At 34.9% G+C, this 57,671-nt stretch carries 55 protein-coding genes, 2 tRNA genes, 2 pseudogenes and 2 riboswitches (1 of these 61 running past the window's edge); of the genes and pseudogenes, 11 read left to right on the top strand and 48 right to left on the bottom strand.

Annotation, left to right across the window (positions count from 1 at the left end):
* The 3 genes from F5ESL0246_RS06670 to F5ESL0246_RS06675 form a co-directional block, all read left to right on the top strand.
* A partial coding sequence (locus F5ESL0246_RS06670; protein WP_147441037.1) for an IS3 family transposase occupies nt 1-185 on the top strand: 185 nt, incomplete at its 5' end.
* A gap of 205 nt (nt 186-390) precedes the next feature.
* A complete protein-coding gene (locus tag F5ESL0246_RS08465) occupies nt 391-525 on the top strand; it encodes a hypothetical protein (RefSeq protein WP_255409622.1) in 135 nt (44 codons plus the stop codon).
* Nucleotides 526-546: 21 nt separating this feature from the next.
* On the top strand, nt 547-1,329 hold the full coding sequence (locus tag F5ESL0246_RS06675) for a helix-turn-helix transcriptional regulator (protein ID WP_122018911.1): 783 nt from the start codon (nt 547-549) through the stop codon (nt 1,327-1,329).
* A 155-nt stretch (nt 1,330-1,484) separates the two neighbouring features.
* On the opposite strand, the gene guaA is transcribed toward F5ESL0246_RS06675, so the two are convergent.
* Nucleotides 1,485-3,041, bottom strand: a complete 1,557-nt coding sequence (guaA, locus tag F5ESL0246_RS06680; RefSeq protein WP_199688586.1) for a glutamine-hydrolyzing GMP synthase — start codon at nt 3,039-3,041, stop codon at nt 1,485-1,487.
* 184 nt (nt 3,042-3,225) lie between these two features.
* Nucleotides 3,226-3,323: riboswitch (purine riboswitch) on the top strand.
* A 75-nt stretch (nt 3,324-3,398) separates the two neighbouring features.
* On the opposite strand from guaA, the gene F5ESL0246_RS06685 reads away from it, so the two are divergent.
* From F5ESL0246_RS06685 to F5ESL0246_RS06695, 3 genes are all read left to right on the top strand, one after another.
* Nucleotides 3,399-3,977: a xanthine phosphoribosyltransferase gene (locus tag F5ESL0246_RS06685; protein ID WP_122018913.1), complete on the top strand. Its 579-nt coding sequence runs from the start codon at nt 3,399-3,401 to the stop codon at nt 3,975-3,977.
* Entirely contained in the window at nt 3,977-5,281 is a 1,305-nt protein-coding gene (locus F5ESL0246_RS06690) for a nucleobase:cation symporter-2 family protein (protein WP_122018915.1), read from the top strand. The genes F5ESL0246_RS06685 and F5ESL0246_RS06690 overlap by 1 nt, the downstream gene beginning before the upstream one ends.
* 322 nt (nt 5,282-5,603) lie before the next feature.
* Nucleotides 5,604-7,019, top strand: coding sequence for a C69 family dipeptidase (locus tag F5ESL0246_RS06695; RefSeq protein ID WP_122018916.1), 1,416 nt, complete (start codon nt 5,604-5,606; stop codon nt 7,017-7,019).
* A 248-nt stretch (nt 7,020-7,267) separates the two neighbouring features.
* On the opposite strand, the gene F5ESL0246_RS06700 is transcribed toward F5ESL0246_RS06695, so the two are convergent.
* The 15 genes from F5ESL0246_RS06700 to F5ESL0246_RS08530 form a co-directional block, all read right to left on the bottom strand.
* Nucleotides 7,268-7,681: a PTS sugar transporter subunit IIA gene (locus F5ESL0246_RS06700; protein ID WP_122018918.1), complete on the bottom strand. Its 414-nt coding sequence runs from the start codon at nt 7,679-7,681 to the stop codon at nt 7,268-7,270.
* Nucleotides 7,682-7,701: 20 nt separating this feature from the next.
* Nucleotides 7,702-8,697, bottom strand: a complete 996-nt coding sequence (locus F5ESL0246_RS06705; protein ID WP_122018920.1) for an SIS domain-containing protein — start codon at nt 8,695-8,697, stop codon at nt 7,702-7,704.
* Nucleotides 8,698-8,738: 41 nt separating this feature from the next.
* Entirely contained in the window at nt 8,739-9,809 is a 1,071-nt protein-coding gene (locus F5ESL0246_RS06710) for an SIS domain-containing protein (protein ID WP_122018922.1), read from the bottom strand.
* Between the two features lie 19 nt (nt 9,810-9,828).
* Nucleotides 9,829-10,650, bottom strand: coding sequence for a PTS system mannose/fructose/sorbose family transporter subunit IID (locus F5ESL0246_RS06715; RefSeq protein WP_122018924.1), 822 nt, complete (start codon nt 10,648-10,650; stop codon nt 9,829-9,831).
* Nucleotides 10,631-11,452, bottom strand: a complete 822-nt coding sequence (locus F5ESL0246_RS06720; RefSeq protein ID WP_122018926.1) for a PTS sugar transporter subunit IIC — start codon at nt 11,450-11,452, stop codon at nt 10,631-10,633. The genes F5ESL0246_RS06715 and F5ESL0246_RS06720 overlap by 20 nt, the downstream gene beginning before the upstream one ends.
* Nucleotides 11,453-11,469: 17 nt before the next feature.
* Nucleotides 11,470-11,937 carry a PTS sugar transporter subunit IIB gene (locus tag F5ESL0246_RS06725; RefSeq protein ID WP_122018928.1) on the bottom strand — a complete coding sequence of 156 codons (468 nt, stop codon included), beginning with the start codon at nt 11,935-11,937 and terminating at the stop codon, nt 11,470-11,472.
* Between the two features lie 21 nt (nt 11,938-11,958).
* Nucleotides 11,959-12,645 carry a GntR family transcriptional regulator gene (locus F5ESL0246_RS06730; RefSeq protein WP_233553569.1) on the bottom strand — a complete coding sequence of 229 codons (687 nt, stop codon included), beginning with the start codon at nt 12,643-12,645 and terminating at the stop codon, nt 11,959-11,961.
* Nucleotides 12,646-12,647: 2 nt separating this feature from the next.
* Nucleotides 12,648-13,370, bottom strand: a complete 723-nt coding sequence (locus F5ESL0246_RS06735) for a GntR family transcriptional regulator (protein WP_122018932.1) — start codon at nt 13,368-13,370, stop codon at nt 12,648-12,650.
* A gap of 284 nt (nt 13,371-13,654) precedes the next feature.
* Nucleotides 13,655-13,852, bottom strand: coding sequence for a hypothetical protein (locus F5ESL0246_RS06745; protein ID WP_122018936.1), 198 nt, complete (start codon nt 13,850-13,852; stop codon nt 13,655-13,657).
* Nucleotides 13,853-14,158: 306 nt separating this feature from the next.
* Nucleotides 14,159-15,430: a UDP-N-acetylglucosamine 1-carboxyvinyltransferase gene (locus tag F5ESL0246_RS06750; protein WP_122018938.1), complete on the bottom strand. Its 1,272-nt coding sequence runs from the start codon at nt 15,428-15,430 to the stop codon at nt 14,159-14,161.
* 128 nt (nt 15,431-15,558) lie between these two features.
* Nucleotides 15,559-17,178 (bottom strand): CTP synthase, encoded by a 1,620-nt coding sequence (locus tag F5ESL0246_RS06755; RefSeq protein WP_122018940.1) that lies wholly within the window; start codon nt 17,176-17,178, stop codon nt 15,559-15,561.
* 373 nt (nt 17,179-17,551) lie between these two features.
* Nucleotides 17,552-18,106, bottom strand: coding sequence for a DNA-directed RNA polymerase subunit delta (gene rpoE / locus F5ESL0246_RS06760; RefSeq protein ID WP_122018942.1), 555 nt, complete (start codon nt 18,104-18,106; stop codon nt 17,552-17,554).
* A 46-nt stretch (nt 18,107-18,152) separates the two neighbouring features.
* Nucleotides 18,153-18,557: a DUF1934 domain-containing protein gene (locus F5ESL0246_RS06765; protein WP_122018944.1), complete on the bottom strand. Its 405-nt coding sequence runs from the start codon at nt 18,555-18,557 to the stop codon at nt 18,153-18,155.
* 275 nt (nt 18,558-18,832) lie between these two features.
* Complete coding sequence (locus tag F5ESL0246_RS08145; protein WP_147441063.1) at nt 18,833-19,042, bottom strand: hypothetical protein; 210 nt, start codon at nt 19,040-19,042, stop codon at nt 18,833-18,835.
* Between the two features lie 219 nt (nt 19,043-19,261).
* Nucleotides 19,262-19,390 (bottom strand): hypothetical protein, encoded by a 129-nt coding sequence (locus tag F5ESL0246_RS08530; RefSeq protein ID WP_122019126.1) that lies wholly within the window; start codon nt 19,388-19,390, stop codon nt 19,262-19,264.
* Nucleotides 19,391-19,576: 186 nt separating this feature from the next.
* Here F5ESL0246_RS08530 and F5ESL0246_RS06775 point away from each other — a divergent pair, with 186 nt between their 5' ends.
* Complete coding sequence (locus F5ESL0246_RS06775; protein WP_122018946.1) at nt 19,577-20,935, top strand: HD domain-containing protein; 1,359 nt, start codon at nt 19,577-19,579, stop codon at nt 20,933-20,935.
* 59 nt (nt 20,936-20,994) lie between these two features.
* Here the strand turns inward: F5ESL0246_RS06775 and F5ESL0246_RS06780 are convergent, their stop codons facing one another.
* The 17 genes and pseudogenes from F5ESL0246_RS06780 to trpS all read right to left on the bottom strand — a co-directional run bounded on the left by F5ESL0246_RS06780 (nt 20,995) and on the right by trpS (nt 39,721).
* Nucleotides 20,995-21,966: a ribose-phosphate diphosphokinase gene (locus F5ESL0246_RS06780; RefSeq protein WP_122018948.1), complete on the bottom strand. Its 972-nt coding sequence runs from the start codon at nt 21,964-21,966 to the stop codon at nt 20,995-20,997.
* 193 nt (nt 21,967-22,159) lie between these two features.
* On the bottom strand, nt 22,160-22,336 hold the full coding sequence (locus F5ESL0246_RS08270; protein ID WP_158592803.1) for a hypothetical protein: 177 nt from the start codon (nt 22,334-22,336) through the stop codon (nt 22,160-22,162).
* Between the two features lie 231 nt (nt 22,337-22,567).
* A complete protein-coding gene (locus tag F5ESL0246_RS06785; RefSeq protein WP_122018950.1) occupies nt 22,568-23,041 on the bottom strand; it encodes a cysteine hydrolase family protein in 474 nt (157 codons plus the stop codon).
* 254 nt (nt 23,042-23,295) lie between these two features.
* The gene (locus tag F5ESL0246_RS06790; protein ID WP_122018952.1) at nt 23,296-24,396 is read right to left on the bottom strand and encodes a DUF871 domain-containing protein; all 1,101 of its coding nucleotides are present in this window, start codon (nt 24,394-24,396) and stop codon (nt 23,296-23,298) included.
* 16 nt (nt 24,397-24,412) lie between these two features.
* Nucleotides 24,413-25,716, bottom strand: a pseudogene (locus F5ESL0246_RS06795) (PTS sugar transporter subunit IIC).
* A gap of 120 nt (nt 25,717-25,836) precedes the next feature.
* On the bottom strand, nt 25,837-27,441 hold the full coding sequence (locus tag F5ESL0246_RS06800) for an SLAP domain-containing protein (protein ID WP_122018954.1): 1,605 nt from the start codon (nt 27,439-27,441) through the stop codon (nt 25,837-25,839).
* A 183-nt stretch (nt 27,442-27,624) separates the two neighbouring features.
* Nucleotides 27,625-29,010, bottom strand: coding sequence for a bifunctional UDP-N-acetylglucosamine diphosphorylase/glucosamine-1-phosphate N-acetyltransferase GlmU (glmU, locus tag F5ESL0246_RS06805; protein WP_122018956.1), 1,386 nt, complete (start codon nt 29,008-29,010; stop codon nt 27,625-27,627).
* Between the two features lie 60 nt (nt 29,011-29,070).
* The gene (gene purR, locus F5ESL0246_RS06810; RefSeq protein ID WP_122018958.1) at nt 29,071-29,901 is read right to left on the bottom strand and encodes a pur operon repressor; all 831 of its coding nucleotides are present in this window, start codon (nt 29,899-29,901) and stop codon (nt 29,071-29,073) included.
* 114 nt (nt 29,902-30,015) lie between these two features.
* Complete coding sequence (locus F5ESL0246_RS06815; RefSeq protein WP_122018960.1) at nt 30,016-30,261, bottom strand: Veg family protein; 246 nt, start codon at nt 30,259-30,261, stop codon at nt 30,016-30,018.
* An 81-nt stretch (nt 30,262-30,342) separates the two neighbouring features.
* Nucleotides 30,343-31,227 carry a 16S rRNA (adenine(1518)-N(6)/adenine(1519)-N(6))-dimethyltransferase RsmA gene (gene rsmA / locus F5ESL0246_RS06820; RefSeq protein WP_122018962.1) on the bottom strand — a complete coding sequence of 295 codons (885 nt, stop codon included), beginning with the start codon at nt 31,225-31,227 and terminating at the stop codon, nt 30,343-30,345.
* Nucleotides 31,220-31,786: a ribonuclease M5 gene (rnmV, locus tag F5ESL0246_RS06825; RefSeq protein ID WP_122018964.1), complete on the bottom strand. Its 567-nt coding sequence runs from the start codon at nt 31,784-31,786 to the stop codon at nt 31,220-31,222. Before rnmV ends, rsmA begins: the two co-directional genes overlap by 8 nt.
* Entirely contained in the window at nt 31,773-32,540 is a 768-nt protein-coding gene (locus F5ESL0246_RS06830) for a TatD family hydrolase (protein WP_122018966.1), read from the bottom strand. The genes rnmV and F5ESL0246_RS06830 overlap by 14 nt, the downstream gene beginning before the upstream one ends.
* Nucleotides 32,540-34,516, bottom strand: a complete 1,977-nt coding sequence (gene metG / locus F5ESL0246_RS06835; protein WP_122018967.1) for a methionine--tRNA ligase — start codon at nt 34,514-34,516, stop codon at nt 32,540-32,542. The genes F5ESL0246_RS06830 and metG overlap by 1 nt, the downstream gene beginning before the upstream one ends.
* A gap of 112 nt (nt 34,517-34,628) precedes the next feature.
* Nucleotides 34,629-37,322 carry a magnesium-translocating P-type ATPase gene (gene mgtA / locus F5ESL0246_RS06840; protein ID WP_370448557.1) on the bottom strand — a complete coding sequence of 898 codons (2,694 nt, stop codon included), beginning with the start codon at nt 37,320-37,322 and terminating at the stop codon, nt 34,629-34,631.
* Nucleotides 37,323-37,409: 87 nt separating this feature from the next.
* A riboswitch (M-box (ykoK) riboswitch) is annotated at nt 37,410-37,573 on the bottom strand.
* 52 nt (nt 37,574-37,625) lie between these two features.
* The gene (locus F5ESL0246_RS06845) at nt 37,626-38,228 is read right to left on the bottom strand and encodes a TPM domain-containing protein (protein ID WP_122018969.1); all 603 of its coding nucleotides are present in this window, start codon (nt 38,226-38,228) and stop codon (nt 37,626-37,628) included.
* The gene (locus tag F5ESL0246_RS06850; RefSeq protein WP_122018971.1) at nt 38,215-38,694 is read right to left on the bottom strand and encodes a deaminase; all 480 of its coding nucleotides are present in this window, start codon (nt 38,692-38,694) and stop codon (nt 38,215-38,217) included. The genes F5ESL0246_RS06845 and F5ESL0246_RS06850 overlap by 14 nt, the downstream gene beginning before the upstream one ends.
* Nucleotides 38,687-39,721, bottom strand: a complete 1,035-nt coding sequence (trpS, locus tag F5ESL0246_RS06855) for a tryptophan--tRNA ligase (protein WP_122018973.1) — start codon at nt 39,719-39,721, stop codon at nt 38,687-38,689. The genes F5ESL0246_RS06850 and trpS overlap by 8 nt, the downstream gene beginning before the upstream one ends.
* 98 nt (nt 39,722-39,819) lie before the next feature.
* Between trpS and F5ESL0246_RS06860 the strand changes: the two genes are divergently transcribed.
* Both F5ESL0246_RS06860 and F5ESL0246_RS06865 read left to right on the top strand, forming a co-directional pair.
* Nucleotides 39,820-40,428 (top strand): SOS response-associated peptidase family protein, encoded by a 609-nt coding sequence (locus F5ESL0246_RS06860; RefSeq protein WP_122018975.1) that lies wholly within the window; start codon nt 39,820-39,822, stop codon nt 40,426-40,428.
* A gap of 62 nt (nt 40,429-40,490) precedes the next feature.
* A tRNA-Gly gene (locus F5ESL0246_RS06865) sits at nt 40,491-40,561 on the top strand.
* A gap of 41 nt (nt 40,562-40,602) precedes the next feature.
* Here F5ESL0246_RS06865 and F5ESL0246_RS06870 read toward each other — a convergent pair.
* The 4 genes from F5ESL0246_RS06870 to greA all read right to left on the bottom strand — a co-directional run bounded on the left by F5ESL0246_RS06870 (nt 40,603) and on the right by greA (nt 43,550).
* Entirely contained in the window at nt 40,603-41,265 is a 663-nt protein-coding gene (locus F5ESL0246_RS06870; RefSeq protein WP_122018977.1) for a CPBP family intramembrane glutamic endopeptidase, read from the bottom strand.
* 86 nt (nt 41,266-41,351) lie between these two features.
* Nucleotides 41,352-41,708 carry a hypothetical protein gene (locus tag F5ESL0246_RS06875; RefSeq protein WP_233551607.1) on the bottom strand — a complete coding sequence of 119 codons (357 nt, stop codon included), beginning with the start codon at nt 41,706-41,708 and terminating at the stop codon, nt 41,352-41,354.
* Nucleotides 41,701-43,011 carry a nucleotidyltransferase gene (locus tag F5ESL0246_RS06880; RefSeq protein ID WP_122018981.1) on the bottom strand — a complete coding sequence of 437 codons (1,311 nt, stop codon included), beginning with the start codon at nt 43,009-43,011 and terminating at the stop codon, nt 41,701-41,703. Before F5ESL0246_RS06880 ends, F5ESL0246_RS06875 begins: the two co-directional genes overlap by 8 nt.
* Before the next feature lie 80 nt (nt 43,012-43,091).
* Nucleotides 43,092-43,550 (bottom strand): transcription elongation factor GreA, encoded by a 459-nt coding sequence (greA, locus tag F5ESL0246_RS06885; protein WP_122018983.1) that lies wholly within the window; start codon nt 43,548-43,550, stop codon nt 43,092-43,094.
* A 178-nt stretch (nt 43,551-43,728) separates the two neighbouring features.
* Between greA and F5ESL0246_RS06890 the strand changes: the two genes are divergently transcribed.
* On the top strand, nt 43,729-44,154 hold the full coding sequence (locus F5ESL0246_RS06890; protein ID WP_122018985.1) for an Hsp20/alpha crystallin family protein: 426 nt from the start codon (nt 43,729-43,731) through the stop codon (nt 44,152-44,154).
* A 138-nt stretch (nt 44,155-44,292) separates the two neighbouring features.
* Nucleotides 44,293-45,609, top strand: coding sequence for a C1 family peptidase (locus F5ESL0246_RS06895; protein WP_122018987.1), 1,317 nt, complete (start codon nt 44,293-44,295; stop codon nt 45,607-45,609).
* 225 nt (nt 45,610-45,834) lie between these two features.
* Here F5ESL0246_RS06895 and F5ESL0246_RS06900 read toward each other — a convergent pair whose 3' ends face one another.
* From F5ESL0246_RS06900 to F5ESL0246_RS06950, 11 genes and pseudogenes are all read right to left on the bottom strand, one after another.
* Nucleotides 45,835-46,131 (bottom strand): hypothetical protein, encoded by a 297-nt coding sequence (locus F5ESL0246_RS06900; protein WP_122018989.1) that lies wholly within the window; start codon nt 46,129-46,131, stop codon nt 45,835-45,837.
* An 803-nt stretch (nt 46,132-46,934) separates the two neighbouring features.
* Nucleotides 46,935-47,485 (bottom strand): annotated as a pseudogene (locus F5ESL0246_RS06905) (nucleoside hydrolase); the annotation flags it as partial.
* 8 nt (nt 47,486-47,493) lie between these two features.
* Nucleotides 47,494-48,450: an ABC transporter permease gene (locus tag F5ESL0246_RS06910; protein WP_122018991.1), complete on the bottom strand. Its 957-nt coding sequence runs from the start codon at nt 48,448-48,450 to the stop codon at nt 47,494-47,496.
* Nucleotides 48,451-48,479: 29 nt separating this feature from the next.
* Nucleotides 48,480-49,556: an ABC transporter permease gene (locus F5ESL0246_RS06915; RefSeq protein ID WP_122018992.1), complete on the bottom strand. Its 1,077-nt coding sequence runs from the start codon at nt 49,554-49,556 to the stop codon at nt 48,480-48,482.
* Nucleotides 49,549-51,084: an ABC transporter ATP-binding protein gene (locus F5ESL0246_RS06920; protein ID WP_122018994.1), complete on the bottom strand. Its 1,536-nt coding sequence runs from the start codon at nt 51,082-51,084 to the stop codon at nt 49,549-49,551. Before F5ESL0246_RS06920 ends, F5ESL0246_RS06915 begins: the two co-directional genes overlap by 8 nt.
* A 181-nt stretch (nt 51,085-51,265) precedes the next feature.
* A complete protein-coding gene (locus F5ESL0246_RS06925) occupies nt 51,266-52,357 on the bottom strand; it encodes a BMP family protein (RefSeq protein ID WP_122018995.1) in 1,092 nt (363 codons plus the stop codon).
* Nucleotides 52,358-52,592: 235 nt separating this feature from the next.
* Nucleotides 52,593-53,246, bottom strand: coding sequence for an HD domain-containing protein (locus F5ESL0246_RS06930; protein ID WP_122018997.1), 654 nt, complete (start codon nt 53,244-53,246; stop codon nt 52,593-52,595).
* Nucleotides 53,247-53,453: 207 nt separating this feature from the next.
* Nucleotides 53,454-53,526, bottom strand: a tRNA-Thr gene (locus tag F5ESL0246_RS06935).
* 276 nt (nt 53,527-53,802) lie between these two features.
* On the bottom strand, nt 53,803-54,222 hold the full coding sequence (locus F5ESL0246_RS06940; RefSeq protein WP_122018999.1) for an NUDIX domain-containing protein: 420 nt from the start codon (nt 54,220-54,222) through the stop codon (nt 53,803-53,805).
* Nucleotides 54,223-54,283: 61 nt separating this feature from the next.
* Nucleotides 54,284-55,549 carry a tyrosine--tRNA ligase gene (tyrS, locus tag F5ESL0246_RS06945; protein ID WP_122019001.1) on the bottom strand — a complete coding sequence of 422 codons (1,266 nt, stop codon included), beginning with the start codon at nt 55,547-55,549 and terminating at the stop codon, nt 54,284-54,286.
* Between the two features lie 270 nt (nt 55,550-55,819).
* Nucleotides 55,820-57,671, bottom strand: the 3' portion of a protein-coding gene (locus F5ESL0246_RS06950) for an LTA synthase family protein (protein WP_122019003.1). It continues 1,121 nt past the right edge of the window; 1,852 of the gene's 2,973 nt are visible here — the last part of the coding sequence; its start codon lies off the right edge, out of view; it ends in the stop codon at nt 55,820-55,822.

A 57,671-nucleotide genomic window follows, 5' to 3' on the forward strand; every position in this document is an offset into this window, starting at 1 on the left:
TAATGGAAGGCTTCTTTGGCATTTTAAAGAGAGAAATGTTTTATGGGTTTGAAAAAAATTTTAAGAATCTAACTGAATTAGAACAGGCGATCAGAGAATATATCGATTATTACAATAATGAAAGAATCAAAATAAAATTAAAAGGACTAGCCCCGATAAAATATCGGGAACTAGTCCTAAGTTAAAGTTTAATAATCTGTCCTAATTTTAGGGTTCAGATCAACAGCGCAAAAGAACAATCTTATTATTGATTTAGTCGGCAGTGCTATCAATGACAAACTTTATCAGCATATTCAGAACAATGACGAAGTTATTAGTGTCGCACAAAATGATTTATTTGGTGTTAAATTCATTAGTAAACCAGCTTTACCAAAGGACTATAGTTTCTTGATGAATGAAATTTCAAACAATAGATTATTTATACCTATTAATCAAATTTTTAATTACAAAAATTTTAATGAAGCAATAGAATATCAAACTACAAGCCCAAGCAGAGGAAGAAATTTGATTTCTTTTAAAGATTAATATGCTATAGTAAACAGTACTATGAACAACTTTGAAGAAGTAATTTCTAAAAAAATAAGTAAAACAATTAAACAAGAACGGATAAATAAAAAGCTTTCTCAAAAAGAATTGGCCGAAGGAATTTGCTCACAAGGAATGATAAGTAGTATCGAGCATGGTGACTATATACCAAATACTGCTATTTTTATTGCTATATGTAGCAAACTAAATTTATCTATTGATAAAGCTTTTTTAAAAGAAAAATTAAATTTTAGCAATAATACTTATCTTGCAAATACAACCTTTAAATTATGTAGAGAACATAAATATACTAAGCTTATTAAATATTTGGATGATCAAAATATTATTGCATCCCTTAATACTAATCTAGACTTTCAAACTTATTATTACTATTATAGCTGTTCAATATATCAAGTTAAGCATGATTTATTGGCTTGCCAGCATTACTTTGAGGTGGCAATTTCATACTCTATGAATGTTTCAAAGCCAATTCCTAAAAATTCTATTGAACTACTATTACTTAATTCTTTAGGTGTTATTTACTTTCAGTTAGGAAGAAACAAAGAAGCCTTTAAAATATTTAAAATAGTAAATAAATATTCATCTACCATTAGTGATGCACAGTCTGAAAAGCTTAACGTAATTCAATATCAACAAGGTAAGATTTATTTTGATTTAGCAAAATACGCGACTGCTTTAAAATTGTTCTTATCAGGATTAGACAGGATCAATAAAATTCATGGAAATTTCATGTTAGGCAATTATTCTTCAATGATCTTAAAATGCTACCAAAATATCAAATAAATACACAAACTAAAAAGCACTCAATTTTTATATTAAGTGCTTTTATATTTAGTAGACTTTGAGCAGACAACCAAATTAATTTTTACCTTTTTCATAAAGCTTGTTCTAAATAAGTATTGTTAAATTGAAATTTCCTCATAACTTAACATGACCTTTTATTCCCATTCAATAGTTGAAGGTGGCTTACTCGTTACATCATAAACGACGCGGTTAACGTTATCAACTTCGTTAATAATTCTCGTTGAAACTTTTTGCAAGACATCCCACGGCAAGCGCGCAAAATCGGCTGTCATCCCATCAATTGAAGTTACTGCCCGAATGCCAATGGTATAGTCATAAGTACGGCCATCCCCCATGACGCCAACTGATTTAATTCCTGGTAAAACCGTGAAGTATTGCCAAACTTCTTCTTCTAGACCTGCCATTTTAATTTCCGCACGTAAAATGGCATCACTTTCACGCACTAATTCCAATTTATACGCAGTAACTTCACCTAATACTCGAATACCAAGACCGGGACCAGGAAACGGCTGGCGCCAAACTAAGTCATGCGGAAGCCCTAACTCTTCCCCAAGCTGACGCACTTCATCCTTAAATAATTTTCGTAATGGTTCAATTAGTTGAAAGTGCATATCCTGAGGCAGACCGCCGACATTGTGGTGCGATTTAATTGTCTGCGCAGTATTCGTGCCACTCTCAATCACATCCGTATAGAGCGTCCCTTGCGCCAAAAAATCAACATCGTGCATTTTTTGTGCTTCTTCATTAAAAACTTCAATGAATTCTTTACCAATAATTTTACGCTTTTGTTCAGGATCAGTTACACCTTTTAATTTAGTCAAAAAACGCTCTTGGGCATTTACTCGGATGATGTTTACACCTAAATCTTGCTTCAAAGCAGCCATCACTTCGTTGCCTTCATTTTTGCGTAACATCCCGTGATCAACAAAAATTGCAGTCAATTGCTGACCAATTGCCTTATGTAATAAAGCAGCTGTTACACTCGAGTCAACGCCGCCAGATAAACCTAAAATAACTTTTTTATTACCAACAGTTTGCCGAATATTAGCAATTTCCAACTCAATAAAATCAGCCATTGACCAATTAGCCTGAGCCTTGCAAACCTTAAAAGCAAAATTACGCAAAATATCTAAGCCATACTCGGTATTGCGGACTTCAGCATGAAATTGAATACCATAAAACTTACTTTGTTCATTAGCAATCGCTGCAATTGGACAATTTTTACTTGAAGCAATCGTTTTAAAGCCAGTTGGAACTTGCTTAACTAAATCACCATGACTCATCCAAACATATTCATTTTTGGGTAAACCACTGAATAAAATGGAATTAGTATCTTCGACTTGAATATCAGCTTTACCATATTCAGAATTAGCAGCTTTTTCAACTTTGCCATTTAAATAATATGACATTAATTGCATCCCGTAACAAATTCCCAAAATTGGAATTCCTAATGTGAAAATTCTGGGGTCAACTTTAAGAGCATTCTTATCATAAATACTGTTGGGGCCACCTGAAAAGATAATTCCTTTGGGATTAATTTGCTTAATCTTTTCTAAGCTAAGATCATGAGGCAATAGTTCGGAATATATACCAAAATCACGCAAGCGCCGAGTTATTAATTGATTATATTGACTACCAAAATCTAAAACAATAATTTCATCAAAATTATGAAGATCTTTTTCCACTCCCATAATGCTCCTTCTCTAATCACACAACAAATCAAATAAACTTTACTAATAATTGCTATTTTGGTCAACTGTTTTTTTATCTAGTAATTAAAATTATACGAATTATATCTTATATATGTATAATATAATTCGCTTTTAAAAAACAAAAAATAAGCTTGCACATCTGTTTTGAGTTTGCTAGAATTCATTACACAAGTAACTATAAATCTATATATTGTCGTAATCAGGTCGGCAGTTTCTACTCAGAACCGTAAATTCTGAACTATGGGTTAAACAATTTCAATAGCTTTTTGCTATTTTAAGAGGCTTTTTTACCATAGATACTGGTAGAAAAGTCTTTTTTGTTCTAGGAGGAAAGTCATGAATTTGTTAGAAGAGCGTATTCGCCAGAATGGCGAAATTTTACCCGGCAATGTGTTAAAAATCAACTCATTTTTAAATCATCAAGTTGATCCAGAATTAATGATGGCCGTCGGCAAAGAATTCGCTAAATTATATAATAATACTGGCATTACCAAAGTTTTAACTTGTGAAGCTTCTGGAATTGCTCCAAGTGTGATGACAGCTTATGAATTACACGTTCCAATGGTTTTTGCCCGTAAGAAGAAACCTTCAACACTCAATGATGCTGTTTACTGGGCCGATGTCTATTCATACACTACCAAAACGGTAAATCAAATTTGTGTGGAACAAAAATTTTTAAGTAAAAATGATCACTTATTAATTATTGACGATTTTCTTGCTAACGGTGAAGCTGTTAAAGGCATGATAAATATTGCTAATCAAGCTCAAGCAAAAGTTGTGGGAATTGGTGTTGTTGTTGCTAAATCATTTCAAGGTGGTAGTCAATGGATCAAAGATCATGGTTACCGCTTAGAGGCTTTAGCCAATATTTCTAGTTTAGCTAATAATCATGTGCAATTTGTAGGAGAAGAATAATGGATCAAAGAGAAGTCAGTCATCAAAAAGCGGCAATTCTTGGGTTACAACATTTACTGGCCATGTATTCTGGCGCAGTTGCCGTCCCATTATTAATTGGTACTGCATTAAAATTTAGTCCTGAACAGATGACTTACTTGGTTTCCATTGACATTTTTATGTGTGGACTTGCTACACTTTTACAATTAGTAACTACCAAATTTTGGGGTATTGGTTTTCCTGTGATTTTAGGTTGCGCCATCCAAGCAGTAGCTCCTTTGCAGATGATTGGTCATAAATTTTCAATCAACAACATGTATGGTGCCATTATTGTTGCCGGCATCTTTGTAATTTTAATTGCTGGTTTTTTTGCCAAAATCAAAAAATTCTTTCCCCCTGTTGTCACTGGTACCTTAATTACCACAATTGGTTTAACCTTAATTCCAGTTGCCATTCAAAATATGGGCGGTGGTAATGCTGCTGCTAAGGATTTTGGCAGTAGTCAAAATTTATTACTTGCCTTTTGCACCATGTTCATTATCTTAGCTTTAGAAATTTGGACAAATGGCTTTTTACAGTCAATTTCAGTTTTAATAGGATTAATTAGTGGAACGCTTATTGCTGCTTGCTTAAATCGAGTTTCATTTACACCAGTAATCGCAGCATCTTGGTTTCATTTACCACAACTTTTTTACTTTGGGGCGCCTCATTTTGAATGGTCTTCAAGTTTGACAATGATCATCATTGCCTTAGTTTCAATGGTTGAATCAACTGGCGTCTTCTTTGCCACGGGTGATTTAATCAAGCATCAAGTTTCAGAAGAAGATCTTAAAAAAGGCTATCGGGCAGAAGGTATCGCCCAAATTTTGGGTGGTTTATTCAACGCTTTTCCTTACACTACCTTTTCCCAAAATGTTGGACTTTTACAGTTGTCAGGCATTAAAACTAAGCGGCCAATTTATTGGACCGCTGGATTGTTGATGACGATGGGGCTACTACCCAAAATTGGCGCTCTCGTCACCATTATTCCAACACCAGTATTAGGCGGTGCCATGCTAGTAATGTTTACCATGATTGCCGTTCAGGGCATTAAAACTTTAGTCCAAGTTGATTTAAGTAATAACAATAATATTTTAATTATTGCTCTTTCAGTTGGCCTAGGACTAGGTGTTACTATTTATCCACAATTTTTCCACAATTTACCTGCAACTATTCAACTTTTCCTAAATAACGGTATTGTGATTACCAGTCTATCGGCTACTATTCTGAACTTACTGCTCAATGGTGCTAAGTCCGAAAACAGTTTGACTGCTAACCAAATTTAGTCACATCATAGTAAAGTAAAATAGTACTCTTGTTCTATTATAGGGAGTGAAGTTAACGCCCAGAGTTAGACGCTAACATTATTTCATTTTCGTTAAGGCCGTATTCCGATATTCAAGCGGGGTGCGGTCTTTTAACGTGTACCTAATGCTAGTTTGTATTTGATCCACTTTTCGATGACCTCCGGCAATGCCTTTTAATTTCCATTACTAGTTACCATAGACAAAAAGAATTATAATTTCTCCTAAAAACCAACCATTTTTTTGCAATTAATGTCCATTTTTTAATACAATATACCTTAAGAACTTTGAAAGGACAATATTTATGAAAAAAGCAGAATGTACAACCATTCTTGTTGGTAAAAATGCCAGTATTGATGGTTCAACCATGATTGCCCGCAGTGAAGATGGTGGTAGAACCATTATTCCAGAAGGGTTTGAAGTTATTACCCCTGAAAAACAACCTAAACACTATGAAAGTATCATCAGCCATCAAAAAATTGATGATGAAGACTTACTAGATAACCCGTTGCGCTATACTAGCGCACCAGATGTTTCAGGCGAAAGTGGTATCTGGGCTGCTGCTGGAATTAATTCAGCTAACGTTGCCATGACCGCCACTGAAACGATTACTAGCAACTCTCGTATCCAAGGAATTGATCCTTTACTACGTAAAGGTGGCTTAGGCGAAGAAGACTTTGTTACTTTGACTTTGCCTTACTTACACAAGGCTGTCGATGGAGTTAAACGAGTTGGTTATTTACTTGAAAAATATGGTACCTATGAAATGAATGGCATGGCTTTTGCTGACCACGATGAAATCTGGTATCTTGAAACAATTGGTGGTCACCACTGGATTGCCCGCCGAATTCCTGACGATGCTTACGTAGTTGCTCCTAACCGCTTAAATATTGATGAATTTCATTTTGGTGAAGAAGGCTTTATGGCCGATGAGCAGTTAGAAGATTTAATTGCCGCCTACCACTTAAATCCTGATCGTGAAGGTTATAACATGCGGCATATCTTTGGCAGTTCAACTATCAAAGATGCTCATTATAACAATCCTCGTGCGTGGTATGTACATAATTATTTTGATCCAGAATTTGGTGGCACACCAAGCGATCAAGATCAACCATTTATTTGCCATCCTAATCGTAAAATTAGTATTGAAGACATTAAGTGGGTTGAAAGCTCACATTACCAAGATACACCATATGATGTTTATGGTGATCAAGGTACATCAGAACAAAAGAAAGCTTTCCGGCCAATTGGTTTGAACCGGAACTTTGAAACTCATATTTTGCAAGTAAGAAATGATGTTTCTGAAGAATTAGCCGGTGTGCAGTGGCTTTGCTTTGGACCAAATACTTTTAACAGTATGGTGCCATTCTATACCAACATTAATGACACACCAGCTTCATTTAAGACCGGACCAAAATTTGATTTGAAGAAAATCTTCTGGCTTAACAAGTTAACTGCTCAACTTGGCGATACTAACTTTAAAGTATACGGTGAACTTGAAACTGATTTTGAACAAAAATCATTAGCTGAATGCCATTTCATTCAACACGAAACGGATGCTAAGGCAAAAAATCTTACAGGCGAGACGGCTACAGAATTATTAACTGCCGCCAATCAAAAGATGGCTGATCAAGTTTACAATAATACCATTGAATTACTTGGCAATATGGTCAATGAAGGTCATTGCTTAATGAACTTGAAGTTCGATTTATTAGATTAAATTTAAAAATAAAAGCGGTAAGTTAAAACAACTTACCGTTTTTGAATGTGGTTTTATTTATAATCCTTTGCATTTACTATAGCCCGTTTTGCTTACATGCAATTTTTACTACTTAAATGCGGTTTTATTAGCCAATTTACTAAGGAATTGTAGGAACATAGTTACTTACCTACTATAACAGTTGTTAGAAATAATTTACTCGTCAATTTTTGTAAATTTAGTTTCTAAATATTTGCTTCTGATTTTAATTAAAATTCTTCATCTTCAACAAGTGATGAATCTTTACAGTAACGATAAATTCCTGTTTTACCTGCCTCAACTATCATATCGATTAATTTTGAAGAAGATACTTGACTCCGGTTAATGAAAAGTTCTAGTAACATTGGAATATTGACTCCTGTTATAATTTCCATATTAGGATATTTTTCTACTAACTTAATCAGCATGTTAAAGGGGGTTCCCCCTTTTAAATCAGTTAAACAAATAATAGAATTAGAAAGTAAGCCAATTTTTTGATCTAAATCATTTAGCAATTCGTCCAGTTCTTCACCCATTTCAAACTTAACAGTTTGACAATTATCCTGTTTTCCACAAATCATTTCTGCAGACTTGAGTAATTCTGTTGCAGAATTTCCGTGTGTACAAATTAAAACTCCTGTCATTAACTCAAAACCACCTAACATTAATAATCTAAAGCACGATAGTAACGTCGAATGTCCATTGGGTGTCGATTAATGTGTTCAATATGAACATCAATTCGGTTATTAATTGCATGGAAAACAAATGGTGATAAAGCTCCCCGATATTTTTCAGAGAAGCCAAGCAAATCATAATCCTTAGAATCAATGATCGTATAATTTCCACAAATTTCTGGTAAAAACTTGGCTACTCGTTCACTAAGTGGGCGCTGAGAATCTTCTCCTACATACACAGTAACAGGGGTATCACGATCAACCACTTCAAACATACCATGGAAAAATTCAGCAGCTTCAATAGCACGAGTTCTAATCCAATGTTGTTCTTCCCAGTAGCACATTGCATATGAGTACGTTGCTCCCCATTGGTTTCCTGCACCAACAAAGTAATGAATTTTGTCATCATGGTGCTTTTCAGCGAATTCTTTTGCAAAGTTATCAGCTTTTACACCAATTTCAGCAATATCTTCTGCAAAATGATCATCCATCTCTTGGTAAAATTCATTGTAATCAGAAAATTCGCCATTCAAATACATTAAGCGATCTCCTACCATAAAAAATTTTAATTGTTCATTTTCGGGGTAAGAGATACAATATGTCAAATTGGAAGCAAGTTTTGCCTTTGGATCATCCATGAAGCCCAAAATAGTAGCACCAACTTCATTTAACTTCTTAACAGCTTCAACCATTTCTTTCGTATTTCCAGTGACTGATGAAATAATTACTAATGTTTTATCAGTAATACGCTTGTTATCAGTAACCAAATATTCAGCAGCATTTTGGTAAAAAGTTTCTAAAGCACTTTTTTCTTTCATATGAATGTTGGCCTGCATTCCAGATGCATAGGTCCCACCAATTCCCAGCCAGCAAATATTTGAAATACCCTTTTCAAACAATGGATCAACTATTTCGTTAATTTTACTTCTCAAATTAAGAGCACCATTCATACTATCAATTAATTTTTGCTTATTAAATTTACGCATTTTTTCTCTTTCTTTAAACTTTAACTGTTATTAACTAAAACTTATATTTTCGACGCCGTAATTTCATCAAAATCCGAGTAAGCTGAATGTTGTAAATCATTGCCCTTTATTTTTGACAACCGATAGGCCAATAAATGTATTGGAACGGTCATAAATAACGCAACCAATAACTCGTCAGTTTTGACTTTGAGACTTAAATCATGACTTTTTTTATTTTTAGCATCATCTGCATAAATTGAATATACGTGATCAACATGCTTATTTAAAAACTGTTTCAGCAAGTCTGCACGCTTTTGTAATTTTCCGTTAGGCTCTAGGCAAATTATGAAGTCGTCAGACATTAATCCTAAATACGGTCCATGCATATACTCCTCTAATTCTTTTCCCCATGAACTGATTCGCACAGCTTCAGTAATCTTAGTTTCTCCTTCGCGGCTTATACCATAGGCCGAACCATATCCAATGAATATCAATCGCTTAGCAGCAGCAAACTCATTTAAATGCTGATCAACCCATTTACTTGCACATTCAATAACATTAGGCATCTTCTGCACGATTTTCGAAATTTCTTTAAAATATTGTTGATAATCCTCAACCGTAATTTTTCTAGTCGCTTTAGCAATTGTTAGTGCAAACAATAATAGATCCAAAATTTCAACGCTATAACCTGCACTAACATAAGGCATTTCTTCAACTGGCATTCCCATCCTCAGAATGTTTTTACCAACCTTAGCAACTGGGCTATCAAACTCACTTGTTAGTGTAAATACTTTATGCCCTGTGTCTTGCAATCGTTCAACAAGTTTAACCACTGAATAACTATGTCCCCCCTGTGAAATAGCGATACACAGGGTATTTTGCTTAACATTCAACAAATAATTCTCGGAAATAGATGGTTCTTCAATCTGAACAGGCATTTCCAATACTTTACTCATAAAAGGTAAGGCACCATATGCAGCGTTTGAGCTCGATCCCGTTGCGTAGATGACAACATTATCAATATCATCCAACTCGCCTTTAGAAAATTGATTACCAAAGAGGCTTTGATAATTATCTAAAACATTTTGATAATATTCAGGCTCTAAGTTGACATAATCTTCTATATTTTTCACCAATATACTCCTTAAAATATTAGCCTAATAAACCAGACCAAGCACCAAAAATACCGATAGCCGCAATCAATAGTAAAATATATTGCGACTTCCAACCTTTTCGGTCTAGCCAAAAGATAAATAAAGTAAATAACAGCGGCAAAATCCCTGGTACAATACCATCACAAATTTTTTGGACAGTTGTTGCTTCGGCGCCACTACCAATTTTCAACGGCATCTTTAAAGTAACCATTGACGCTACCATTGCACCTACTACAGCTAAGCCTAAAACTGATGCACCGTAGGTTAATTTATCCATTAGACCTGTTTTTTGAATTTTATCGATAAAAGATGAACCAACGTTGTAGCCAATAAATAAGCCGTAATATCGTGTTAAAAGAGCTGGGATATTAAAAATTAGCAAAAATAAAATTGGTCCTAGTATATTTCCTTGCATCGCTAGTGAAGTACCAATACCAGTTGCAATTACACGCAAAGTACCCCAAAAAAATGAATCACCGATACCACTCAAGGGTCCCATTAATGCAACTTTTATGTTATTGATTGATGCATCATCAAATTCAGGATCAAGCTCATTCTGTTCCTCCATTGCAATCGATATTCCTAATGGAAAAGTACTCAGCCAAGGAGTAACATTATAAAACTCGAGATGACGCTGATAAGCAGCCTTAAGCTTTTCTTTATTATTACCATAAATTTTGCGTAGCGCTGGAACCATTGAATAAGCATAGCCTAAATTCATTTGTCTCTCATAGTTCCACGCCCATTCCATCGTAAATGAACGCCAAAAGGTTTTCATTAAGTCCCTTTTCGTGAGTAACTTAGAATTCTTCATCTTCATAGTCAATGCCTCCATCTTCTACATTTGTTTTGTTGCTATTTGTGGTCATGTTTACAATTGGCTTACCATTAAATGCGGAATAACCAGTTAAGATTAGAGCTAAACAAGCACCAAAAATGGCTACTCCTGTAACAGAAATCTTGAGGTAAACTGCTAACGCAAACCCAATAATAAAAAAGGTTGCGTTTTTCTTATTGATCATCATTTTCATCAAAAGAGCAAACCCATAAGCTGGAAGTAATCCCGTCGCTATTCCTAACCCATTAATAATAAACTGGGGAATAGCATTTAGAATTACTTTAATTACAGGACTGCCCAAAATATAAGAAATTCCAACTACAAGACCAATTGGTAAGTTAACTGAGAAAAAGCCTCCAAGTACATTCATTCGACTGACTCCGCTACCATCACCAACTTCTGCATAGTGATCAGCGCGGTGAACAAAATATGGCAAAATAAAGATAAAACACAAGTTTTTAATAACTAAAACTAGTGAGGCAATTGGAATACCAAGTGTTAGGGCAACTGCTGTACTTTTTCCTGCACCAATAGCAAAGGCCGTTCCTAAAACACTACCAGAAATAATTTCGGGAGGAATCGCTGCACCAATTGAAAATGAACCAACAAAAGCAAGTTCCAAAGTTGCTCCCATAATAATTCCTTGTTGCAGGTTTCCAAGCACCAAGCCGGTCAAAGTACAGGTAACAAGCGGTCTTGATAACATCGATGAACCTAGAAAGTACTCACCATTTCCTAACATTGCAATCAAAGCTAAAATAATTGCCGTTAAATAAACATTCATAACTTAGCCCCCAATTTTTACTTATTAAATTTTTGTCTATCGTCACTTGGGATTTGTTGAATCCAAACGTCTACTCCACTATCTTCTAGTTTTGAAAGCTGATCGGCTTCTTCAGAAGTTAAGTTAATAGTTTTGGAATAGTTTTTAGTTCCTGGTCTCGGCTTGGTTCCACCCAAATTTAATGACTTAATCTTACTTTTAGTTCCTTCAATTAACTTAAAAGCATCTGCTACAGATTCAACCACGATAAGAATTTTGTACTTATCAGTTACCCCCGAATTAATTGCTTTGATACTATCATCAACCGACTTCATTACTAACTTTGAATTGTCAGGTTTAGCTAATCGAATAGCAGACTTTCGAAAATCATCTTTAGCAACATCATCATTTACCACAAAAATTGTGTTTACATCTAGACTATTAAACCATGAAACTGCAACTTGACCATGAACTAGTCGGTGGTCGACTCTTACAAGCTTAATCATTATTTATTATTCCTCCACTAATTAAAAATCGATTGAGTACTTTGTAGTTAAAGCATCCTGTAACCTGTACTCAACAGCTACAATTTTGCCACGTTTAGTTGAAAAAAGATTGGTAGTTTTAAAAATAGGACCCTGCTTCTTAATTTTAAGCTGCTTAGCAATCTCATCGGTTGCTTTAATAATCTGTAATTCTTGCAACAAATTTGCTGGTCTCAGTTTTCCTGAACCAACTGCCTCAATAATCGACATTACTTTTAAACAACTTGGATCAAACCCAGGAAATAACACCAAAGGAAGCAATAGTTTTTCCCACGTTAGCTGATCATTTATTACAGTAATAAATGAAATGTAGTATAAAAGTTCATTAGAACTAATATGAAAAATATTTGCGTAATAATAGCCAACTAATCTTAAATAACTATCTTTGAATTTTATCATATCTGAAGAGCCAATATATGATGGTTTAATAACACCGGTCATCTCTAAAATATTTTGCTTAGAAATTACTGGAGCTACAAACAATCCGCTTCCTTTTTTTCTAATCACCTTGTTTTCGGCTACCAGTTGATCAACAGCTTTCCGAACTGTTGTCCTACTAACTTTATAACGATGTTGTAGTTCAGCTTCAGTGGGTAAACTACTTCCTGGTGGATAATCACTTTTACTTATCATTAATTTTAAATCAGTATAAATTTCCTTAAAAAGCAATATTAATCCTCTCGATAATCATAAATATTGTTTGCATTAAAATGATATTTAAAATAACTACCAATCAAATATTGTGTAGTGGTTTCAAGTGGCTCATCATTATCTAAATAATTAAAACTATCAACCTTATAAAGGGGCATATTTTTCTGTATTTTTAGTATTTTACTGATTTTTTTATCAGCTAGGCAACAAGTAATATTTTCTTTACCATAAGTGGGCTTAATTCCGTACTTCTTCTGCAATAATTTATACAAAGATATGTTAGTAAAATCAACTTTGATTAAGTCTGCAAATTTTGCCTGATCAAAATAGACAATCTCGTAAGTAATTGGCTTACTTTTTCTCATGCGCATACGCTCTATTTTGATTAATTTATTAGTCTCTAAACCAAAAAAATTCTGCAAATTAATGGGTAAAGCGATTATTGTAGTTAATAAATGTACTATTGCTACCGAATCATCATTTAATTCACTTGACATTGATTTCATGCCGAGCATATTAATGTCAACTTTGGTATTTTTTACTATTCCCGTCCTTTCTTTAGACGAAATTAAATCTTCACTTTTTAATTTATCTAATGAATGCAAAACCGCATTCCGACTAATTCTTAATTTATCAGCAATCTCTCTTTGAGATGGCAAAACCTTGATATCAGGCTTAAAGCTAATTAAATCTTGAAGATACTCCTGTGCTTGAACGGCAGCACTTCTTTCTTTATATTCCATTTTATTTATTGGTTCTTTTTTTTAACTTGGTGTATTTTTTGCGAATAGAAAATAGCTACACAGACAATAAAGTCAACTTTTTTGTCAAATCCAAATGATAGATTATTATTTTTTGGTACCAAAGATATAGTAATCGCTTTCACAAATTGTGTCAATACCTTTTTTATTTTAAAATCAAAAAATTGAAACAACTATTTACTTACAAAAAACAAAAAAGCTATATTTGCTCTTCATTGCAAAATATAGCTCTTTTAAATAAGTGATAAATACTTTAATGTTAATAATTAAGTAATCGACACATTTTCAGTTTTGGATATCGTAAACACTCTCTTACGCAATTGACCAACATTTCTTTTAAAAATCGTGTTATAAAAGCCCGATCTTTCAATTATTTGGTCAGAATATAGGCTAACAGTAATTACATTACTTTGCTTTTCTATTTCATTAGGTGTCAAATACTTCTTCAAATCAATTATTTCCAAGTTTTATACCTCTATCCATTTCTAAATAAAACTATCTAGTAGACATTATGTTGAAGTTTACCACCTTTTCTAATCTGCTCCAATCTAATAAATCTCTTTAAAATAAATCACACTAGAATTGCTTGATATTGTAGACAAGTATTAAAAAAATATACACAAATAAATACTGGATACAAATATTGATAAATTTCAATTTATGTATAGACATCTTAATGCCAGCAATCTAATATTAGGATTAAATTTAAAGAAAAAATGTATACAAAAAACGTTGAGTTTCTTACTCAACGTCTCTTTTATTGGTTAATTTTAGTCTAGAACATCTTGAATAGTGACATCAGCGCCTAATAAACGAAGTTTTTCTTGTACTCTGTCGTAGCCACGCAGTATATTACCCGCATTATTAATCACAGTTTTTCCTTTAGCCATAAGCCCTGCAATCATTAAACAAGCTCCTGCACGAATTTCACCTGCAGAAACAGTTTCCCCATGAAGTTCTGTTGTGGGATGAATTAAGATAACATTGTCTTCAACACTAATGTTTGCGCCCATTTTGCGTAATTGTTCAATATGACCAACACGTTTAGGATAAATTCGATCAATTATTATCCCTTCACCTGTTTTGGCGGTTAACAAAAGTGGCGTTACTGGTTGCTGCAAATCCGTCGCAAATCCTGGGTAAGCATCTGTTTTAATCTGAGCCATTTTCAAATCACCAGCTGGATAAACAAACAGTGAATCCTCATCAGCATCAATAACTACACCCATTTCCTCTACCTTTGCTAGATAAGAATCAAGGTGTTCTTCAATAATATTATGAATGCATACACCATTGCCAATGCAACCAGCAAGTGAAATATACGTGCCAGCTTCAATTCGATCAGGAATAATTGTATGGGGGGTCTTTGCTTCAAGATGTTCGACACCCTCGATCCTAATTGAATCAGTTCCTGCACCTCGAATAATTGCACCCATATTGTTTAAAAAAGTAGCCAAATCAATTATTTCTGGCTCTTTAGCAGCATTATCAATTATTGTTTGACCATGAGCTGTAACCGATGCCATAATAATATTCATTGTTGCACCAACAGATGGCATTTCTAAGTGTATCGTTGCACCTTGAAGACCGCCAGCTGGAGCAGTAATTATTATTTGATCATTTTCATTTTTTACACATGCACCTAGAGCTTCAAACCCCTTAATATGCTGATCGATTGGACGGGGACCTATATCATCCCCACCTGGAAAGCCCACTACAGCCTTGCCAAAACGCCCAAGAAGTGCACCCATAAAATAATAGGAAGCGCGCAAACTTTTAATCTTACCGCTTGGTAATGGGCTCATCTTAATGTTTTGGGGGTTAATATGTAAGGTTGTTTGGTGAAAATCACTTTCAACATCCATTTCGCTCAACAAATCCATTAAGTTGTCAACATCGGCAATTCTTGGGACACCTTCCAAAGTTACCGGTGTACGCGACAAAATTGATGCTGGAATTAAAGCAACGGTTGAATTTTTAGCACCGCCAATCCAGACATCACCCTGTAGGGGCTTTCCACCATGAATTATCATTTGCTTCATTGGCGAAAAAATCCTTTTCTATTTCGTTTAATCATAATTATGTTAAAGGAATTTGCTAGAAAAAACAAGGGAAGACCTCCGTCATTCCCGTTTAAATATCAGTTTTTTGTATTATTCAAATTCTCATATTAAAGTTCTTCTTCTGGTAAACCACAAGCAGCACCAATGAAGGCTTTGTAAAGACCTTCGGGTCTTTGTGGTCTACTCAAAAATTCGGGATGATATTGAGCCGCAACAAAAAACTTATTCTTTGATAATTCAATTACTTCAACTAAATGATTATCAGGAGACACACCAGCAAAAGTCATACCAGCTTTTTCAAATTCTTCACGATATTGATTATTAAATTCAAACCGGTGACGGTGACGTTCTTGAATTACCTCTTGATCACCATAAGCCGCAGCAGTTTTAGTTCCAGGTTTTAATGCAGTCGGATATAATCCCAATCTTAAAGTACCACCAATATTCTCTTCATCACGTTTATCTGCCATGATATCAATCACATTATGGGCTGTATCTGGATTTGCTTCAGTAGAGTTAGCATCCTGGTATCCTAAAACATTCCGAGCAAATTCGACAGTCGCCATTTGCATTCCCAAACAAACACCAAGAAATGGAATATCATTTTCACGTGCATACTTAATCGCCGTAATCATTCCTTCAAGCCCACGGGTTCCAAATCCTCCAGGAACAATTAAGCCATCAGAATTTTCCATAAAGTTAGCAATATTATCTTCTGTAATATCTTCAGCTTGAACTTTTTGAATTTCAACATTTGTATTAAAAGAATAACCTGCATGTTTTAAGGCATCGGTGACTGAAATATAAGCATCTTCTAGTTCAACATATTTACCAACTAAGGTTATTTTAGTTGAATACTTTAAATTCTTAGCCCTTTCATCCAAACGTTTCCATTCTTCCATATCGGCTTCTTTTTTCGGACTATCAATATGGAGAAAATCGCAGACTTTTTGATCCATTCCCTGCTCTTTAAAAGCGAGTGGCAAATCGAATAAGGAAGGTGCATCAATTGATTCAATAATTCGATCAACAGGTACATCGGTAAAGTTGGAAATCTTGTCTTTATGTTCTTGATCAATTGGCATTTCTGCACGCAGTACTAACATATTAGGTTGAATACCGATACTGCGGAGTTCAGCAACTGAATGCTGTGTTGGTTTAGTTTTCATTTCTTGGGCTGCATGCAAATATGGTACTAAAGTACAATGAATATACATCACATTCTCTTCACCAACTTCGCGCCGCATCTGTCTAATGGCTTCCATAAAAGGGGTCGATTCAATATCCCCAACGGTACCACCAATTTCAGAAATCACAACATCTGAATCAGTAGTCAAGCCAGCACGCATAATTTTTTGTTTAATCATATCAGTAATATGCGGAATTACTTGAACAGTCGCACCGTGATAATCTCCCCGACGTTCTTTTTCTAAAACTTCCTTATAAATTTTACCGGTAGTTACATTAGAATACTTGCTAGTTCGTACGTCAACCATTCGTTCATAGTGGCCTAAATCAAGGTCGGCTTCCGTACCATCATCAGTCACAAAAACTTCACCATGTTGATAAGGATTCATGGTACCAGGATCGATATTAATATATGGATCAAACTTTTGCATTGTTACCTTGAGCCCACGATTTTTTAATAACCGTCCTAGACTTGAAGCGGTAATTCCTTTCCCTAGTGAAGAAACAACACCACCAGTAACGAAAATATATTTTGTCATTAGCCAAACTCCTTTTCGTAAAATAAAAATTAACCAAAAATAAAAAAAGCTCCCTTACGGGAGCATAATCGCACACAACGTGCCCAAATAAAATATTATCCATTTTAACTACTTAAGTCAAGAAAATAATTTGTCTTACAGCTAATTCGCTCTTCAACTAACCTAATTTTTACATTTAGCAAAGCCCCAGATTATTCTTAACCATTTTCTGTTAATTTTTACTTGTCTTACTGCTTGTCAAATGCTAAATCTTACTAGTTTTTGTAGTCAGCAATCAATATAAAAATATAAGAGCCACAATATAAATCATCAAAAAAGCGGAAAATAATCCCGCTTTATATAAAGATTGAAAATTTACTTAAATTACAGAAAATTATTCATCCTCTTCATCATCGTCATCATTTAATTCCGATAACTGCCCCTCAATACCATCTGGCAAGTCCTCATCTTCTTCGTCTGGAACAAAGTCTTCTTCATCGTCATCAGAAGCAAAATCATCGTCATCATCTGCTGGTGTTACATCTAAGTCTTCATCCTCAGGATCATCATTATCGTAGTCAATAATATCAGCGCTGCCAGTAGCGCTTGCCAAAAAGGCATTGACTTTCTTATGATGAGTACGTGTATCTTCTTCATCCTCATCTTCAGGATGATTAACTTCTTCATCAACTGATTCATAGGGAAACCATGAGCGAAGTGCCCAGACATTTTCACCCATTGAAATAAATTCACCATTGGTGTTCATATCTGTATAAAATTGAGGCAAACGTTCCCTAATTTCTTCATCACTCACACCCAAAAACTTTTGTACAGCATTAACAATATCAGCAAAAGCCATTCTCTTATTGTTATCTTCCAAAATTGCGCGAGCAACTTCAATCATTGATAATTCATTGCGATTTTTGTCTTTAAAGTCGTTTAATCCCACAATTGCATTCCTCTCTCTTAACAATCCTTTTTATTTTACTAGGCGTTTAAGTAAAAATCAACGTGACAGTATAGTTTCCTACTAAGTATAGCCCACTAAAGAGGTCATATTCAATGCGAAGTTCTCGCGAGCCATCTTTTTTTGAAAAAAATTTAAGTAAATTTGTAGTACTTTTTAAATCCATCTGATAACCTTGTGCAACGTAACGACATTCTTTTTCTTTGCCAAGTACAAAATGTAGCTGTGAATAATTATCTCGATCATTACCACGTTTGATAATCACATCGTCCTGCTTAATTAAAATTTTAACTGGGACCACATCATCTTCCAAATAAGAAATTCTAGTAATTTCTCCTTGCTTTTGTATATCTCCAATTCCAGATTTTTTAAAAGTTTCACTTTCCTTTTCTTGAACAATTTTACTAGTGAAGTTGATTTTAACTCTTGTCATTACTGGTCTAATTTCTCCCTCATGAGCTATCATTAGTTATATCACTCATTTTTTACGTGGTTTAACAAGTAAAAAAGCTAACCATGAAGATTAGCTAATCCGGACAATAGCAATACTTGCTCTATTAATCTTATTATAAAGTAAACTAGGATTTTTAGCCAGATATTCATCAACATTTACTATTTTTTGTAGCTCCAACTTCATGAATTAAAACTTGCGAAATCTAGCTTGACGTTGATTTAACAACTCATCAACTGACAAACCATTAAATTCCTTCAATCTCTGAGCAGCATTACTTTTAATTGTATTGCTTCGTTAGCTAAAACTTTTTCTGGCAAAATCCGTTCAACGATGCCCTGCTGCTTAAGCCACTCTGGTTCAATATGCATTATTTCAGCTGCATCTTGAGCTCGTTTGGCATCCTTCCACATTATTGAGGCAAACCCTTCAGGTGATAATACAGTATACATGCTGTGCTCTAACATTCATATTTCATCACTACATGCCAATGCTAAAGCACCACCAGATCCTGTTTCTCCAATAATTACAGTAAGGATGGGAACTTTTAATCCAAGCATACTACTTATACTCTAAGCCAAGACTTGCCCCTGACCATTTATTTCTGCATCCGCTCCCGGATATGCTCCCGGGGTATTTATTAAGGTTATAATCAGCAAATTCATACTTTCAGCTGTTCTCATGATTTACAAGGCTTTTCTATATCCTTGAGGTAATGGACTACCAAAGTTAGTCGTCATTCGTTCTTTTAATTCTTGTCCTTTATTAGTAACAACAACTGCAAGATTACTATCTTTAAGAGATCTTACCGTGATTAGTTAAAATTTATTTCTATAGATTTATAAAATACGAAATTAAACAAAATTATTTAAGACATGCGAAAACATATTTTAGTATGTTTTAAGTTGCTATTTCTATCATTTTAACTTTCTTTCATTAATTTTGTTATAATCTATGTATATACTATAATATTGATTTAAATACAAAACCTGAGGATGGATATGTCAAATTTTAAAAGTAACAAATTAACGAAGGAAGTTGTTTTACGTGACCCCGTTCACGATTACATTCATATTGAAGATCAAGTGATCCTGGATCTATTGACCACTAAAGAATTCCAACGCATGCGTCGCATTAAGCAACTTGGCCCGATTGCCTATGTTTTTCCAGGAGCAACACATACTAGGTTTGAACACAATGCTGGTGTTTATGAACTAACACGACGAATTTGCAACATTTTTGCCGAAAAATATCCCACTAAAACTCCTAATGACGGACTTTGGGATGACAATAATCGTTTACTAGTTGAATGTGCCGGATTACTTCATGACATTGGTCACGGCCCATACTCGCACACTTTTGAACATCTTTTTGGAACAGATCATGAGAAAATTGGTCAAAAAATTATTACTGATCCCCATACCGAAGTTAACCAAGTATTGCGTCAAGTTGCTCCTAACTTTCCTGAACTAGTCGCAAGTGTAATTGCCAAAACCTATCCTAATCCACAAGTTGTAAAATTAATTTCCAGTCAAGCTGATGCCGACCGGATGGATTATTTAAAACGCGATGCATATTTTACCGGTGTCACTTACGGCGAATTTGATCTATCACGAATTTTGCAGGAAATCCGACCTTATAGTGGCGGAATCTGTTTTACAATGTCAGGAATGCATGCAGCAGAGGATTATATCGTGTCTCGTTATCAGATGTATCAACAAGTTTACTTTCATCGTGTGGGTCGGTCTATGGAAGTTATTTTGCAACATCTACTTGAAAGAGCAAAAATAGTATATCAACAAGGTGTGCTACAAGTAACGCCCGAGTTAGCAAATTTCTTGGCAGATAACTGGTCATTAAATGACTATCTTAAACTTGACGATGGTGTAATGGAAACTAATTTTTCAATGTGGACTGAATCTACTGATCCAATTTTAGCTGATCTTGCGAATCGTTATTTATTCAGAAAGCCATTATCTAGCGTATGTATTGATGCTGAAACCAAAAACCTGCTTCCCAAGCTCAAAGACTTGATTAAACAAGCCGGATTTGATCCCACCTATTACACAGACACTAACTCGGCTTTTGATGAACCATATGACGCCTATAAACCAACTGGTAAAAACGCTAATAGTCAAATTGAAATCATGCAAGATGATGGGCAATTAATTGAACTATCACAATTAAGCCCCCTTGTTCGCGCACTTAATGGAACTTTACAAGGCGATGAGCGTTTTTTCTTTCCTAAAATCATGATGTCAAATAGTGCCGAACCACAAATTTTTGATCCGTTATATCAGCAATTTCAACGCTACATTAAAAATGGTACCTTACGTTATTTAAGAAAACCCAAGAAATAGAGAAAAAGAATCCGGAACTTATCTCCCAGATTCTTTTTACTTTACCTAATTAAAAAATATTAATGCTTATTTTCTTGATAACGTGTATTAAACAATGGACTAAGTGGCTCATTCTTCTGAATACACTTAATGGCATCCCCCATCAAGGAACCAACTGATACAAGCAAAGTTTTATCCAATTTCTTTTCTTCTGGTTGGTTGATCGAATCGGTTAATACAAGATTTTTAATTGGTGATGCGTTTAATCTTTCAATTGCCGGTCCTGACAAGACCGCATGAGTAGCACTAGCATAAACTTCTGTTGCACCAGCATCAATTAAAGCTTGTGCCGCCAAGGTGATGGTTCCCGCAGTGTCAATCATATCATCAATAATGATTGCCCGTTTGCCTTTAACATCACCGATAATGTTCATTACCTCAGCAACATTAGCTCGTGGCCTCCGTTTATCTACAATCGCAATTGAAGTACCTAAAAATTCAGCCAATTTTCTAGCACGAGTTACACCACCATGATCTGGTGAAACTACAACAGCATCTTTTTCCAAATGATTACACAAAAAGTAGTCTGCAAGTAAAGGCGCACCCATAAGATTATCTACTGGTATATCAAAAAAGCCTTGAATTTGCGGTGCATGCAAATCGAGTGACAAGACTCTTGTTGCACCAGCTTCTTGAAGCATATCAGCTACTAATTTAGCTGTGATTGGTTCACGTGGTCTAGTTTTACGATCCTGACGGGCATAGCCATAATATGGAATTACAATATTAATTGTCTGAGCACTCGCACGGCGAACTGCATCAATCATGATCAAAAGTTCCATGAGATTATCATTAACAGGAACACTCAATGATTGAATTAAATAAACGTCCTTACCTCGAACCGACTCATCAATATTAATTTGAATTTCACCGTCACTAAAACGTTGAACACTTGACTTACTTAGCGCTACCCCAACGCGTTCAGCTATTTTCTCAGCAAGTGGCAAATTCGAATTAAGGGCAAACAACATCATATTGTCTTTATAAGACATAATTTCCTCCGTATAATATTTGTTAACAACTTATTATTTTAGCAAAAGTTGTTTGAAAAAGTTACTCCTGTATTTATTATTCAACTTTACACTGCTATATTCAAGCCTTTAAGACAAGATAAATTAGCAATTTTATTTTAAATGTCTAAAACTTTCTTATATTGAACTAAAATTTATAAGATTACGAATTAAGTTAGTCTTCTCTTAATACTTGACTAATATTACCATGACAAGTATCCAAGAGTTTAGCCGCCGCTTTTTGATCTTTACCCGTCTTAATCATTACAATTGCTAAAGCAACATTATTATCGGCTTGTGCTAGAGTTGTTGCCTTATTCTGCATTTCAGTTATTAAATTTTTGATTTCCATAACTTCACACTCTTATTTCTTAGTTTGAATTATTACTCTTATTCCGATAAATTTACATAGCAAACCCAAACATAGATTTCCTCTCTCTTTCTAACTTTTATGTAACCACTTAGTTATTTTTTATTGCCAAATCAACGTGAACTTGTAATTACTCAATAACATAAAAACAGATTATTGTAAAAGATAGAATATTCTTTTAAACAATCTGTTTTGAACGATAACTTACTTTAATTATTCAACTTGTAAAAATTCTTCCGTTGACAAGCGATGGGCACCTAGCTTCGTTAACACTTGATTATAATGATGACGCATCGGTTTAATTAGTGAATCATGAGCATCACCAATTAAAATTACTGAATAATTACGGTCTAATGCATCTTTAACTGTAGCTTGAATACAAGCATGACTCATTAATCCAATTACAACCAAATTTTGCGGATGAAGTTGCTGAACCTTTTCAGCTAAACTAGGTTGAGTGAATGCATCCTGATCTTTTTTGGTAAACACTGGTGAAGTCTGTTTAACCTCTAATTGTGAACAAAGAGCGCCACAATTTTCTTGTTTAATATAAAAAACAGGTTCATTTTTTTCTTCAAATAGCTTAATAATTCGATTGATTCGCTTCATAAGTTTGGTCTTACCACTCAAAAATCGCATTGGCTTTTCTTGAACGTCCATTACTAACAGTAAATTATCGCCTGACATTGTTTTCCTCTCAATTATTAAAATTATTTATTTAAAAAATTTGTCAATTAAAATAACTAGCTTAACACAATAGGTAAATAAGTTGTTATTACATCTCATTTACTCCTTACTGTTATTACATTCATAGATTTGCTTTTATTATAACGCTCTCAAATAAAGTTTCAACATGATTTTTAATTTAATACAAAATGTTATTTCGATTTATAATCATAGTAATAAAAGAGTCGCAAGATCAATCTTGCGACTCTAAATCATTAATTAACATCATGTAAAATAAATGTGCTCCACGGATTAATTTCATCCAATAGATCTAAATCGTCATCTATTATTCGACCAACCAAGTTACGTCGACCATCATTTTCAAATGGCTTCAACACAACTTGCATTTCCCCTTTATAACGAGGGTACTTCTCATTAACAACAACAATATCACCATAGTCAAAAGTTGTTTTGACTTCAGCTTGTGCTGCAACCTCTTTATCTGAATAAACAACTCTAGGCTCGGTATCACGCAACAAATATTCTGACGCATCTCCACGATACAAATGGGGCTTTTTCAAACAGATTGTTCTTTCAATTGGTAGAACATCCTGTTCAAATTTAATCCCTAACATCGGAAATGGACTATTAAAAGCTTCTGCTGCACTTGATAATTCTTCTTCACTGGCAAATGCATTACCAATGATAATATCATCAATCATTTTACTTAAACGCAGATGAGTTACCTGACTGAAAATATTTCTCTTTCGATCACTTTCTATCGTCGGCAAGCCTTCATGAACTGGCCAAGGGCCAAATTTTGCTTGCTTTGAAGAAATAAACGCAGCTGTATGCAAGCCATAATCACGATACTTTTGAGAATATTCTATAAAAACAGTTTCACTTAACCCTGTATATTCCTGTGGATAGAAATTGTGACAACCAATTAAATTATCAATTTCAGGATCATATGACATGATACTATCTAAATAATTGGTACCACGACTCATATTCAATTCTATTTTTAATCCATAAGGATTATGAGTCATTGCCGCTTCTTCTGAACCGCTGAAACCTTCATCTAGGCGAAGCCCCCAAACTCCTAGTTCATGAAAAAACTTCAAATCATGATAATCAATCTTTAATTCCTTAAACAAAACTGGGTTGATATCAACAATTGTTTTAAATCCTAGTTGATTAGCATAAGTGACATCTTCTTTAAGACGGGCTAGTAAATCAATACCGCTAGCACTTTTTAACTGTAAAAGTGACGAAAAAATACGTTGGTAACCATATTTTTTAGCTAAATCCATATATGTTTTATCTTGTTCAAAGGTACTCTGCTCAGGATAAAGTGAAATTCCTAATTGTTTCATTATTATAACTCCCTAGCTAAGCTTCTGTTGGGGGCTTAACGTTATTAGCCGCCTTAACAAATGGTACATAAATCAAGAAGCCTATTACCATGTTAATTAATTGTAGAACTACTGCACGCCAATCCATTGTACCAACAAATGCATTAAGAATAGGCGGCATTGACCAAACAATTTGCGTTCTAACTCGTGAAACTAACCCCAAACTCAATGCCGCATATGATGTTGAAACCATAATTAATGGTGCAATTATAAACGGTATGAAATAGATTGGATCCAAGACGATTGGCATTCCAAACATTATTGGTTCATTAATATTAAAAATTCCTGGTACTAAGGATAATTTAGCCACTGCACGCTGATTTTCACGTGTTGAAAAAGCTAAAATTGCAAGAATTAATAGTAATGTAGAACCAGCACCACCGATCCACACATAAAGATCAAAATCAGATCTCGTCCACAAATATGGTAAAGCTTGTCCCTTATGGGCAGCATTCATGTTAGCGATTAAAGCTGTCGTCCAAATACTTTCAATAACTGGTGCCAACACGTTACTTCCATGAATACCAAAGAACCAGAATAACTGGACCAAGAATGTTATCAGCAAAACAGACCAGTAACCTTGACTAACTTTCATTAACGGATCCTGTATTGTCTTAGAAATAAAGTCAATTACCGTTGTTTGGTTAAGACTAAATAAATAATTAATAATACCAACTACATATAAACCGGCAGTTGCAGGAATAATTCCAGTAAAAGCTTTAGCAACTGCTGGCGGAACTGTATCAGGCATTTTAATTGTGATATTTTTCTTCATCAACCTGCTCCAAAGTATTTACTAAAGTTAAAATAACCCCATGAAGTTACATTTTTACCTGTAATGACGGCTCCCGCATCAGTTAAAGTCTTCGTATCACCTTGAGAAAGTGTATTCTTCAAAACCAAAACAAAGTTTTGGGGTAAGCCCATAATGAAAGTTCCTAAGGTAACTAGTCCACCCGTAATAGGTTCTACCTTATATTGAACACATAACTGGTAACCAAATGTAAATGAAAATAGCAACCCCAAAATAGCAGTTGAGCCTGTCCAAACCATTGCATTAATTCCAATTAGCCATTGCATTGAATTAACAAAGCTTGTCCAGCCAAATTGATTTGGTAAATCTCTAACCAAAGAATTTATAACATTTGCTACTGAGCCTGCCAGCATCAATGGCATCATCGCAATAAAAGCATCACGTAAAGCAATTAACCAGCGAATCGAACCAATCTTAGCAGCAATTGGAACAACGTGTTTATTTAACCAATTAATTAAAGCATTCATAATTTCCCTCCTACTCTTTACTTTGTTAGTATATCATAATTATGTAAGCGTTAAATGGTATATACAAAAAAGGTAGATAAAGTCAATATTTTATCTACCTTTATATATAATTTTAGTCAGTTATTTATTTGTAGTAGCGTAATCTGCAATATTTAAGGTTTGCTGGAAACCATTACTACCAACAATAGTTAAAACAGTATTATTATTACTAAATTGAACCGTGCTTGCAGCTACACCATTTGCAGTTGCCACCACTTGAACAATCTGGTTGGCTTCATCCATTGTCAAATTCTTTAAATCATTAACTACTATCTTTTTACCGTTTAATGCAGCTTTAGCCTTGGTAATCTTGTTAATTTCATTCTTAACATTTGCAATGGTTGAACTAGCATTATTAACCTGTGTACCAGAAGTTACTGCATTATCATATGCATCACGCAAAGTTTTAGCTGATAATTTGTATGCATCACTGCTTCTAACACTAGCCACTTCAGCTAAAGCATCTTGTAATGGCTTTTTGTCAGTTGCAGTTGCCATCACAGTTTCATCTTTAGCACTTTCTTCTGTATTCACTGGAACTAACTTGTCACCACTTATACTGCTAACATCGCTTGCTTTCAGATAACCACTCTTGTCACTTTGTAACTTGTAGAATAATTCAGCTTTATTTTCACTCTCAACCCAAATGTAACGCAATTCAGTTACACGAGCTGTGTGACCTTTAGCAAATGTTTTGGTTGATTGTAAAATACCCTTATTGTTATAAACATTGGCATCGTTACCCAACGTTGCAATCGTACCAGTTTGATTATCTTCTGGTTTATTCTCATTTGAAGGTGATAATTGCTTACCTGTTATGACGCCAACATTACTTTTCTTAATCCATTGATCGTCACCTGGGTATTTAGCATCACTAATGTGATAGTAAAGCTTACCATCAATATATTGCAACTTATCAACTTGAACCTTTTGCCCCTTTTTAATTAGCTGATCACCGGAATTACCTTTACCATCATAAACATAAGCATTCTTACTCAAGGTAATAACAGTTGCATCATTCTGATTATCACTAGGTGTCCGGTCATTATCGTTCTTTGACGGTTTTTTATTGCTTGGCTTTAACTTTGTACCAGTTGTTGAGCCAACATTTGCAGCTTTAATGAATTGGTTAGTTTGTCCACCAATTCTGTAATATAATTTGCTACCAATGTACAGTAATTGATCAACTGTAACAACTTGACCTTTCTTCAGCTTCTTTTTAGCAGTTTTACCTTTAGCATCGTAAATGTAAGCATTACTCTTTAACTTCGCAGTAGTTGAAGCTGGAGCTGGTTTAGTTGTGGCCTTTTTGCCGTCAACTTTTTTACCATCAACATAACCAACATTTGCTGCTTTGATAAAGGCACCACCACCAAGATCATAATATTCTTTATTATTAATAGTCTTTTTGGCACTGTATTTAACTGTATAGCCTTTAGCAATTACCGTATTCTTAGGACTGCCCATGTAGGTCTTTAACCGCTTACCATTTTTATCATACACATAAGCATTGCGACTTAATTTGATTTTTCCTTGCTGTGAGGTTGCTTTTTTAGACGAGTTTTTCTTAGTTTTGGCTGGCTTATTAGCTGCCTGGACTAAAGCAACTTGACTTACACTTAAAATTGGACTAACACCAATCAATGCAGCCGTTGATACAGTTATTAATTTATGACTTAATTTCATTTATTTCTCTACCTCGTAAAATTTAAATTTCATCATATAATATTGTATACTAATACAACCTTTTTTTAAATGAAGTTTGTAATAGCTTACTTTTTCTTAAGAATCAGATAATCATTTCGACATTATCTTTACCATTTTTAAGCATTAGTGACTTAATAGTATTATTTTTTAGTTAATTACTTTTTATTTCCAATTAGAATCATTAGCTAACGGCAATTTATGCCAGTAATTTGGCTTATTTACTTGTCGCCCACGGGCAATTGCTAAATCATATTGGTCAACATCTTTGGTAATCGTTGAGTCAGCAGCTATAAAGGCATGATCTGCAACATTAACCGGCGCTACCAAAGTTGCACCTGAACCTATAAATGCTCGGTCTCCAACAGTTGTATGATCTTTTTTGACACCATCATAATTTGCAAAGATAGTTCCACAACCTACATTAACATCTTTTCCTAGTGTAGCATCTCCAACATAAGTTAAATGACCTACTTTTGAATTTTCTCCAATTTCTGCATTCTTAATTTCTACAAAGTTGCCAATATGGGCACCTGACCTAATTATAGCTTGTGAACGCAAATGAGAGTTGGGACCGATATCACTGTGATCGTCCATCTCAGCCCCTTCAATTGTTGACGATATAATTGTTACATCATTACCAACTTTTGAATCAATAATCCTTGAACCAGAGGTAACTAAACAATCATTGCCGATTACTGTCTTACCTTTGATCACAACATTGCCCTCAATCTGTGTATCACTGCCAATTTCAACACCAGCATCAATATATGCAGTTTCAGGATCTACAAAAGTGACCCCATTACACATATGTTTTTTATTAATACGTCTCTGCATGATTTTGGTAGCCTGTGCCAACGCAACACGATCATTGACACCAATACTTTCACTGAAATCGTGCATTTTATATGCGCCAATTCGCTGTCCTTTATTTCGCAAAATCTCTAAGACATCAGTAAGGTAATATTCACCTTGCGCATTATGATTAGTTACTTGCTTGAGAGCTTTAAACAATTGTTTATTGTCAAAACAAAAAACGCCTGTATTAATTTCTTTAACTTTTAATTCTTCAGAATTCCCATCTTTTTGCTCAACAATCCGTAAAACATTATCCTGTTCATCACGAATAATTCTTCCGTATCCATATGGATTAGGAGCTTGCGCTGTTAAAACTGTTGCTGCATTACCTTTATTTTGATGATAATTAAATAATTTTTGGAAAGTCTCACTAGTAAATAATGGTGTATCTCCAGTTATTACCAGTGTCGCTCCTTCTTGTCTTGAAAGTTGCTTTTCTGCGGTTAAAACCGCATCGCCTGTTCCCAACTGTTTTTTTTGTAAAACAAATTCAGACTTACCAGCTAATACTTTTTTTACTTCTTCAGCACCATTACCAACAACCGTTACTATTTTATCTGGCTCAATTGCCTGTGCGGCCTCAACCACATGTTCAACCATCGACTTACCACAAACTTGATGCAAAACCTTATACAGCTTTGATTTCATTCGTGTACCTTTACCGGCTGCTAATACAACTACAAACTTTTTCATTAATTCCGGCCTCTTTATATTCTTAAATTATTATTTTATTTTATCATATCATCAGGCAACCTAAAAATGGTTAAAATTTGTATGTGATATAAGAGTACCCGGTTCAGCTAAAATCACATTCTTCTTACTATCTACACAAGTAATTCTTATTAATGACAAATGATCTTCGATTAACTTTTCATCATCAAAATCGGCTTCACACAAAACACAAACACCAGAAATATTACTATTAAATTCCTTAACTAACTGTTGCATACCTGTTAAGGTTCCACCTGCCATCATGAAATCATCTACTAATAGAACATTCGAATTTTCATTTAAAACTCTAGTTGGTAATTCCATTTTTGATACCCGATCAAGTGAAGAAGAAATATAATTAACCGAAACGGTCGCTCCTTCTGTCACTTTGGAACGTTTACGAGCAATAATAAACGGAACATTTAAATAACGTGCGACAGCCTGTGCCAATGCTATTCCCTTGGTTTCAATAGTCATTACTACATCAATATTGGAGTATGCATAACGCGTTGCTATTAGTCTACCAATTTTGTCTAAATCTTGTGGATTACCTAAAATATCCGAAAGATAGACAAATCCGCCCGCCAAAATTCTATTGGGATCCTCAATTCTACTAGCTAAGTCTTCTAAATATTGTTGGGCATGTTCCATCCCCCAAAATGGAATATACCGTACACCCCCAGCAGCACCAGCTACTGTTTCTAAAATCCCATCTTGATTAGCAGCTAACGTATGCTTTAAAATTGCAAGATCTTCCGAAATTGAAGATTTAGCAGCATCATAGCGTTTTGCAAAAAAAGGCAATGAAATCAAGTCATGTGGTCGTTCCATTAAATACTTGGTCATATCAACCAATCTCTCTGAACGTTTCATAAATTTTCCTCCCTAATGTTTGGTTTTTGCCAGTTACTACTATACACTGAACCACAAAAAAAGGCACTAACATTTACAAAATGTTATTACCTCCACAAATGCTAATTAATCAACTTAATCAGTTATATCATCAAATTTTAAAGTGATATTTTTAGTCAATAAATCCGTGTAACTATAAGAAACATGTTTAAAATTATTTTGATCTTGGTCTAAATCGACTACAAACACAGCTGGAAATGTTTCTTTTAAAATCCCTCGTCTTTTAGTAACTTTCTTACGTCCTGCTCTTGCAACGACTGTAATTGGGTCACCTAGGTGTGAATCCAATTTTTCTTTAATGGTAATAATAGATGTTGGCACTAATAACAACTCCTTTGAGTCGAATTTTACCACTTTATCATCATTTTTTCAATACTTTTTAAGAGCAAGTCAGTAACAACATTATCTTTTTGACTTAATTGCCTGTGCCAACATAACAAATTGAGAAATAGCCAATTGTTCCGGTCTAACTCTTGGATCAAGATGCAACTTTGCCAATAATTGCTTACGACTATCGGGATCTGGCAAAATATTTTTAAGATTATTATTTAAAGTTTTACGTCGTTGGCCAAAACACATTTTCACTATCCAATTAAAATATTCTGGATCGCCCACAGCAATTTTTTGTTCTAAAGGCTTTAATATCACTACACTTGAATCAACCTTTGGTTGAGGAATAAAGGAACTGCTTTTAACCGTTAAAGCAATTTTAATACTCATTTCAGTTTGCACACCAATTGTTAGTGGACCGTAATCTTTATTATTGGGTTTAGCTTGAAGCCGTTCAGCCACTTCTTTTTGCATCATTAAGGTTAAACTACTAAAATTCATGGCTTTATTCAAAAAGAAAATTATCGGCGTTGTGATGTAATAGGGCAAATTGGCAACTACTTTTATTGGCTTGCTTAAATCAAAGAAGCCCTCAAGATCATGTTTAAAATCAGCTTGCAAAATATCTTTCATTAAGAGCCGAAAACGATCATTAAGAGCAACACCATTAACTTTAATTGGTAACTCATTGTGCAAAATTTCTGGCAAGCTATCATCAACTTCGTAAGCAAAAACCTTAGCTCCTGCCAGTAAAAGTTGTTCCGTCAAAGACCCAATTCCAGGCCCAATTTCTATTACCTGATCATCTTGTCCAATTTCAGCTGCTTGAACAATTCCTTGAATGGCATTTAAATCAATCAAAAAATTTTGTCCTAAATTTTTCTTAGCCCGAACAAAATAGCGATTAATGATCGCTTGCGTCCTAACCATAGAGCCAATTGGCATTTCATTATTCATTATTAGCCTCCTTGACTGCAGCTTTCAATTGAGCTAAAGGTACATTGAAAGTACGCAAACGCTTATAAAATTGCTTTGCATTTCCATAACCAATTCGCAAAATTATTCCCACTTTTTCACGCAATTGTCGTGAACCTTGACCACTAGATAAGCCAAGCTTTCGATAAGCATACAGCGTTAAATCACTAGCAGGTGGTTGAATCTCACGTAAATCACTTAGAGCCTTACCTAGTGCTTGTCTTGAAGCATGTTCAACCCCCAATGAATTGCCTCTATTATGCGGCTCACCTTCCTTACGAGTAATAAAAGCCTGCTTAGCCTTAGGAACTGCTTCAGTCACAAGACGCCGAATTCGTTCACCATTTAAATCAGGATCAGTTAAAATTATTATTTCTCGTTTTTTACTTAGTTCTTTCAACTCTTCTAAAACAGATGCCGGAACATCCGAACCATTTGTTTCAATTGTTTCAATACCAGGGAAAAATTGCTTTAGACGAATTGTATCATCTTTTCCTTCGACAACCACAACTGCATTAAATTTTTTTTTAGTTAAGACCATAAACCCTCATCGTATTTTTATATGTTATTTGTGCAACTTCTTCTAACGAAATACCTTTTAACTGAGCAATAGCTTGACCAACATAGTAAACGTAACCCGGTTCATTTTGATGACCACGATACGGTTTAGGAGTTAAAAAGGGCGCGTCTGTTTCTAGCAGCAACCTATTTAAAGGTGTTTTTTTAACCGCTGAATGAACTTCTACTGCCTTAGTAAATGAGGCTACACCAGAATAAGAAAAATATACATTTAAGTCCAAAAACTTATTTAGCCAGTTAACATCCCCATTAAAACTATGCAAAATTGCGCCGTATTCCAAATCACTATGCTTTAAAATTTCATAGCAGTCGCCAAAGGCATCCCTAGTGTGGATATCTACCGGCTTTTTCATCTCATGAGCAACTTCAATCTGTCTTGCAAAAACCTCACGTTGTTTTGATCGTGGTGATTCATCCCAATAATAGTCAAGACCAATTTCTCCCATTGCCACCACGCCAGGAATTTGTAACTGTTCAATTATCGTATCCTCAGCTTTTTGATCATAGTCTTTAGCAACATCTGGGCAATAACCCACCATGGCATATACTTTTTCAAAACGCTGACTTAGTTCTATTGCTCTTTTATTAAATTCAGGATCCTGCCCCACGCAAATTACTTTTGTTACACCTAACTTTTGGGCGCGATCAAGGTAAAATTCTTCCCTACCTCGAAATGGCTCATCTTGTAAATGCGTATGGTTATCAATTAATTCCATTAGCCTAATTCTGCTCCAAGTTCATGCTCATCACCTATTATCGCAAGTTTTACTTGTCCGCCTTGTTCACTTGATAAAAGCATTCCTTGACTTAATTGACCCAACATTTTACGTGGTTTCAAATTAGTTACTGCCAGTACTTTCTTACCTAAAAGCTCATTAGCATTCGGATAAAATTTACGAATCCCACTTAAAATCTGTCGTTCTTGACCGTTACCAAAATCAAGTTGGAATTGGAGCAATTTATCCGAACCCTTAACAGGTGCAACGGCAAGAATTTTACCCACTTGTATTTTAACCTTATCAAAATCATCAATTGTAATTTCCTTGTCTTGCCCTTTTTCACTACGACTTTGTTTCTTAGGCTTGGCTTTAGCCATCTCATCTTTAATATACTTAATTTCTTCTTCAGGTTTCAGTCTTGGATAAATTGGTGTTGGCTTAGCAACTACCTTGATGTTCCAATCATATGCTCCAAAATTAAGCTGTTTTTGACTTTCATCGTTCCAATCAAGACCTAATTGCTTGAACATCTCAATAGGTGTCCTGGTCATAATTGGTGCAATTAACAAAGCAATTATACGTAAGCTCTCTGCTAAGTTAGACATTACCCGTGCAAGTTCAGCAGTTTTTCCTTCCTTGTTTAAAGTCCATGGTGTGGTTTCATCTATATACTTGTTGGCACGACTAACTAATTTCCAAATATCGTCAATTGCCTGAGTAAAATGAAGTGTATCCATTTCTTGATGATAATTAATAATAATTTCAGCAGCAGTTTGTGCTAAATCTTCTCCAAATTGATCTTGTTCACCCGCAACTTGAGTAATAAGACCATTTTGATATTGATTAATCATCGAAACAGTTCGATTTAATAAATTACCTAAATCATTCGCTAAATCATAATTGACACGTTCTACAAAATCTTCCGGAGTAAATATTCCATCTGAACCAAACGGTAGTGCCCGCATTAGATAGTAACGCAATGCGTCAACGCCGTATCGACTAGTAATTGATTCAGGATAAACGGCATTACCCTTGGACTTGGACATTTTACCATCCTTCATCAATACCCAGCCATGACCAATAATATGCTTAGGTAGTGGCAAGCCTAATGCCATCAACATAATTGGCCAGTAAATTGTGTGGAACCGGACTATTTCTTTACCAACTAAGTGAATATCTGCAGGCCAATATTTCTTGAATAGCGAATCATCATCTGAACCATATCCCAATGCCGTAATATAGTTAGACAAAGCATCGATCCAAACGTAAACAACATGTTTAGGATCACTTGGCACAGGAATTCCCCAAGAAACAGTTGTCCTTGTTACCGATAAGTCCTCTAGTCCTGGTTTGATAAAATTATTGACCATTTCTTTTTCTCGAGAATGAGGCAAAATAAATTCAGGATGATCTTGATAGTATTGATAGAGTCGATCTGCATATTTACTCATTTTGAAGAAATAAGATGGTTCCTTAACTAGTTGCACCTCATGACCAGATGGTGCTTTACCGCCAATTACATTACCGACATCATCCTTATAAACCTCGGCCAGTTGAGATTCTGTGAAATATTCTTCATCCTCAACTGAATACCAGCCGGTATATTCTCCAAGATAAATGTCACCTTGATTTAGCAGTTGTTCAAAGATTTTTTGAACTCCTTTAACATGTTGCTCGTCAGTTGTACGAATAAATTTGTCATATGAAATATCCAAACTTTTCCATAACTTTTGATAGGTAGCAGCCATATCATCTACAAATTTTTGTGGCTTGATGCCTTTTGCTTCAGCCTTTTGTTCAATTTTTAAACCATGTTCATCTGTTCCAGTTAAAAAGAAAGTATCAAACCCCTGCGTACGCTTATAGCGTGCCATCACATCTGCAGCAATTGTTGTATAAGCGTTACCGATAGTTAAACGGCCAGACGGATAGTAGATTGGGGTGGTAATGTAAAAAGTTTTTTTATCAGCCATATTCATTTTCTCCTTAAGTTTCATCTAATTTATTATATTATACTACACCACCAAAAAAGGGAATTCTCTTCAGAATTCCCTTTGCTTGTGTACTTATCGAATTGGATAATTCTCAAATTAAGAATTTTTCACTTTTTAAATAGTAATGTTTAATCAACGTTGTTAATAGAATATATAGCACCAAAATTCCTAAAACTACCCACATAAAACTTAGTGGCATACGACCAAATCCCAATTTGGTAGCTAGAAATGAAAATGGAATTAAAGTACCAATGATTCCAGCACCAAACGTTGCAACGATGACAGTTGTTGTAGCGTGTTGCCCAATAAAGGGTAGGTGTCGATCTCGTAAAGCATGAATTACCATCTCTTGTGTCCACAGTGATTCAATAAACCATCCCGTGTGGAACAGAGCTATAAATGCAACCTGATTACTTGGACTAATTGCATTGAAATTTCCACCTACTAGATGAGGACAAATGATAAAGTATAACAAGCCAAAAGTTACAATATCAAAAACCGATGATGTCGGGCCAAAGTAAAACATGAACTTGGGTAATTTTTTGGTTGACCAAATTCTTGGTTCTTTCAAATAATCATTCGACATCTCATCAAATGGCAGAGACAAGCAACTTGTTCCATATAGCAAGTCAAGAACTAATAATTGTAATGGTAACATAGGTAAGAATGGTAAAAACGATGAGGCAACTAAAATCGATAAGATATTGCCAAAATTAGACGATAAAGTAATCTTAATGTACTTCGTAGTATTGCCAAAAACCTTTCGTCCAATCCTAACTCCAGTTTCTAAAACATTCATATCCTTGTGTAACAAGATAATATCTGCAGACTCCTTAGCAATATCTACCGCTGTATCCACAGATATTGAAACATCTGCCGCCTTCATTGCTGGCGCGTCATTAATTCCATCACCCATATAACCAACAGTATGACCATTCTGCTTTAACAGATTAATTATTTTGGTTTTATCTTCTGGCGATAGCTTAACGAAAATGTTGCATTCCTCAACCATCTTGGCTAGCTCTTCCGGACTCTTGTTTTCTAAGTCCGCTCCTGAATATATCGTATTAACACTTAAGCCAACTTGCAGGCCAATCGTTCTGGTAACTGCTTCATTATCACCTGTCAAAATTTTAACGGTAATTCCATCACTCTTCAAGCGAGCTAATGCATCCTTAGCACTTTCTTTCGGCGGATCAAGAAAAGCTAAGAATCCACACAAAATTAAATCATTTTCATCTTCAACAGAAAATTCTCCAACTGGAGCAGGATTACGCTTATATGCAATCATAATTACCCGAAGACCATCATCGTTCATGTCATTAACTTTTGCCATTACCTTTTGCTTACGTTCGGGGGTTAACGGTAAAATTTGCCCATCAACTTCAATCTTGGTCGAAACGGCAATCATTTCTTCAGATGCACCTTTAGTAACAAGTAAATGTTCACCATGTTTGCGATCTGAATTTGCCACAACCACGCTCATTCTTCTTCTGGAAAAGTCGAATGGAATTTCATCAATTTTATTGTAGTCACGTTGCATCTCATTAATATCTAATTCATCACCTGCAGCCTCAATAATTGCTTTATCAATCAGATTTTTCATTCCGGTTTGATAATATGAATTAAGATATCCTAATTCTAAAACATGCGAATTTTCATGCAGGTTTAAGTCATAGTGGCGTTCCAAAACAACTTTATCCTGTGTCAAAGTTCCAGTCTTATCGGTACATAAAATATCTGCCGAACCAAAGTTCTGAATCGAGTTCATCTTTTTAACGATTGTGCCCTTTTTAGACATCTCAATTGAACCCTTTACCAAGTTAGTAGTAACAATTACTGGTAACATTTCTGGAGTTAATCCTACTGCTGTCGCAATAGAAAAAATCAGTGCGTTGATCCAATCGCCCTTGGTTAAACCATTAATAATAAAAACAAGCGGTGCAATAATTGCTGTCATGATAATTAATAGTTTAGAAACATTTTTTATTCCAACGTCAAAAGCAGTATTCTTTACATCCTGATGAGCAATATCGTGAGCCAACTTACCAAACATTGTCCGCTCACCTGTTGCAAAAACAACTCCCAATCCAGACCCAGAGACTATCGTCGTGCCCTCATAAAGAATATTAGGATAATTTAAATAATCACGTTCCGAACCAATTTTAGGTTTCCGAGTTGCAATTTTTTCAATAGGATTTGATTCACCGTTTAAAGAACTGGATGAGCAAAAGAGGTCTTTGCTTGTAAGAAGCTTCATATCTGCCGGTACCATATCCCCTGCGGCTAATCTAATTACATCGCCAACAACTACTTCACTAGTATCAATTTCCTGATCTTTGCCATCACGCACAATATCCGTTGTAATTGAAACCATCTTAAGCAGTGAGTCAACTGCGTTAGAAGATCTAACATTTTGAATAAAATTAGTAACTCCTGATATAATTATCATTATTACCATAATTAAAACAGTGGTTAAGTCTTTTTGACCAGCTGGAACAAAAATGTAGTCTGTACATAAGGATAACGCTGCTAAAACCAATAGGACTAATGTAAATGGTGTGATAAACGCCTCCGTTAAGAAATGCAGTTTGGAATTGTGCTTGTTAGAAGCAATTGTATTAGAACCATATTCCTCACGATTTCGAACAACCTGTTCACTAGTTAGCCCATCACTACTAGCATGAAGTCGGGCCAAGGTTTCAGATCTACTTTCTTGTGCAATCTTTTTAACAAGTTCTAGATCTTTGTTGCTAGCCGCGTCAGTAGTTTTTCTACGCATCATCTCACTCCTTTTCTATTAAAAAATGCAAACAAACTAAAAAAGGATCCTACGTGCATCGTTAGGGATCCTCTTTTAAACAAGGTATCTTTGAAGTACTCGTCGTTCAGTTTTAACACTACGTGACGTAAGCTTAGGCTAGCTACCTGGTTACCGCCTTAAATCGACGGTAACTATTTAACTCGTTGGCATCTCTGGATGTTTCTGGGCGATAGCATGTGTTCACATAGGAGTCTCACCTAACAGTTTATTTGTTTTTCTTATCAGTATTGCGAGTGTATCAAAACAAGATACATAAGTCAACTTTTATTTATTTTTCAAATGCAAATTATTTTTAAAGAAATAAACTAAACAACCAATTATGATTACTAAGGCAAATGCAATTGGCAATGCCACTCTTCGTGGATGTGCAATTTGATCACGCTCTTGATTAGTTAAATCGTATTTATCAAGTGAATATTGATACTTTTGATCAATTGTTGTTGCGCATGCTCTAAAAACAAACCTTAATCCCTGATTAAATTTACGGCGATTGCTAGAACGTAAAGCATCAGACTGTGAACGGATAATGTTACTGCGAACATCCGCAGTAAATGCACCATGAAGGTCTTTACTAGAGTATATCTGGACGTTACGCTTGTTGTTTTTGCTTCCAACAACAATAAATACTGAACGCTTAGATTTGGTTAACTTTTGTGGCGTTAGATGGTCAATTCGGTTAACTGTCTCAACAATTATTTTAGGTTGTTCACTTGTTTGAAAATAGCGGTTATTCTTTGCAGTAATTAATTTTGTTGTTTCCCTTTCCAAAAGATTGCTCTTATCCTTTATATTAGGACTTGAAAATGCCGTTAAATTTAAAAATATCGCTGCTAAAAATACCAAAAATGCTATCTTAGTTTTCAGCATTTTCCAGTTTATGCGCCAATTGTTCCACGTACTGGCGATTAATTTTAATTTGCTCATAAGGAACCTCACAATCTTTCAAAAGGTCAATTACTAGTGGATTATCATGATAATCAAAGTAGTAATTGACTTTTTTTATACCAGCTTGCATTAACGCTTTGGAGCAATTATAACAAGGAAAATGCGTTACATAAATTTCTGTATTATCAGTTGAAACACCATTGCGAGCACACTGAATTAGTGAATTCATTTCAGAGTGAATTGTCCGTACGCAGTGTCCATCAACAAATTGGTGTCCCACGTCATCACAGTGTGCTTCACCTGAAACCGAACCATTATACCCCGTACCAATAATTCGATTAGCTTTAACCAGAACACTCCCCACAAGAGCTCTATCACAAGTTGATCGCTGGGCGATCACCAATGCTTGCATCATAAAGTATTGTTTCCAAGGAATTCGTTTACGCATCATTTTGCCTCTTATTAAAGTAGTTTAATCCAATTGCATCGCGCACTTCAGATAAGGTTTGCTCTGCAACATCATTAGCTTTTTGGGATCCCATTTCAAGCATTTCATAAACATCAGATAAATTTTTTTCATATTGAGCACGCCGTTCACGAATTGGAGCCAATTCCCTTTCCATTACCTGATTTAAATAACGTTTAATCTTAACATCACCTAAACCGCCCATTTGATATTCTTCCTTTAATTCTGCCACCTTATCTTTATCTGGATCGAAAATATCAAGATAAGTAAAAACAGTATTACCCTCAATCTTACCAGGATCTTCCACATGAACATGAGTGGGGTCGGTAAACATTGACATGATTTTCTTTTGAACAGTGGCAGAATCATCTGATAAATAAATTGCATTATCCAAAGATTTCGACATTTTGGCATTGCCATCTAGGCCCGGCAGTCTTCCCTGTCCTTTTTTAGGGAAATAACCTTCTGGCTCGACCAAAACATTGCAGTCATAAACCCGATTAAAAGTCCGTACAATTTCGCGAGTTTGTTCAAGCATCGGCTCCTGATCATCACCCACGGGAATAATAGTCGCCTTAAAAGCAGTAATGTCAGCAGCTTGAGATACAGGATAATTCAAAAATCCAACCGGAATAGAATCATTAAAACCTTTCTGCTTAATCTCACTTTTCACAGTTGGATTACGTTCCAAGCGGCTAACTGTCACTAAGTCCATATAGTAGGCAGTGAGCTCAAATAAAGCAGGAATCTGTGATTGAATAAAAATTGTTGAAATCTCAGGATCAATTCCAACTGCAAGATAATCAAGCGCAACTTGGATTAAACTATTACGAATTTTTTCAGGATTACGAGCATTATCAGTAAGCGCCTGCGTATCAGCAATCATAATATAAGGATGATACTTACCAGAATTTTGCAACTTTACCCGATTTTTCAACGAGCCAATATAGTGACCTACATGTAATTTTCCTGTTGGACGGTCGCCAGTAAGGATAACTTTCTTTTTCATTATAATTTGCCTTCTTTAAAAATTAAAATTCTTTTTTAATGAGATAATTATAGTTAATTCTATCAAAAATCAAGTAATGAATAAACATGGAGGATAAAATGTGTCACCAATTTCAAATACCTACTTTGTCAGAAATTAAAAAATACTTAATTAATGACCTAAAATTACCGTTAGTCGAGCCAACAACTTCTTTACCTGAAAATATTAATGTTTTCCCTAAAAATCAAGTTCCAGTTTTGCTTTATCAGAATGAACAACTTCTACTTAAATCTAAATCCTGGGGCTACCCTAGTCCATTTAACCATCAAAAAGTAGTTTTTAATGCTCGTATTGAACATTTTTTTGAAAAAAAGCCATCAATGTGGGATCAATCTTTTGCTAAGTCGCGCTGTTTAATTATCACTAAGCAATTTTTTGAATCAAGTAGACAAACTTATACTTCCCCAAATGGTCACAGATACCATGAAAACTTCGGGTTCCTAAACCCTAATGAACCATTAACAATGATAGCGGGTATTTATCAAAATGATCATTTTTCAATGGTTACAACTAAGCCTAATAGTATAATGGCTCCTATTCATAACCGCATGCCTCTCATTATTCAGTCTAGCGAATTACGCCAATGGTTATTTCAAAACTTCACTTCACTTGTTGATCGCCATAAAATAGACTTAGTTGTCAGACAAACACCACATGATATGCGCTAATCAACTAATTTTAAAACAAGGCTTGGCTTTAATCTAAAAACATGGTAAACTATCTCAGTAATGCGGGTATAGTTTAATGGTAAAATGTTAGCTTCCCAAGCTGAAGATGCGGGTTCGATTCACGCTATCCGCTTAATTAAAAAGACAACAGTTTAAAAGCTGTTGTCTTTTTTGTTAAGTCATAATAATTAAGATTATCCCATTTAAAATTGCCAAGTAAATCGGCATCCACAAAGTTTGTGTGTGAAGATATGACCAAGCAAAAATCGCACCAAAAAGTGCATTAATAAGCAAAAGTAGCGGTGAAGCTTGCCAATTAAGCACACTATATAAAATTCCGGATGTTAGAATTCCTTCAAGGGCTGTCATTAATGTATTACGTCGAAAAGTATAATTAAATAAAAAGCCAGTGATTAAAAACTCTTGCAAAATTGGCAAAACAACTCCTAGAGCAACTAACATAAACCAATAATTTGATACCGATTCATGCCGTAAATAAATCGTTTGAAAACCGTATAGCCTAAGTCTTGCATATGATTGTAGCCACGAAACAAAGATTCTTAGAGCGGTCACAACGATTGTTAAGATAATGGTCAAGCTAAAATTATTAAGCCAGCTTCCCGAAAATTCCCGATCGAAGTACCGCTGTTCACGATTAAATCGATAAGTAAAAAACAACAAAATCATTAATGATACTAAGCCAAATAAAATCAGATCCCAAAGATGAAGTGGCGAATTCATAGCCACTAGTTTAATAACACCAGCAACCATTAGGTAGCCAATGATATAAAATATATAGCGAATCAAATTCCCTTCTCTTGAAGCTGGTGTATTCACAAAAATTACTCCTATCTAGTTTTATGCCTTCTAAGTCCTATATTATAGCAAAAAACACAGAGTTTATGAATTGGCAGTTAGTTTTTCTATTCCACTTTAATATTATTAATATCATCTAATTTAACTTGTTGACCGTCTACAATGATTACTTCTGCATTATAACCTTCAACTACCCCTGTAATATCTGCCGACAATTGATCGTTACTATCAATTATTTTTACTTGAATATGAACTCGGCGATGATTGCTATACGCTCGCAATAACTGCATACCAATTTCTTCTTGAGTCATTTCTTTTCTCAATGTATACCGTACTTTACGCTTACTCTGATTGCACTTTATCGCCTGAATATGATCACTTAAAAAGAAACCTTGCCACTTTTTCATTTTGCGATCATGATAATTGGCAAAAAAATCCAAAACTATTTTGTCAAAATCACTCATATAAATCGCCACCATTATGTCCACCAACTAAATTGCTACGCTTAATTGCCGTTGCACCATGTAATAAACTTGAGGCCTTAACTAGACTTGTAAATCCGTATTTTTGATGAATTGAATCAATAGTTTTATTTATCATACTTTTCTTAATCTGCTGACTTGGCGTCAGTAAGAATGTCATCTGCTCATAATTAGCTGAGGTTAAATGGCTGCAACTCACGCTTAAAAGCCTGACAGGTTCACCATGCCAATTTTTTCGAAAAAGATTTATCAGTGCACAATTTAAAAACTGATCATCGTTAGTTGGAGTTATCTTTTGCTGAACATTAAATCCCTTGCTTTTACCATGATAAGAACGGGAAAAGCCTACATATAAACTTAAACATTTTGCTTGAAAATTATACGCACGTAATCTCGCTGCCACCTGTTCAACGATTTCACGCAAAACAATTTCTATTTCTCGTTGAATCGTATAATCATAATTTAAAATTTGAGAATTACCATAACTTGGGGATTCTGGAGGAGACTTTTCACTAATAATACTGCGATCAACACCCCAACTCGTAGCAAACAATTGAGCACCAATTATGCCAAATTCATTTGTTAAAATCGTTGGATTAGTATGTGCTAGATCATACATGTTCTTAATCCCCATTCGTTGCAAATGCTGAGCGGTTTTTTTACCAATTCCCCAAACATCTTCTAAATTATAAATTTTCCAAATAGTATCAGGAACATCAATATAGTGCCAATAGTCAATCATTGAATATCGGTGTTTAGCTGAAATATCCATAGCTAATTTAGCCAGTAATGGATTTTCTCCTATACCACAGGTAGTATAAAGACCTAAACTATTCTTAATTTCTACTTGTATTTTTCGCGCTACCAGGTAAGGATCATCACCAAATAATTGCCATGACTTGGTCATATCGACCATGCTTTCATCAATTGAATATACATGAATATCTTCGTCGGCCGCATATTTCCGAAAAATATCTAGTATCTGCATGCTACGTTTAATATAAAGATTCATGTGTGGTTCAACCAATATTAAATCGGGAGCCACTTTTTTTGAAGGAAGGTCACGTACTCGCATAACATTCGTCAATCCATATTTTTTCTTAGCTAAGGGAGAAGCCGCCATAATCAGTCCTGAGCCATAGTTAAGATTGGGACGATGTGATACAACCGCTAATACTGCTCGCATTGGATTTAATCCTAATGCAAGTGCTTCGCAACTTGCGAAAAATGATTTATTATCAATCATAAAAATCACGTGGTGTGGTTCATAACGATAATCATACATTGATTCTGCTCCTTTTTGCGAACGTAAGTTTGCTTTTGAATCAATTATACAAACGTAAGTTCGATTAAGCAAGAAAAAATTTAATCAATTTTAGTAATGATTACTTGATATTCACCATCTGGGGCAGCTACTCTTACCTTAGTTTGAACCCCTTTTTTCATAATTGCCTGACCTAAGGGAGAATTATAAGCTAGTTTGCCTTTTTCAATATCTGCTTGCATGCGACCAACAATTTGATACTCTTCTGTTTCACCGTCATCAAATTTTAAAAGAACTGTTTTACCCAAATCAACCTTGCCGTCATCTTTTTTTTCAACAACTTCCGCATACTTGAGTTGTTTATCAAGGTAACGTAATCTGCCTTGTAAATGTCCAAGTTCACGCTTGGCTTCTGTATACTCAGTGTTTTCTGATAAATCGCCAAGCGATCGCGCTTCTTGCAAAATTTTAATCCGTCGTGGTCGTTCTTTCTTTAACCGGTTGATTTCAGCTTCAATTTGATGATATCCTTCAGGCGTCATTTTTTGATAATAAACCAAAATATTCCCTCTCCGCTTTTGGAAAAACTCAGTCCAATTAGCTTTTTAAATTAGCACTCGTGAATTAAGAGTGCTAAATATTTCCATTTTATCAAACTGCATACTATAATAATCATTGTAAGGAAGAAAAGAAAGTACTTCTTACAGTTTAAACTAATTTTGAAAGGAAGTTTTTACTATGGCAAACGAAATGATGAATCGGCACAATGATTTATTCGATGCAATGAACGATTGGTTTGATCTTCCAAGAAAATTTTTTGATGGTAGCGAAGTGGCAAAGTTAATGCAATCAGACGTGGTTGAAAATAACCATGACTATGTAATTAAAATTGACATGCCAGGAATGAATAAAAATGATATTAATCTAAATTACTCTAATGGTGTTTTAAGCGTATCGGGAACAAGAAAGTCATTCAATGACTCAACTGATAAAAACGGTAGCATCATCCACCGCGAGAGAAGTGAGGGGCACATTTCACGTAGTTTCAGATTGCCAAACGTAGTTGCAAATGAGATTCATGCAAAGTATGATAATGGTGTATTGACTATTACCTTACCTAAGCAAAGCGCCGACAAGAGTGATAATTCAATTCAAATTGATTAACTTATGAATTAATGCAAGAAGTTCTAGCTAAGTTGTCAATACAAATAATTCTCTGAAGTGAGTTCAAGTGTTGAACTCACTTTTATTTTAGATTAAAATATTAATTAATTTAAAAATTAATTAAAAGGAGTTTTATTTATGCGACATCAAGTTACAATGCAAGAATTAGAACAATTTACACACAATTTTAATACCGACAAACATAATCAAGTTATTACTCGCGCTGTTCAAAAAAGTGGTGTTTTGGCAGCAGCATATAACAATCAAGTATCAAGGAATTTGACTCGGGTCTTTTCCACCGAGCTAGATACCGACAATGTAACTAACCAGCGTCAATCAGGACGTTGCTGGGAGTTTGCCACATTAAACATTTTACGGCACGCGTTTGGTAAAAAGTATCATTGTAAAAATTTTACTTTTTCACAAAGTTATAATTTTTTCTGGGATAAAATCGAACGAGCTAATATTTTTTATAATAATATCCTCGCTACTGCTGATCAGCCACTCGATTCACGTATTGTTAGAGCATATCTAGATAGTGCCGGTCAGGATGGCGGACACTTTCACATGGCAACTGCACTAATAGAAAAATATGGCATTGTGCCTTCTTATACTATGCCAGAAAGTTTTAATGCCAATAATACTGCTGGTTTAGGAAAAGCATTGGGTGATAAACTAAAAAAGGATGCTCTTGTCTTACGTAAATTAAAACAAACCGATACGGTTGAGAAAATTAATCAAGTCCGTGAACAATTTTTGAACGAAGTCTATCATATGACTACAGTTGCAATTGGTGAACCACCAAAGAAATTTGATTTAGAATACCGTGATGATGACCAAAATTATCATTTAGATAAGGACCTAACTCCATTAGAATTTTTACATAAATATTTAGCAGAAGTTAACTTCGATGATTATGTCGTATTAACTAATGCTCCCAACCATGAGTACAATAAACTTTATAGTATACCTGATGAACGCAATATTGAGGAAACATGTCAAATTCGTTTATTGAATGTACCCATTGAATACCTTGAAACAGCCACAGTCAAACAATTAAAAGATGGCGAAGCAGTCTGGTTTGGCAATGACGTTGGTGAACAAAGCGACCGTAAACAAGGAATTTTAGATAGCGAATTATATCAACTGAGCGATTTATTTGGAGTTAACCTTAAAATGTCAAAAGCAGATCGGCTACGTACCGGTGCTGGTGCATTTACTCATGCAATGGCTTTTGTAGGTGTAGATGAAGAACAAGGACAGATTCGTCAATGGAAAGTTGAAAATTCATGGGGTGAAAAAAATGGTGATAACGGGTTTTTTGTCATGAATAATGAATGGTTTAAAGAATATGTTTATGAGGTAGCTGTTCATAAAAAATATTTAACTCCTGAGCAATTAGCTTTGACAGAAGGTCCTGCAACCGATCTCCCCGTTTGGGATGCACTCGCCTAATTTTCTACAGACACCAGATAAGATTTAAATTAAATACTCCATAATTAGATTATCTAGTTATGGAGTATTTGTATGATTAAATTATAGATAGTCATTTAATTAAAAAAATTTTAAAGTTTTCTAGATACTTAAAGATATATTCCCATTTTTTATTTAAGTATGCCAATTAAAAAGATCTAGTTAAAACTAGATCTTGCTGAAATTGGAAAGATATCAAACTTTTAGTTATTTAAAATAAAAAGATGCTAAACTAAGTTTTCCGTGATCGTTTTTCGAGCAGTTTTGCAAGGTTATCTTAATGATATGGGTTGAATTTTTCCGATAAGCTAAATCAAAGTAGTTTAGTATGGTATTACCTTGCTCTTCAGGAATAACTTTCAAAGTCTTTACTCTCGACTTAACAATGTTACAATGGCTTATGGCGTTCAACTCAAGAGCAACAATACCATGACACCACCCTCCACCAGCACTTCTTATCTTACAAAAGTTATTCTTCTTATCCAACATTTCAAATATTGGCAATTAAACCCCCAAAATTAACTTTAATTCTGAGGGAAAACTTCAAAAGCCATGCTTTGTTTTTACCAAATTAATCGCTAAATTCGCAGTAGTAAAATGAACAAGCAAAAAGTATCACTGCTGTAAAAGTTAACAAACCATTTATCTATATTAAAAAAGTGGTATCAACATTGCACTGGCATTTTGAATGACGCAGTTAGTAGAATGCCTATAAGTACTTGTTTATGATAGAAAATTTTGATTATAAAAATACGAAACAAAAAATATATAATTCAAAAATAGTCATAAACAGCTATTAAAAGCTATTACTAAATGCGCTTAAGTTTATAATATACCTACCAGCGAAAACGTAAAGATTATATAAAAAAAAAAAAAAAAAGGAATATATAATTACCGGAATAATATTTTATTGAAAAATTAAAAAGGTCAATATATCTCAAGTCTATATTCCAGTATTATTAAGGCATATCAAATATTTAATTAACGTATTTAAGTTACTAAATAAATAGATATAAATTGGATAATATACGTATTTATTATTTGATAACGCATATTATTAATAATCAACTAGTAATTGATTATGATTAAAAGCAAACAAAAAAGGCAGTTATCCTGCCTTTTTTGATATTAATTCTATCTAAAACATTTAAAAACAAAGAGAAATCATTTTAACACTTTTCATTACTTGCCTGCATTAATAATTCATCAAAATTTTTAAAAAACAATTTTGGGTTAGCCTTAAGTGCTAAAGTAATTTCTCTACCATTAGGAATTTTTTATTCGACCCACAATTACACTCTCTGTCATAGACCAACTATTTGCATTGAAATTTTCGATTTCAAAACACGTGCAACCGCAAATGGATCCCAAAAAGCATTCCATTCTTGTGTTCCATTGGCATTAACCTGAACCACATTGCCATGACCGTCCAGTGAACCTAGCTTCTAATAGAGCCGAGTAATTTTATTTTCAATATCTGGTTAAATTTCAATAGCACACACTAGATTACTTAATCTTAGTGATCATATCTAAATGAGCCGGTTCAATCGCTTCTTGTGTATCCATCCTATCAGTATCATTCAACATTGGTAAATAGTTAAAGGAATATGATGCTGTCCGCCATACTTCTGGAAACTGGTTGACAGTGCCAGAAGTTGACTTAGCTACTTTCAGCTCATCGCCACGTAAATTAAAACGATCGGTCATCTTTCGGCAATCTTCTACCGCCGGATCAATGTAACCATCAGCATCAATCCGCGCTAACGCTAAGCAACTTAATATTTGGCGCTTGTAATAGCAATAAATATGATACTAGATCATCAATATTACTATCATGATTAAAATAAATTTGCTTCATTTTTCTTCCTATTTCGATTTAATATAATTTTGTCCATCAGCTGCTGGTGCAACTGATTTTCCAAAGAAAAGCACTAAAATAATTATAGTGATTGCATACGGTGCAATCTGCATATAGACCGATGGAATATGATTGAACAAAGGTAATTGATTGCCAATAATACTAATACTTTGGGCAAAACCAAAAAATAAGGAAGCTAACATTGCTCCAAGTGGATTCCATTTACCAAAAATCATCGCAGCCAATGCCATAAAGCCCTGCCCAACAATGGTGGAAATCGAAAAATTACCAGAAATAGCTTCGGCAAAGACAGCACCGCCGATTCCCCCTAAAAGTCCAGAAGTTAAAACGCCAACATAGCGCATCCCATAAACATTAACGCCAACCGTATCGGCAGCTTGAGGATTTTCGCCACATGATCGCAACCGCAATCCAAAACGGGTTTTATATAATATCCACCATAAAATAATAGTTACAATAATTGCCACCCATGCTGGTGCAAAAGTATTTTGAAACAGAATCTGTCCAATAACCGGAATATCAGCTAAACCGGGAAAATTAAAATAACCAAAACTTTGTGAAATATTTTCAGTTTGTCCTTTATCATAAATTGCTTTAACTAGGAACACAGCTAGCGGTGGCGCCATTAAATTAAGAACCGTTCCGCTGATCACATGATCAGCATGAAAGTTAATTGTAGCAACCGCATGCAGAAGTGAAAAAATCAAACCAACAATACCACCAACAATTAAACCAATCCATGGTGTTATTTTCCCCAAGGATGATGCAAATGTTAAGTTAAACATAATGGAAGAAAAAGCGCCCATTGTCATAATTCCTTCTAAACCAATATTAGTTATCCCGGAATTCTCACTATAAACACCACCAAGAGAAGTAAAAATTAAAGGTGTTGAATAAACAATCGTTGATGAAACCAACAGAGATAAAATTGCTACCAAATCCATTATTTACGACCTCCTTCAATATTAGCGGGTTAATTTTCATCAACAACCGTTTGGGGCTTAGTTTTAAATAACAAACCAATTACATATTGTATTGCAACAAAAAAGATAATTGCTGCAATTACAATTGAAACAATTTCATAAGGTATGCCAGCAATAGTCTGCATACCCAATCCACCTATTTTTAATATTGAAAAGAGGATAGCGGCTAGCAAAATTCCGATAGCTGTTCCTCCACCAAGCAATGCGACAGACAGGCCATCCCAACCAATATCAAGGCTTGTAGTTTGGTTAAAGTAATTTTGATACGTACCCAAACCTTGGACAACACCACCTAACCCGGCAAAGCCACCTGACAATAGCATTGAAAGTACAATATTCTTTTTAGTAGACATCCCCGCATACCGGCCAGCATAAGGATTCGCACCTACAGAACGAATTTCAAAACCAATTGTTGTTTTTTTCATTAGATACCAATATGCTACAACTGCAACTAAAGCCAAAAAAATTCCAGCGTTAATTCTTGATTCACCAAACATAGAAGTAAGCCAACTGATTTTTAGACTACCATTTTGAGAAATTGTCTTAGTAGTATCTGTATCAATGCGCAACCCCCCAGGCATAACTTGCTGCATTAAGTATTGGCAAGAATACAATACAATATAATTGAGCATAATTGTGGTAATAACCTCATTCGTACCAAATTGTGCCCGTAACCAACCAGCAATTCCTGCAACAAAAGCACCAGCAACCGCACCGGCAATCGTAGCCAAAGGTAAAAGTAGGAATTTAGGCATATTAGGGTTAGCTAAGACAATCCAAATTGAAGTCAACCATCCTGCCTGCGCTTGACCTGGTAACCCAATATTGAAAAAACCTGCACTAGATGCAACTGCAAAACCAATAGCTGTGAATATCAGAGGCGTTGCTTCACGAATAGTTTCTCCAATACCATTCATATTGCCCAACGCACTTGAAAACATTGAACTATACGCTTCAAATGGATTATAACTCCAGATAAGCATAATTACCGCACCAACTAAAAATCCAGCTAAAATTGAAATTGTGAGCACTAAAAACTTTTTGATTCTAGGGGTTACTTTAAGCAACAGAGCTTCCTTCTTTCTTAACACCAGTCATTAATAGACCCAGCTCTTCATCACTGGTTGTTTTTGGCATTACTTCACCAGAAATATTACCATCATGCAAAACAATAATCCGATCCGATAATTGCATAATTTCATCTAATTCATACGAGATCAGCAAAATAGCTTTACCTTTAGCTCGCTCTTGTAAGAGCTGTCGGTGAATATATTCAATTGCACCAACATCAAGACCACGTGTTGGTTGAAACGCAATAATCAAGTCACTATTTCGACTCAATTCCCGCGCAATAATTACTTTTTGTTGATTACCACCGGATAAGTCACTTACAGGTACACTGCTGCTAGTGGTACGAATATCAAATTGCTTAATCAACTGATTAGCATGCGAATTAATTACATCATGGTGCAAGACGTGATGATTAGAAAAAGGTGCTTGATAATATGATTGCAAAGCTAAATTATCCGAGATTGAAAAAGGCATAATTAAGCCGTACTTTTGACGATCTGCTGGAATACATGAAACACCCGCTTCAGTGATTTCACGTACTTTTCGATTTGTCATTTCCTGTCCATTAATCAATATATGACCAGTATTAACGTGCTGTAAGCCAGTTAATGCTCGAACCAATTCGTCTTGACCATTACCATCAATTCCTGCAACACCAAGAATTTCTCCAGCATGCAAATTAAAAGATAAATCTTTTAATGCCATAATGCCTTGATTATTTTTAACTTGCAAATTATTAACCTGCAAGATAGTTTTACCCACTGTAGCAAGTGGTTTATCAAGACGCATATTAACATGACGCCCTACCATTAATTCTGCTAATCGATTATCAGTAACACCAGCAACATCAAATGTACCAACACTCTTGCCAGAACGAATTACAGTTACCCTATCAGCCACTCGTTTAATTTCTTCCAATTTATGAGTAATTAAAATGATTGCCTTACCTTCTTTAGATAACTCTTTCAAGATTTGAATAAACTCAGTAATTTCTTGTGGCGTTAATACAGCAGTGGGTTCATCAAAAATCATAATATCTGCGCCTCGATATAGTACTTTGAGAATTTCAACTCGTTGTTGTTGTGCTACCGTTATTTCACTAATTTTTTTATTAGGGTCAACATTTAAATTATAGCGTTGTGATAGCTCTTGAATTTGTTGAAAGGCTTTTCTAAAATCAAGTTTTGGTCCTTTAGTTGTTTCATGGCCTAAAATAATATTCTCTAAAACGGTAAAAGAATCCATTAGCATAAAATGCTGATGAACCATTCCTATCCCCAAGTCCTTAGCTACTGTCGGATTCTTGATTCTAACTTGCTGTCCACGAACCAACACTTTTCCAGAAGTAGGGGTTAATAGTCCTGACAAAATACTCATAAGGGTTGATTTACCTGCACCATTTTCACCAAGAAGAGCCAAAATTTCACCTTTTTTAAGTGTAAGATTGATATCATCATTGGCTCTTAAGCCGTCAAATTCCTTAATAATATGACGCATTTCGATTACATTAGCCGTGTTTTCCATTATTTATTTTCCTTTTATAAAAAACTCTTTGTCACACACAAAGAGTTTTTTAAACACTCAATTATTTTTATTAGCTAACAGTTGGTTCTTCTTACTAAATCAAAAATAGGATTTTTTTAAACTACATAACACGCCAGTCACGTAATTTTGTAGACATGCCCAACATACGGTCCTATAAAAATTATTTACTTGGATGAATTGGCACTTTAATTTCGTTGTCTATAATTTGTTGACGTGCTTCACGCGAATATTTCCATGCCGTATCACTTATCTGACCACGCTTAATTGAAACTCCGTTAGTCTTCAAACCATAAACCAACTGTTGACCTCCGGGAAACTTACCTTCGTAAGCACGGTTAGCAATATCATATGTAGCTACATCTACACCAGTAATAACAGAAGTTAAAACACAATTTTCTTTTTTACCATCTTTATTCTTGTAATTACCCAAATGTGATTGATCAACATCTACACCAATAGCCCAAACTTTTTTACCATCAGGACGGTTTTGATTGAGGGCCTTAGCTTCTTGGAAAAGACCATTACCTGCCAAACCGGAAGCGTGAAAAATAATGTCAGCCTTTTTAGCATACATTGATTGTGCAATAGCTTTTTCCTTGTCAGCACTAGTAAAATCACCAACATATTGATTCAACAAAGTAATCTTCTTATGTAATTTCTTAGCCTGATCTTTAACTCCCCGAGTAAATCCGGCATCAAAAAGATCAATAATATCACTATGCGTACCACCAATAAAACCAACGGTATTTGTCTTAGTTTCTGTGGCAGCAACAACACCTGCTAAATATGAAGCTTGCTCGCTCTTAAAATTAGCCGAAGCAACATTCTTTTGTCCCTTAATCACATCGTCAATAATAACAAAGTTTCTTTTTGAATCCTTTTTAGCAGCGGCACTAACAGCATCTTTTAAGCTATAACCTACACCAAATATTGTTTGGTATCCTGCTTTACTAGCTTGATCAAAGTTAGGTTCAAAATCAGCAGCACTACTTGATTGGAAATATTGATACCCGTTACGACCTCGATTTAAGTTGTGTTCTGAACCATATTTCTTAAATCCACGCCATGCAGACTGATTGAATGAATTATCATTAACACCTGCAGTATCGGTAATCAGAGCTATCGAGTGTTTCGCACTATTACCTGAATTTCCGCTTCCCCCCTGCTTTTTACCAGAACATGCAGTAAATGCTATCGCAGCCGCAGCTATCATTGTAGTGACAGTAAAAACTTTTTTAATCTTAGACTCCATAAATAATCCTCCTAATATTTCTTCCAATTAATAAAATATCAACATTTAGTGGTTATGTCAAAATTGCGCCACAAGATAAAGTGTTGATGTGACAATGTTTTTATTTTTGCTCTAATTGCAAGTTCACCTAGGTAGAGCAAAATTTTGTATACACCAAAATTTAAAAAATAATTTTTTGCATTTAATTTTCGCAAAAGCCAAATCTTTTAATTAATACCTCGTTTTAACCCACTCGTTAAATATTCCATTCTGCCATAAATTCTTTGACAAAATTACGCATAAGTTCTGTTCGCTGGTGAGCTTCCCTTCTTCCACCCTCTGTATTCATTGTTTTTTCTAACTGAAATAATTTTTCATAAAAATGATTAATTGTTGTTTCTTGATGCTGGCGATATTGATCATGACTGAACAATTTTTGAGGTTTAATTTGTGGATCATAAATTAAATTTCCATGTGCGCCGCCATATGTAAAAGCCCGTGCAATTCCTATTGCTCCTAAACTTTCAATGCGGTCAGCATCTTGCACATAGGCGCCAGATAATGGTAATTGGTAATGGTGCTCAATGTTCTTAGAAAAAGACATATGTTGCATCGTAAATAAGATATCCTTAATCTCCAAATCTGTAAAACCAACCTGCGGTAACAGAGTCTTAATTTGCGTTAAAACTGATTCTGGAGCAGCACAAATCTTTTCATCAATCGTATCGTGTAGATAGCCTGCTGTTTGAATAATCGCCACCAATCTACTGTCAGAATGTGCATCCGGATTATCCTGCAAGTAAAGTTGACTGGCTAAATGTGCTACACGCTGTCCATGATAAAAGTCATGACCAGTCTTTTCGTCTTTTAATTGTTCTTTAACAAAATTAATTATTTTTCTTAAATCCAACTCAAGTATTCCTTTCCTTTAAACTTAATTAGTTTAACGCGATAAATAGTTAATCATCCTTTGATCAGTTAATTCTAAAACCATCAAAATTTAATATTAGCATATTTCGATAAGTAATTAGCATTAGCACTATATTAAAACCATCCTTAATTTATCTTAACAAAATCCGATAAATTAAAGATAACTATTTTATATGATGTTAATCAAAGCCGCTTCCCAGAGTTGAACTGAGGACCTCCTCCTTACCACGGCGGTGCTCTACCTGCTGAGCTAAAGCGGCAAGTCAATTGTAACAAAAAAATATTCGCCATGTTGGTGAATACCAAAATTTATTACAATTTTTGTATGACTGCATATCTTTACTAATTGAGCTGTAATCACAGGACTACGACATTATCAGCATCCATTTTTTATCCACTATGCAATTTAATTTTGTGAATTCTTCAATGCTTTTATCTCATTGCATACCTCGCTACTAACTATCAACTTTAATTGAATGTCAAAAGCTTTAAACATACTTTTAGAATGGGGTTGTTCACCAAGAATTTCATATTCTTTACCCTTTATTGTTATTTGTTTTTATTGCAGTCAAAATAGCTTTTCCTATCGCTGTTGGTAGTAAATTAACTTTCAATAAATCATCAACCGCAATCCAAGATGGGAAATAAAGATTATCAGAATTTTGCCGTTTTTTTTCTTCACCACCAATTTTGGGTGCAGCAATATATGGAATTTGCTCACAAAAAAATACTTGTTCCTCAATTTGATCTGTTTTTGTGAATAAATATTCTAAATTTGTAGATACTAACTCAATTCCTAATTCTTCATGTATTTCTCGCATGGCTGTTTCTTGTGGACTTTCACGCCCTTTACTTCCGCCACCGGGAACTACCCAATAATCACGTCCATATTTAGTTCGATGAATCAACAAAACCTTATCGGCTTTTTGATTATATAACACTACACGAGCTCGCATTTTTTTGCCTTCTCCAATCTAAAAACCCGCCACACAGCAATGCAGCGTGGCGGATTCACGTTTAGTCTTTAATATTAACTAAAGTATACTTTCGCTTACCCTTACGGACGATTACGTATTTGCCCGCAAAAGCTCTATCAGGATCAATTTGATAGTCAACCGATTCTTCACGATCACCATTAATATAAATAGCACCATTTGCAATATCTTCACGAGCTTGCCGCCTGGATGGTTCAATCTCTGTATCGACTAAGAAATCAACAATATTTTTTATTCCAGGTTCTGATTCAACAGTTGGAGCATTCTTAAGCCCCTGCTCAATCTGCTTAATTGATAAGTTTTTAATATCACCAGAAAACAATGAGGCAGTAATCATTTCTGCTTCAGCCAATCCTTCATCACCGTGCACAAATCTGGTTACTTCTTTAGCTAGTGTCTTTTGTGCTGTGCGTTTCCACGGCTCATTCTTAACTTGAATAGCTAAATCGTTAATTTCTTCTCGGCTTAAGAAAGTAAAGTACTTCAAATACTTAATAACATCACGATCATCTTGATTAATCCAAAATTGATAAAATTCATACGGACTGGTTTTTTCTGGATCAAGCCAGACAGCTCCACCAGCTGATTTACCAAATTTTGTACCATCGGCTTTTAGCATTAAAGGAATTGTTAGCCCAAAAGCCGGCCTTTCTGTCCCTAACAATTTATGAATCAAATCAATTCCCGCCGTAATATTGCCCCATTGATCACTACCACCAATTTGCATTTGAACATCATGGTCTTTGTTAAGATGATAAAAATCAATTGCCTGTAAAATTTGATAAGAAAATTCTGTGAAAGAAATACCATTTTCTAATCGACTGGCAACTACATCTTTATTCAGCATGTTGTTAACTTGGAAGTATTTGCCATAATCACGCAAAAAATCAATTAGACTTAATTTGTCTAGCCACTCAGCATTATTCACAATTTCAAAATTTTCGCTACCAAACAATTTTTCCATTTGCCTAGTTAAAGCCACTTCATTTTGATGCAATTTTTCTGCACTGAGTAAAACCCGCTCCGATTTTCGACCTGATGGATCACCAATATTTCCTGTCCCACCACCGATTACAATTACCGGATGATAACCAGCCAACTGAAATCTTTTTAGAATCATAAAGGGAATCAAATGACCAATATGAAGTGAGTCTCCAGTTGGATCAGTACCACAATATAGGGCTAATTCATCATGCTCTTGCAAATATTTAGCCAATCCAGCTTCGTCTGTTTGCTGATTGATTGCTCCACGCCATTTCAAATCTTCCAAAATATCAAAGTTTGCCATCTTTTTCCTCCAATAAAAAAGTCCCTAGATTCTGAATAGAATCTAGGGACGACTAAATTAATTATTTTAGCCGTGGTACCACCCACGTTTACGCTATTATCAGCGTCTCAACTACGGTCATTATTGGAACCACCCTACTTTGTATTTCACTATCATCAACCTGTCTAGCTCACACCAACCGCTAGTTCTCTGAACACTGAATTGAGATGTTACTTAACTATTACTCAAAATAATACTTATTTTTTATTAATAAGTCAATACCAATGTAGACTATTTATAAAAGCCCTTGACCTGCAAACCATAAGCTTTTCCGGCAGTCATATCGTACTGGATAGTTTCATAATCAGAAAGTAATTCTCTCTGCTCTTTGGTCAAATACTTCGGCTCAATCACTTGACCCTTACGTCCAATTAATTCAAAACCTTTATCACCCTCAAAATTGATTGTGATTGCCGGTAATTTCTTGTGAACTTCCGTTAACAATGCTTGATATGGCGTCACTTTCGAATCAGTCTGTTGTAACATCATTGCAATGAAATCACTGGAACTAACAAAATTATTTGCCTTACGTGGCAATCTCATCTTTGCACCATGTTCACGTGCATATTTATTTGAGTAAATAAAGTAACGCGTTGAGTGCATTTGAACTGGGTATTTCGCAGTGTAGCTTTGTGAAAGAATACTTGGATAGTGATCACCATAAAAGACCAGCGTGATCGGTTTTTTAATCTTATCAATTTCATTCACGAACTGCTTAACGGCCCGATCAGTGTATTGAGTTCCTTTAACATAAGTTGCCATCTGTTCACGAACACCTGATGAATTGAATAAATCACCAGAAATTTTACCCATGTATTCATTATTCGGGTACCAGTTATTATATGGCATATGATTCTGAATAGAAATCAAATTGATAAATTGGCCACCTTGACGAGAATTAATTTGGTGTAAGCCGTTAGCATAAGTAGTGAAATCTGAATTATAACCACTACGACCCAATTTTTTCTGGTCAATAATCTTATATTTAGAGCCAGTATAAATAAATTTATCAAACTTAAATCTGTGATAATCTTCTTGTCTTGAATAGTACGTTCCAATAAATGGGTGAACCGCAGATTTGTAGTCAAAGTTCATTCCAATTGTAGGATAAAATTCATAATTAGGAACAACCTGAACATATGGTGTCAAGGTTGACTTAAACATCCCCATGTTCAGACCAGTCAGTGTTTCCCATTCCATATTGGCAGTTCCACCACCATAACCGGCACTTAGCATCGTACCATAAGAAGAACGAGACTTCATTGATTCGATAAACTTAACTGGGTTAGGAACAGAATGTTCAAATCTAATAGTCGGGAAAGTGTTAGGATCAACAAAACTCTCACTCAAATTAAAGACGATCGTCTGATCACGCAGATCATTTTTTCTACCCTTGTTAATTTGAGCTGCTACTTTTGTATATTTTTGATCCAATTGCTTAATCGCTGAAGCAGAATAACCCGTTGGTTCATCCATAATTTGTAAATCAATATAATTCAAGAAGTTCAATACAGGACCATTAACTTGAATATCACGTTCTGGATTACGAAACTTCTGTTTATTATCAAAACCACGGTTAATGTGGTAAATCATTCCACCATCGTGATTCAAACGAAATGGGGTCATGAACAGTAACAAACTAAGCAATGCCCATATACCACGATGTTTCCATGATCCTCGTTTCTTGATTGAAAATTTACATTCCAAAAAGACATCAAGTGCAACTATAACAACTATTGCGATCAAGATTGCAATTACGGTTGTCTTGCCAATCATTGGTAACAAAGTACGCCAATTAACAATTTCACTTAATTCAGTCGGATAAATTGGCTCACCACGAAGGATTAATTTGATCTTATTAGCAACAGCCCAACCAATTGCAATTAGACTGACCAACATATTAGAAGTCCAATATCGTGTAGTCACAAAATATAGAATAGAAAACAATGCATCTAGAAAGATTGTTGTCAAAATAATGGCGAAAAATCTTGTTCCGAGCAAGTAAACGATCGCATTAATCGTTGATGCAGTGCTAATTTGGATACGCAATTTATCTGATTCAATTAAAAATGAACCAAAACTC

The sequence above is a fragment of the Lactobacillus sp. ESL0246 genome (genome assembly GCF_003692965.1).
Taxonomy (GTDB): domain Bacteria; phylum Bacillota; class Bacilli; order Lactobacillales; family Lactobacillaceae; genus Lactobacillus.

Coding starts and splice junctions, on each gene's coding strand:
- F5ESL0246_RS08465 (WP_255409622.1), top strand. CDS start 391: ATGAATGAAATTTCAAACAATAGATTATTTATACCTATTAATCAAATT.
- F5ESL0246_RS06675 (WP_122018911.1), top strand. CDS start 547: ATGAACAACTTTGAAGAAGTAATTTCTAAAAAAATAAGTAAAACAATT.
- guaA (WP_199688586.1), bottom strand. CDS start 3,041: ATGGGAGTGGAAAAAGATCTTCATAATTTTGATGAAATTATTGTTTTA.
- F5ESL0246_RS06685 (WP_122018913.1), top strand. CDS start 3,399: ATGAATTTGTTAGAAGAGCGTATTCGCCAGAATGGCGAAATTTTACCC.
- F5ESL0246_RS06690 (WP_122018915.1), top strand. CDS start 3,977: ATGGATCAAAGAGAAGTCAGTCATCAAAAAGCGGCAATTCTTGGGTTA.
- F5ESL0246_RS06695 (WP_122018916.1), top strand. CDS start 5,604: ATGAAAAAAGCAGAATGTACAACCATTCTTGTTGGTAAAAATGCCAGT.
- F5ESL0246_RS06700 (WP_122018918.1), bottom strand. CDS start 7,681: ATGACAGGAGTTTTAATTTGTACACACGGAAATTCTGCAACAGAATTA.
- F5ESL0246_RS06705 (WP_122018920.1), bottom strand. CDS start 8,697: ATGCGTAAATTTAATAAGCAAAAATTAATTGATAGTATGAATGGTGCT.
- F5ESL0246_RS06715 (WP_122018924.1), bottom strand. CDS start 10,650: ATGAAGATGAAGAATTCTAAGTTACTCACGAAAAGGGACTTAATGAAA.
- F5ESL0246_RS06720 (WP_122018926.1), bottom strand. CDS start 11,452: ATGAATGTTTATTTAACGGCAATTATTTTAGCTTTGATTGCAATGTTA.
- F5ESL0246_RS06725 (WP_122018928.1), bottom strand. CDS start 11,937: ATGATTAAGCTTGTAAGAGTCGACCACCGACTAGTTCATGGTCAAGTT.
- F5ESL0246_RS06735 (WP_122018932.1), bottom strand. CDS start 13,370: ATGGAATATAAAGAAAGAAGTGCTGCCGTTCAAGCACAGGAGTATCTT.
- F5ESL0246_RS06750 (WP_122018938.1), bottom strand. CDS start 15,430: ATGAAGCAAATGATAATTCATGGTGGAAAGCCCCTACAGGGTGATGTC.
- F5ESL0246_RS06755 (WP_122018940.1), bottom strand. CDS start 17,178: ATGACAAAATATATTTTCGTTACTGGTGGTGTTGTTTCTTCACTAGGG.
- F5ESL0246_RS06765 (WP_122018944.1), bottom strand. CDS start 18,557: ATGACAAGAGTTAAAATCAACTTCACTAGTAAAATTGTTCAAGAAAAG.
- F5ESL0246_RS08145 (WP_147441063.1), bottom strand. CDS start 19,042: ATGTTAGAGCACAGCATGTATACTGTATTATCACCTGAAGGGTTTGCC.
- F5ESL0246_RS06775 (WP_122018946.1), top strand. CDS start 19,577: ATGTCAAATTTTAAAAGTAACAAATTAACGAAGGAAGTTGTTTTACGT.
- F5ESL0246_RS06780 (WP_122018948.1), bottom strand. CDS start 21,966: ATGTCTTATAAAGACAATATGATGTTGTTTGCCCTTAATTCGAATTTG.
- F5ESL0246_RS08270 (WP_158592803.1), bottom strand. CDS start 22,336: ATGGAAATCAAAAATTTAATAACTGAAATGCAGAATAAGGCAACAACT.
- F5ESL0246_RS06785 (WP_122018950.1), bottom strand. CDS start 23,041: ATGTCAGGCGATAATTTACTGTTAGTAATGGACGTTCAAGAAAAGCCA.
- F5ESL0246_RS06790 (WP_122018952.1), bottom strand. CDS start 24,396: ATGAAACAATTAGGAATTTCACTTTATCCTGAGCAGAGTACCTTTGAA.
- F5ESL0246_RS06800 (WP_122018954.1), bottom strand. CDS start 27,441: ATGAAATTAAGTCATAAATTAATAACTGTATCAACGGCTGCATTGATT.
- glmU (WP_122018956.1), bottom strand. CDS start 29,010: ATGAAAAAGTTTGTAGTTGTATTAGCAGCCGGTAAAGGTACACGAATG.
- purR (WP_122018958.1), bottom strand. CDS start 29,901: ATGAAACGTTCAGAGAGATTGGTTGATATGACCAAGTATTTAATGGAA.
- rsmA (WP_122018962.1), bottom strand. CDS start 31,227: ATGAATAATGAAATGCCAATTGGCTCTATGGTTAGGACGCAAGCGATC.
- rnmV (WP_122018964.1), bottom strand. CDS start 31,786: ATGGTCTTAACTAAAAAAAAATTTAATGCAGTTGTGGTTGTCGAAGGA.
- F5ESL0246_RS06830 (WP_122018966.1), bottom strand. CDS start 32,540: ATGGAATTAATTGATAACCATACGCATTTACAAGATGAGCCATTTCGA.
- metG (WP_122018967.1), bottom strand. CDS start 34,516: ATGGCTGATAAAAAAACTTTTTACATTACCACCCCAATCTACTATCCG.
- mgtA (WP_370448557.1), bottom strand. CDS start 37,322: ATGATGCGTAGAAAAACTACTGACGCGGCTAGCAACAAAGATCTAGAA.
- F5ESL0246_RS06845 (WP_122018969.1), bottom strand. CDS start 38,228: ATGCTGAAAACTAAGATAGCATTTTTGGTATTTTTAGCAGCGATATTT.
- F5ESL0246_RS06850 (WP_122018971.1), bottom strand. CDS start 38,694: ATGCGTAAACGAATTCCTTGGAAACAATACTTTATGATGCAAGCATTG.
- trpS (WP_122018973.1), bottom strand. CDS start 39,721: ATGAAAAAGAAAGTTATCCTTACTGGCGACCGTCCAACAGGAAAATTA.
- F5ESL0246_RS06860 (WP_122018975.1), top strand. CDS start 39,820: ATGTGTCACCAATTTCAAATACCTACTTTGTCAGAAATTAAAAAATAC.
- F5ESL0246_RS06875 (WP_233551607.1), bottom strand. CDS start 41,708: ATGAGTGATTTTGACAAAATAGTTTTGGATTTTTTTGCCAATTATCAT.
- F5ESL0246_RS06880 (WP_122018981.1), bottom strand. CDS start 43,011: ATGTATGATTATCGTTATGAACCACACCACGTGATTTTTATGATTGAT.
- F5ESL0246_RS06890 (WP_122018985.1), top strand. CDS start 43,729: ATGGCAAACGAAATGATGAATCGGCACAATGATTTATTCGATGCAATG.
- F5ESL0246_RS06895 (WP_122018987.1), top strand. CDS start 44,293: ATGCGACATCAAGTTACAATGCAAGAATTAGAACAATTTACACACAAT.
- F5ESL0246_RS06910 (WP_122018991.1), bottom strand. CDS start 48,450: ATGGATTTGGTAGCAATTTTATCTCTGTTGGTTTCATCAACGATTGTT.
- F5ESL0246_RS06920 (WP_122018994.1), bottom strand. CDS start 51,084: ATGGAAAACACGGCTAATGTAATCGAAATGCGTCATATTATTAAGGAA.
- F5ESL0246_RS06925 (WP_122018995.1), bottom strand. CDS start 52,357: ATGGAGTCTAAGATTAAAAAAGTTTTTACTGTCACTACAATGATAGCT.
- F5ESL0246_RS06940 (WP_122018999.1), bottom strand. CDS start 54,222: ATGCGAGCTCGTGTAGTGTTATATAATCAAAAAGCCGATAAGGTTTTG.
- tyrS (WP_122019001.1), bottom strand. CDS start 55,549: ATGGCAAACTTTGATATTTTGGAAGATTTGAAATGGCGTGGAGCAATC.